52 protein-coding genes, 1 tRNA gene and 1 pseudogene (2 of these 54 cut by a window edge) are annotated in these 56440 nt (G+C 60.5%); 22 read left to right on the plus strand and 32 right to left on the minus strand.

Annotation, left to right across the window (positions count from 1 at the left end):
- A protein-coding gene (locus HMPREF1287_RS06375; protein ID WP_005279608.1) for a sterol carrier family protein crosses the window boundary here: on the minus strand, positions 1-339 show its 5' portion. 66 nt of this gene lie to the left of the window's left edge; the window shows 339 of its 405 coding nt (coding positions 1-339); the start codon lies at positions 337-339; the stop codon falls past the left edge of the window.
- A 33-nt stretch (positions 340-372) separates the two neighbouring features.
- Between HMPREF1287_RS06375 and HMPREF1287_RS06380 the strand changes: the two genes are divergently transcribed.
- The 3 genes from HMPREF1287_RS06380 (at position 373) to HMPREF1287_RS06390 (ending at position 3298) form a co-directional block, all read left to right on the plus strand.
- Positions 373-1383, plus strand: a complete 1011-nt coding sequence (locus HMPREF1287_RS06380) for an acyl-CoA thioesterase (RefSeq protein ID WP_023017918.1) — start codon at positions 373-375, stop codon at positions 1381-1383.
- An 89-nt stretch (positions 1384-1472) separates the two neighbouring features.
- Complete coding sequence (locus HMPREF1287_RS06385; RefSeq protein ID WP_023017919.1) at positions 1473-2711, plus strand: asparaginase; 1239 nt, start codon at positions 1473-1475, stop codon at positions 2709-2711.
- 38 nt (positions 2712-2749) lie between these two features.
- The gene (locus HMPREF1287_RS06390; RefSeq protein WP_023017920.1) at positions 2750-3298 is read left to right on the plus strand and encodes a Panacea domain-containing protein; all 549 of its coding nucleotides are present in this window, start codon (positions 2750-2752) and stop codon (positions 3296-3298) included.
- 72 nt (positions 3299-3370) lie between these two features.
- On the opposite strand, the gene HMPREF1287_RS06395 is transcribed toward HMPREF1287_RS06390, so the two are convergent.
- On the minus strand, positions 3371-4030 hold the full coding sequence (locus HMPREF1287_RS06395; RefSeq protein WP_232215157.1) for a hemolysin III family protein: 660 nt from the start codon (positions 4028-4030) through the stop codon (positions 3371-3373).
- A 355-nt stretch (positions 4031-4385) separates the two neighbouring features.
- Between HMPREF1287_RS06395 and HMPREF1287_RS06400 the strand changes: the two genes are divergently transcribed.
- On the plus strand, positions 4386-5372 hold the full coding sequence (locus HMPREF1287_RS06400; RefSeq protein WP_255342449.1) for a TDT family transporter: 987 nt from the start codon (positions 4386-4388) through the stop codon (positions 5370-5372).
- A gap of 19 nt (positions 5373-5391) precedes the next feature.
- Here HMPREF1287_RS06400 and HMPREF1287_RS06405 read toward each other — a convergent pair whose 3' ends face one another.
- Entirely contained in the window at positions 5392-6570 is a 1179-nt protein-coding gene (locus HMPREF1287_RS06405; RefSeq protein ID WP_023017923.1) for a S9 family peptidase, read from the minus strand.
- 155 nt (positions 6571-6725) lie between these two features.
- Here HMPREF1287_RS06405 and HMPREF1287_RS06410 point away from each other — a divergent pair, with 155 nt between their 5' ends.
- Entirely contained in the window at positions 6726-7694 is a 969-nt protein-coding gene (locus HMPREF1287_RS06410; protein ID WP_023017924.1) for a GIY-YIG nuclease family protein, read from the plus strand.
- Between the two features lie 258 nt (positions 7695-7952).
- On the opposite strand, the gene HMPREF1287_RS06415 is transcribed toward HMPREF1287_RS06410, so the two are convergent.
- The 3 genes from HMPREF1287_RS06415 to HMPREF1287_RS06425 form a co-directional block, all read right to left on the minus strand.
- The gene (locus tag HMPREF1287_RS06415; RefSeq protein WP_023017925.1) at positions 7953-8837 is read right to left on the minus strand and encodes an NAD(P)-dependent oxidoreductase; all 885 of its coding nucleotides are present in this window, start codon (positions 8835-8837) and stop codon (positions 7953-7955) included.
- 159 nt (positions 8838-8996) lie between these two features.
- A complete protein-coding gene (locus HMPREF1287_RS06420; RefSeq protein WP_042403801.1) occupies positions 8997-10379 on the minus strand; it encodes a four-carbon acid sugar kinase family protein in 1383 nt (460 codons plus the stop codon).
- 3 nt (positions 10380-10382) lie between these two features.
- On the minus strand, positions 10383-11762 hold the full coding sequence (locus HMPREF1287_RS06425) for a GntP family permease (protein ID WP_023017927.1): 1380 nt from the start codon (positions 11760-11762) through the stop codon (positions 10383-10385).
- A gap of 375 nt (positions 11763-12137) precedes the next feature.
- Here HMPREF1287_RS06425 and denD point away from each other — a divergent pair, with 375 nt between their 5' ends.
- Positions 12138-13106 carry a D-erythronate dehydrogenase gene (denD, locus tag HMPREF1287_RS06430; RefSeq protein ID WP_023017928.1) on the plus strand — a complete coding sequence of 323 codons (969 nt, stop codon included), beginning with the start codon at positions 12138-12140 and terminating at the stop codon, positions 13104-13106.
- 109 nt (positions 13107-13215) lie between these two features.
- Here the strand turns inward: denD and HMPREF1287_RS06435 are convergent.
- From HMPREF1287_RS06435 to purS, 6 genes and pseudogenes are all read right to left on the minus strand, one after another.
- Positions 13216-13389: pseudogene (locus tag HMPREF1287_RS06435) on the minus strand (IS256 family transposase); the annotation flags it as partial.
- A gap of 263 nt (positions 13390-13652) precedes the next feature.
- Positions 13653-14606, minus strand: coding sequence for an ImmA/IrrE family metallo-endopeptidase (locus tag HMPREF1287_RS06440; RefSeq protein ID WP_023017931.1), 954 nt, complete (start codon positions 14604-14606; stop codon positions 13653-13655).
- Between the two features lie 217 nt (positions 14607-14823).
- Positions 14824-16107, minus strand: a complete 1284-nt coding sequence (locus HMPREF1287_RS06445) for a glycosyltransferase family 87 protein (RefSeq protein ID WP_023017933.1) — start codon at positions 16105-16107, stop codon at positions 14824-14826.
- A gap of 144 nt (positions 16108-16251) precedes the next feature.
- Positions 16252-18561 (minus strand): phosphoribosylformylglycinamidine synthase subunit PurL, encoded by a 2310-nt coding sequence (gene purL, locus HMPREF1287_RS06450; protein ID WP_023017934.1) that lies wholly within the window; start codon positions 18559-18561, stop codon positions 16252-16254.
- A gap of 13 nt (positions 18562-18574) precedes the next feature.
- On the minus strand, positions 18575-19258 hold the full coding sequence (gene purQ, locus HMPREF1287_RS06455) for a phosphoribosylformylglycinamidine synthase subunit PurQ (RefSeq protein WP_023017935.1): 684 nt from the start codon (positions 19256-19258) through the stop codon (positions 18575-18577).
- On the minus strand, positions 19259-19501 hold the full coding sequence (gene purS, locus HMPREF1287_RS06460) for a phosphoribosylformylglycinamidine synthase subunit PurS (protein ID WP_005279580.1): 243 nt from the start codon (positions 19499-19501) through the stop codon (positions 19259-19261).
- Between the two features lie 279 nt (positions 19502-19780).
- Between purS and HMPREF1287_RS06465 the strand changes: the two genes are divergently transcribed.
- Positions 19781-22501: an ExeM/NucH family extracellular endonuclease gene (locus HMPREF1287_RS06465; protein ID WP_023017937.1), complete on the plus strand. Its 2721-nt coding sequence runs from the start codon at positions 19781-19783 to the stop codon at positions 22499-22501.
- 6 nt (positions 22502-22507) lie between these two features.
- On the opposite strand, the gene HMPREF1287_RS06470 is transcribed toward HMPREF1287_RS06465, so the two are convergent.
- The 6 genes from HMPREF1287_RS06470 to purD all read right to left on the minus strand — a co-directional run bounded on the left by HMPREF1287_RS06470 (position 22508) and on the right by purD (position 29447).
- A complete protein-coding gene (locus HMPREF1287_RS06470) occupies positions 22508-22741 on the minus strand; it encodes a helix-turn-helix domain-containing protein (protein WP_023017938.1) in 234 nt (77 codons plus the stop codon).
- Between the two features lie 27 nt (positions 22742-22768).
- Positions 22769-23452, minus strand: coding sequence for a DUF2334 domain-containing protein (locus tag HMPREF1287_RS06475; protein ID WP_005279578.1), 684 nt, complete (start codon positions 23450-23452; stop codon positions 22769-22771).
- A gap of 89 nt (positions 23453-23541) precedes the next feature.
- Positions 23542-25665: a S9 family peptidase gene (locus HMPREF1287_RS06480; protein WP_023017939.1), complete on the minus strand. Its 2124-nt coding sequence runs from the start codon at positions 25663-25665 to the stop codon at positions 23542-23544.
- A gap of 87 nt (positions 25666-25752) precedes the next feature.
- Positions 25753-26646 (minus strand): phosphoribosylaminoimidazolesuccinocarboxamide synthase, encoded by an 894-nt coding sequence (locus HMPREF1287_RS06485; RefSeq protein WP_023017940.1) that lies wholly within the window; start codon positions 26644-26646, stop codon positions 25753-25755.
- A gap of 53 nt (positions 26647-26699) precedes the next feature.
- Positions 26700-28139, minus strand: coding sequence for an adenylosuccinate lyase (gene purB, locus HMPREF1287_RS06490; RefSeq protein WP_023017941.1), 1440 nt, complete (start codon positions 28137-28139; stop codon positions 26700-26702).
- Positions 28140-28172: 33 nt separating this feature from the next.
- The gene (gene purD, locus HMPREF1287_RS06495) at positions 28173-29447 is read right to left on the minus strand and encodes a phosphoribosylamine--glycine ligase (protein ID WP_034654570.1); all 1275 of its coding nucleotides are present in this window, start codon (positions 29445-29447) and stop codon (positions 28173-28175) included.
- A 33-nt stretch (positions 29448-29480) separates the two neighbouring features.
- Here purD and HMPREF1287_RS06500 point away from each other — a divergent pair, with 33 nt between their 5' ends.
- Complete coding sequence (locus HMPREF1287_RS06500; RefSeq protein ID WP_023017943.1) at positions 29481-29909, plus strand: HIT family protein; 429 nt, start codon at positions 29481-29483, stop codon at positions 29907-29909.
- Here the strand turns inward: HMPREF1287_RS06500 and HMPREF1287_RS06505 are convergent.
- The 3 genes from HMPREF1287_RS06505 to HMPREF1287_RS06515 form a co-directional block, all read right to left on the minus strand.
- Complete coding sequence (locus HMPREF1287_RS06505) at positions 29906-31432, minus strand: cell wall metabolism sensor histidine kinase WalK (protein ID WP_023017944.1); 1527 nt, start codon at positions 31430-31432, stop codon at positions 29906-29908. The two genes, HMPREF1287_RS06500 and HMPREF1287_RS06505, sit on opposite strands and share 4 nt — an antisense overlap.
- 14 nt (positions 31433-31446) lie before the next feature.
- A complete protein-coding gene (locus HMPREF1287_RS06510; RefSeq protein ID WP_005279568.1) occupies positions 31447-32151 on the minus strand; it encodes a response regulator transcription factor in 705 nt (234 codons plus the stop codon).
- 215 nt (positions 32152-32366) lie between these two features.
- The gene (locus HMPREF1287_RS06515; protein ID WP_023017945.1) at positions 32367-34112 is read right to left on the minus strand and encodes a pyruvate dehydrogenase; all 1746 of its coding nucleotides are present in this window, start codon (positions 34110-34112) and stop codon (positions 32367-32369) included.
- A 159-nt stretch (positions 34113-34271) separates the two neighbouring features.
- Here HMPREF1287_RS06515 and HMPREF1287_RS06520 point away from each other — a divergent pair, with 159 nt between their 5' ends.
- On the plus strand, positions 34272-35798 hold the full coding sequence (locus HMPREF1287_RS06520; RefSeq protein ID WP_023017946.1) for an MFS transporter: 1527 nt from the start codon (positions 34272-34274) through the stop codon (positions 35796-35798).
- Positions 35799-35866: 68 nt separating this feature from the next.
- Here the strand turns inward: HMPREF1287_RS06520 and HMPREF1287_RS06525 are convergent.
- Positions 35867-35939: transfer RNA gene (locus tag HMPREF1287_RS06525), tRNA-Thr, on the minus strand.
- A gap of 152 nt (positions 35940-36091) precedes the next feature.
- Here HMPREF1287_RS06525 and HMPREF1287_RS06530 point away from each other — a divergent pair.
- From HMPREF1287_RS06530 to otsB, 5 genes are all read left to right on the plus strand, one after another.
- Entirely contained in the window at positions 36092-37822 is a 1731-nt protein-coding gene (locus tag HMPREF1287_RS06530) for a threonine/serine exporter ThrE family protein (RefSeq protein ID WP_023017947.1), read from the plus strand.
- A gap of 62 nt (positions 37823-37884) precedes the next feature.
- The gene (locus tag HMPREF1287_RS06535) at positions 37885-38241 is read left to right on the plus strand and encodes a hypothetical protein (RefSeq protein ID WP_023017948.1); all 357 of its coding nucleotides are present in this window, start codon (positions 37885-37887) and stop codon (positions 38239-38241) included.
- 14 nt (positions 38242-38255) lie between these two features.
- Positions 38256-39725, plus strand: coding sequence for a trehalose-6-phosphate synthase (locus HMPREF1287_RS06540; RefSeq protein ID WP_023017949.1), 1470 nt, complete (start codon positions 38256-38258; stop codon positions 39723-39725).
- On the plus strand, positions 39725-40243 hold the full coding sequence (locus HMPREF1287_RS06545) for a hypothetical protein (protein ID WP_023017950.1): 519 nt from the start codon (positions 39725-39727) through the stop codon (positions 40241-40243). The genes HMPREF1287_RS06540 and HMPREF1287_RS06545 overlap by 1 nt, the downstream gene beginning before the upstream one ends.
- Before the next feature lie 11 nt (positions 40244-40254).
- On the plus strand, positions 40255-41013 hold the full coding sequence (gene otsB, locus HMPREF1287_RS06550; protein WP_005279558.1) for a trehalose-phosphatase: 759 nt from the start codon (positions 40255-40257) through the stop codon (positions 41011-41013).
- Here the strand turns inward: otsB and HMPREF1287_RS06555 are convergent.
- On the minus strand, positions 40985-42136 hold the full coding sequence (locus HMPREF1287_RS06555) for a LacI family DNA-binding transcriptional regulator (protein ID WP_023017951.1): 1152 nt from the start codon (positions 42134-42136) through the stop codon (positions 40985-40987). The two genes, otsB and HMPREF1287_RS06555, sit on opposite strands and share 29 nt — an antisense overlap.
- 39 nt (positions 42137-42175) lie before the next feature.
- Here HMPREF1287_RS06555 and HMPREF1287_RS06560 point away from each other — a divergent pair, with 39 nt between their 5' ends.
- The 5 genes from HMPREF1287_RS06560 to HMPREF1287_RS06580 all read left to right on the plus strand — a co-directional run bounded on the left by HMPREF1287_RS06560 (position 42176) and on the right by HMPREF1287_RS06580 (position 46896).
- Positions 42176-43195 (plus strand): metal ABC transporter solute-binding protein, Zn/Mn family, encoded by a 1020-nt coding sequence (locus tag HMPREF1287_RS06560; RefSeq protein ID WP_034654450.1) that lies wholly within the window; start codon positions 42176-42178, stop codon positions 43193-43195.
- On the plus strand, positions 43195-43896 hold the full coding sequence (locus tag HMPREF1287_RS06565; protein ID WP_005279555.1) for a metal ABC transporter ATP-binding protein: 702 nt from the start codon (positions 43195-43197) through the stop codon (positions 43894-43896). The genes HMPREF1287_RS06560 and HMPREF1287_RS06565 overlap by 1 nt, the downstream gene beginning before the upstream one ends.
- Positions 43889-44788, plus strand: coding sequence for a metal ABC transporter permease (locus tag HMPREF1287_RS06570; protein WP_023017953.1), 900 nt, complete (start codon positions 43889-43891; stop codon positions 44786-44788). Before HMPREF1287_RS06565 ends, HMPREF1287_RS06570 begins: the two co-directional genes overlap by 8 nt.
- An 11-nt stretch (positions 44789-44799) precedes the next feature.
- Positions 44800-45636, plus strand: coding sequence for a PHB depolymerase family esterase (locus tag HMPREF1287_RS06575; RefSeq protein ID WP_023017954.1), 837 nt, complete (start codon positions 44800-44802; stop codon positions 45634-45636).
- Positions 45637-45699: 63 nt separating this feature from the next.
- Positions 45700-46896, plus strand: coding sequence for an HNH endonuclease signature motif containing protein (locus HMPREF1287_RS06580; protein WP_023017955.1), 1197 nt, complete (start codon positions 45700-45702; stop codon positions 46894-46896).
- Between the two features lie 188 nt (positions 46897-47084).
- On the opposite strand, the gene rlmB is transcribed toward HMPREF1287_RS06580, so the two are convergent.
- From rlmB to HMPREF1287_RS06605, 5 genes are read right to left on the minus strand one after another with little or no spacing between them, the layout of a single operon-like run.
- A complete protein-coding gene (rlmB, locus tag HMPREF1287_RS06585; protein ID WP_005279551.1) occupies positions 47085-48035 on the minus strand; it encodes a 23S rRNA (guanosine(2251)-2'-O)-methyltransferase RlmB in 951 nt (316 codons plus the stop codon).
- A 60-nt stretch (positions 48036-48095) separates the two neighbouring features.
- Entirely contained in the window at positions 48096-49502 is a 1407-nt protein-coding gene (gene cysS / locus HMPREF1287_RS06590; RefSeq protein ID WP_023017956.1) for a cysteine--tRNA ligase, read from the minus strand.
- A gap of 31 nt (positions 49503-49533) precedes the next feature.
- On the minus strand, positions 49534-50022 hold the full coding sequence (gene ispF / locus HMPREF1287_RS06595) for a 2-C-methyl-D-erythritol 2,4-cyclodiphosphate synthase (protein WP_023017957.1): 489 nt from the start codon (positions 50020-50022) through the stop codon (positions 49534-49536).
- Entirely contained in the window at positions 50015-50740 is a 726-nt protein-coding gene (gene ispD, locus HMPREF1287_RS06600; RefSeq protein ID WP_023017958.1) for a 2-C-methyl-D-erythritol 4-phosphate cytidylyltransferase, read from the minus strand. The genes ispF and ispD overlap by 8 nt, the downstream gene beginning before the upstream one ends.
- Positions 50712-51296 (minus strand): CarD family transcriptional regulator, encoded by a 585-nt coding sequence (locus HMPREF1287_RS06605; protein WP_005279544.1) that lies wholly within the window; start codon positions 51294-51296, stop codon positions 50712-50714. The genes ispD and HMPREF1287_RS06605 overlap by 29 nt, the downstream gene beginning before the upstream one ends.
- Before the next feature lie 192 nt (positions 51297-51488).
- Between HMPREF1287_RS06605 and HMPREF1287_RS06610 the strand changes: the two genes are divergently transcribed.
- Both HMPREF1287_RS06610 and radA read left to right on the plus strand, forming a co-directional pair.
- The gene (locus HMPREF1287_RS06610) at positions 51489-52088 is read left to right on the plus strand and encodes a hypothetical protein (protein WP_005279542.1); all 600 of its coding nucleotides are present in this window, start codon (positions 51489-51491) and stop codon (positions 52086-52088) included.
- An 80-nt stretch (positions 52089-52168) separates the two neighbouring features.
- The gene (gene radA, locus HMPREF1287_RS06615) at positions 52169-53533 is read left to right on the plus strand and encodes a DNA repair protein RadA (RefSeq protein WP_023017960.1); all 1365 of its coding nucleotides are present in this window, start codon (positions 52169-52171) and stop codon (positions 53531-53533) included.
- 117 nt (positions 53534-53650) lie between these two features.
- Here the strand turns inward: radA and HMPREF1287_RS06620 are convergent, their stop codons facing one another.
- Together HMPREF1287_RS06620 and HMPREF1287_RS06625 are read right to left on the minus strand one after the other, a co-directional pair.
- Positions 53651-54367: a hypothetical protein gene (locus HMPREF1287_RS06620; protein WP_023017961.1), complete on the minus strand. Its 717-nt coding sequence runs from the start codon at positions 54365-54367 to the stop codon at positions 53651-53653.
- Between the two features lie 10 nt (positions 54368-54377).
- A complete protein-coding gene (locus HMPREF1287_RS06625; protein ID WP_023017962.1) occupies positions 54378-55037 on the minus strand; it encodes a carbonic anhydrase in 660 nt (219 codons plus the stop codon).
- Between the two features lie 35 nt (positions 55038-55072).
- On the opposite strand from HMPREF1287_RS06625, the gene HMPREF1287_RS06630 reads away from it, so the two are divergent.
- On the plus strand, positions 55073-55927 hold the full coding sequence (locus tag HMPREF1287_RS06630) for an A/G-specific adenine glycosylase (RefSeq protein ID WP_023017963.1): 855 nt from the start codon (positions 55073-55075) through the stop codon (positions 55925-55927).
- A 40-nt stretch (positions 55928-55967) separates the two neighbouring features.
- On the opposite strand, the gene HMPREF1287_RS12135 is transcribed toward HMPREF1287_RS06630, so the two are convergent.
- Together HMPREF1287_RS12135 and HMPREF1287_RS06635 are read right to left on the minus strand one after the other, a co-directional pair.
- On the minus strand, positions 55968-56138 hold the full coding sequence (locus tag HMPREF1287_RS12135) for a DUF4236 domain-containing protein (RefSeq protein WP_081443674.1): 171 nt from the start codon (positions 56136-56138) through the stop codon (positions 55968-55970).
- A 278-nt stretch (positions 56139-56416) separates the two neighbouring features.
- Positions 56417-56440, minus strand: partial view of an ATP-dependent Clp protease ATP-binding subunit gene (locus tag HMPREF1287_RS06635; RefSeq protein WP_023017965.1) — the 3' end only. 2853 nt of this gene lie beyond the right edge of the window; the window shows 24 of its 2877 coding nt (coding positions 2854-2877); the start codon falls outside the window, past its right edge; the stop codon is at positions 56417-56419.

A 56440-nucleotide genomic window follows, 5' to 3' on the forward strand; every position in this document is an offset into this window, starting at 1 on the left:
CGACCCGGAAGCATCGACGCGACCTGTGTTTTTGACCTCGTCCCAGTCCGTGACACCGGTGGCCAAACGCAGCCAGTTCTCCGCATCCATTTCCACCACATTGGGTGGGGTGCCGCGCGTGTGGCGGGGGCCTTCAATGCACTGCACCGCAACAAATGGGGGTACGCGCAGCTCCACCGAGTGCCCCGGCGCGTCGGCCTCGAGAGTGCGGGCGGTGCGACGGACGGCATCGGCAAGCAAGGCCCTGCCTGGCTTTTGTTGCCCGTCCGGGTCCTGAATCCAATCCTTGATGGCGATGATGGCCGCGCGCGTGGCGGCGGGATCTACGGGTTTAGGCATAGCCACAGCATAGCTACTGTTATCTTATTGTTTATGTCACCTACTGACGCTGCTGCGGAAACCCAGAAGTCCCCTACCCTGACGCTGCGCTTTATGGCATCGCCAACCGATGTCACCATGGCCGGCGACCCCGGCATCAATGGCGGGCGCGTGCTGGAATGGATCGATAAGGCCGCCTACGCCTGCGCCGTGCAGTGGTCCGGGCAGTACTGCGTGACCGCCTATGTGGGCCATATCCACTTCACCCGGCCCATTCCCTCCGGGCACATCGTGGAGGTGCGCTCGCGCATCGCGATGACCGGCCGGTCCTCCATGCACATCATCAACGAGGTGCTGTCTGCTGATCCCCGCGAGGGCATTTTCACCCGCGCCTGCGATTGCCTGGTCATCTTCGTGGCCAAGGACCCCGAAAGCGATAAGACCACCCCGGTTCCCACCTTCGTGCCGGATACCGATGAGCACCTGCGCGTGGCCGAGGCCGCGAAATCCCGCATCGAGCTGCGCAAGGCCATCGAGCTGGAGATGGACAAGCAAACCTACGATGGGCCTTCCGATGCCCCACGCATGGTCAACCGCTTCCTAGCCAAGCCCACCGACGTCAACTGGGGCGGCAAGGTGCACGGCGGCACCGCGATGCAGTGGATCGATGAGGCCGGCACCGCCTGCACCATGGAGTGGTCCGGCGAGCGCACCGTCGCCGTCTATGCCGGTGGCATCCGCTTTTATAAGCCCATTTCCATCGGCGATCTCATTGAGGTCGATGCCCGCATGATGCGCACGGACCGCCGCTCCATGCAGATGTCCATCCACGTCCGCTCCGGCGATCCCCGCGGCGGCCGCGGTAACCTCAACACCGCCATTCACGCCACCGTGGCCTATATTGGCCTGGACCGAGACGGGCAGCCGCTGACCGCGCGCACCTTTACCCCACAGACGGAAGAAGATATCCGCCTGGCCGAGCACGCCAATATCTTGCGCGAGCTGCGCGGCGAATACTCCCCCAAGCCGCTCATCGTGGCGCCGCACTACCAACACGTGGATTAAATTTTCAGCACATTTTCTGGTACGCGGCGCTTCTGCCCTAGCGTGGTATTAAATAGGTAACAGAAACCACGCTAGAGAAACGAGTTGACATGTCTAACCCACGCCTGCGCCGCAGGGTGCAATACTCCGCCGCATTAGTTGCCTCGGCGCTGCTGCTGGCCTCCTGCCAGAACCCGGCCAATCAGGAGGATAAAGATGAGGCTTCGGCTACACCGACGACCACCTCTTCTTCTACCTCCGCGGAAAAGACCTCAGAAGCATCTTCCACGGCATCGAGTTCTAGTTCCGCTACCAGCTCCAGTAGCGCCAGCAGCTCTGCTACGAGTTCGAGCTCCAGCAGCGCCACCTCCTCCAAGGCGGCTGGCGCAGCGGCCAAGGAGCGCTCCGCCATTGAAGGCCACGTCGTGGTTCTTTCCACCGGCGGCACCATCGCCAGCACCCATGATGACAAGGGCGCGGTGGTTCCCACCGTCACCGGCTCTGACCTGGTAGAGCCACTGTATGACGAATTCGATAAAGACAAGCTGGACCTCGAGGTCAAGGACATTGCGAACCTGGATTCCTCCGCGATGACCCTGGCTGATACCGATAAGATCGTCACCGCCGTCCACGAGCAGCTGCAGCGCGAGGACGTCGATGGTGTCATCGTCACCCACGGCACGGACTCCATGGAAGAAACCGCCATTGCGCTCGACACCTTCCACGACAGCGACAAGCCGGTTGTACTCACCGGCGCGATGCGCCCCTTCGATGATTCCAACCCGGATGGGCCAGAAAACCTCGCTACCGCGGTAGAGACCGTCACCAACCCGGACTATGCCGGCCATGGCACATTCATCGCCTTTGACGGTAAAGTTATCCCCGCCCGCGGCGCGTTCAAATCTGATACGGAAAAGGCCGATGGCTTTGCTACCAATAGCCAGGAGAAATTCCCAGAACGCCCCGAGCCGCTGAAGTACGCTCCGCTTGGCGATGTCCGCGTGGACATCATCGCCGCCTACCCCGGCGCCCCAGCGGATCTCATTGAACAATCCTTGGCCAAGGGCGCGCAGGCCATCGTCATTGAGGGCATGGGTTCAGGGAATATCGGCCCCGATCTGGCTAATGCCGCCATGGAAGCCGCCAAGTCCGTTCCCGTCGTGCTCACTACCCGCGTGGATCACGGACCCGTCGAGGGTATCTACGGCGGCGCCGGTGGCGGTGCCACGCTTGCCGATGCCGGAGTTATCCCCTCCGGCAACCTCCGTGCACCCCAGGCCCGCATACTGCTCGCAGCCGCGGTTGCCACGGGAACGGATGCACAGAAGCTCTTTTCTCCTGCAGGATAAGGCCGTATACTTTAGCGCGACGCTGAAAGGAGGAGAGCATGGCAGACATTTTCGACGTTGGACAGTACATCACTGAGCGCATTCCCAACGTGGACAAGCTCAAGCTGTACAAGCTGTGCTACTTCTCCCAAGGCTGGCATCTGGCGTGGACGGGTCGCCCATTATTCCAGGCGGAGTTTCAAGCGTGGCGGCACGGCCCTGTTTCCAGCGAGCTGCGCGCTCAAACCTGGCAGGTAGTAGGGACCAAAGAGCCCTGGCCAGTCCCCTATGTTCCCGGTGGTCAGTCCGACAATCTCAGCACATACGAACGCGAAGTCGTAGATAGCATCATCGCATTTTACGGCGGAGTTAAATCAACCAAGCTTTCTGATTTGAGCCACGGCCTCGCCTGGAACGAGGTCCTCCAAGAGTTCTCCCAGGCGATGATCTCTGGCACTCCCACCCCGCGACCTCCGCTACAACCAGCAGAAGTTCTTTTGCCTAATGTTGACCTCGACGGGGATGTGGATGAAGTTTTAGCCACACCACAGGCCAAGGCAATCGAACAGGACTGGTGGGAGACTTTCCGGATTCTCGCTGATCGTTAACCAGACGGGTTTGCAGCAAGGATTGATCATCCTGGCTCATGCCGCCCAGTTCAATAACAGGACAATTGCGGATTAGGCAGCGCCAACGACCACTTGCCATACCGCCACGAGGTGGACCACTGCCGCCGCAATGGTCGCGGTGTGGAAGTGCTCGTGGTAGCCGTAGTAGCGCGCATTGCGCCCAGGCCACTTAAAGCCATAGACCAGCGCACCTACGGAGTAAACCACCCCGCCGGCCAGCAACAGCCAAACCACTGCTGCGCCGGCATCGCTCCACAGCGTAGGCAACAGCGGCAGCACCAACCAGCCCAGCGCCAGGTACACCACGACGTCGAGCCACCGCGGGTGCTCAATCCACACTAGGTTCAAAATAACGCCCAAGATCGCGCCCGCCCACGCAATGGCCAGCATCCATGCTGCCTGCGCCGGGGATAACGCAATCAAACACAGCGGGGTGTATGTGGCGGCAATGAATACCGCAATCGTGGCATGGTCTGCCCGCCGCCACCACCGCACCGCCCGGGGGCTAGCCCACGGGTAGCGGTGATAGAGCGCCGAGACGCCAAAAAGCCCCACCAAGCCTAGGCCATAAACGGTAACGCCTAGGCCCTGCCACCAGTGCAGCGTCATCCACGCATACGTAATGAGCACGGTAGAAGCAATGACAGAGAGCAACGCCGCCAACGCATGTCCCCAGCCACGGGTCAGCGGCCGCTCGCCGCGATCGGCCATCCAATAGGTGCGCTGCACCAAGCCTTCTTTCAAGGGATGCTCCCCCGTCTCTTGAGTTCCTTCAGCATGTATCCGAGCCACAGCGATATTTCTTTCTCCCACCAGAGCCAAGTTACGTTACCGTAAGTGTACTGAGAGGAATAAAGAGCTTCAAGGAAAAGTAGTAACTAAGCTTCTTCGCCAGAATCCAACACATCGACTTTCCGTACGGTTTCCATTACCGCATGGGAGAGGCCCGATCTCTATCATCATCTCATGTGAGAGTATATTTATTCATTGGAATCCTGTTCGGATTACACACTCCCCGCACGCATGAGGAAGCACATAACCTGAAATGTTAAAAGTTCGGAATGACATGAAAATTCCGCCGCTAGGACCTGCCTGGGCGGGAGCGCTCATGGGACTATCGATCTCCTCATCCCTTATTGATGCCCACCTGAGTCCGGTGTTGGGGCACCTTCCAGCTGAAATCATGCTCGGCGTGGCAACTCTTGTCTTCTTGGCGCTCTCGGCGGGATTCATTAAGTACCGGAATCCTGGGTTTCATTCCGACGATATGCCCGCATGGGGCATGGTCTCCATGGGCATCCTCGCATTGGGTAGCGCCTACTCCCTCATCCTTGATACCTGGTTGATTCACACTGTGTGTTGGGCCGTGGGTACCGTCCTCAGCCTCATGACCTGCATCAAGTATTTAAAGTATCTTTTCTTCAACCACCCCACTGATCCAGCCTTTGCATTGGGTCTGCCGCTGGTGGCACCGATGGTTTCCGCAACCTCTTCGGCGCAGCTGGCAACGCAGGTCGGTGAGTGGAGCTCGCTTGTCCACGGCGTTGGCGTTTTCTGCTTCGTAGTGGCTTTGGTGACGGGAATGCCGATATTTACCTTTATTTACCGGCGTACCTTTCCCAAGGTTCCCATAAACTTCGCTGCCACCGCTTGGATCCCAATGGGCTTGGTCGGCCAGTCCACCGCCGCGGCACAGCTTCTCGCCAGTGACCAGTGGCATTTCCGCGCCATGGTCTACGGCGTAGCGATGCTGAGCTTGGGCGTGCCGCTGTCGGTCTATGCCATCGCCAAGCATTGGGGCGCCGCCCTGGGAAATACCCCAATGTCCTATAACCCCAGCTGGTGGGCCAGCACCTTCCCCGTGGGCACCTGCTGCCTGGGCACCCATACCCTATCCACGCAGCCCGCGGCGCTGGCATGGGGCCTGGGCTGGATGGATACCGTGAGCGCCGCCCTGCTGGTTCTGCTCCTCCTCCATGTCACTTGGGCAGCCTTCGGAGCCATCAAAACTGCTTCGGAGCATTTCAAGGTCAGCCAAATGAGCCACGCATAGATCCAGGGGTTTCGGCAGGTTAAGAACCTTGTGGATCGTGCTCGGCGAAGAATTGGGGCATCGCCTGGAGCAGGTGCTGGTTCCAGACTCCATGAGCGCTAAGGGCGGATGCGTGGTCGGCGTGTGGGCGCACGTATTCGCTCAGGTCGATATTCTTTTCTTGGGCTATGCGGCGAAAATCGTCGTAGCTTTCCGGCGGAACGAGACGATCGTTGTCGCTTCGGACAATCTTGATGGGTGGCATATCCGTGGTGAGATGCGTAGCTGAGGTGACGAAATCTGCACGGTCGGGATATTCCTCGGGCGTTCCACCCAGGTATTTCTGCACGGTATCGCGGGAACCCTGCGCGGCATAAGGATCGTCAGAATCATAGATGTGGCGGACATCGAGGGCCGGTGAGTCCGCATACACGGCGCGGGGAACGGCCGGCGTGCCGGGACAATCGGCGGAAGGTAGGTGGTTGGGGTGCGCGGCGGCATCGGCAGTCGCATTCAGCACCAACTGGCCACCGGCAGATTCGCCGTATGTAAAGAAACGCCCTGGGTCGCCGTCATAATCCGCTGCATGGGCATTGACCCAATTCATCGCGCACCCCACATGCCCCGCTGCCACCTTCCACGTGGGCTGGTCCCAGCTGGATAGCGTGTAATCGATGGATAATACGAGGTAGCCGCGCTGCGCCATCTGACGCATGTTGAACGCCTGAGAGTGCTTGTTCATCTGATCCCAGCCGCCGCCGTGGACATACATCATCACCGGGTGGGTGCCGCCATCATTGGGCGTATAAATATCCATGTCTAGGTCCTCGCCATGGAAGGAATCGTAGGCCACCGTATGATCAGGGCCCTCGTCGGTGCTTTCCACACCAGCCCAACTCAACGCGGCGCGAATATCTACGTCGGTCCCCTGCTCCTTCGCAGCATGAATCTGCGTCCCAAAAAGCGAAATGCCTGCAATGAGCGCAACCGCCGCGAACGCGCCTGGCACGTAAAAGCTGCGGGAGCCGAGCCTTCCAATCGCCGCAAGGACTAGGAGAATAAGGGAAAAGAGAATCACCGGCCCGATATACTGCGGGCCGATGAGCGCGCCGGCACCCCAATACGGAATATGCGGCGTAAATGGTGCCACCGCAAGCCACAGCGCGAGGAAAGCGACAAGCGCAAGCGGGACGGAGAGCAGCCGAGCAATGATCTTCATACCGGCAACGTTAGTCCTCGTTTCCGGAAATGCATGGTGGAGATTCTGCTTTCAGTAAGAGAACCGGAGTCACGCGCAAGTGTTTCCACGCTTTTACGAGGAAGTCACGACCACAGCCTGATTAACTTGAACCAGACGAATAAAGTGGGAATGCAATGAGTAATCTCCGATTCAAAAGATGGGACTACACCTCCGATGTGGCGCCCTCGGCAGTCTTGACACTGAAAAATCCGTGTGGCATTTATGTGCTTGAGTTTTCCGATGGCGAGCAGTACGTAGGCCAATCGGTAAATTTTCCCTCGCGCTTAGCCGACCACCGGCGAACCTACCCTGACATCGTTGCCATCAATTTCTGTCCGGTTCCTGCAAGGGAGCTCAACATGGCAGAATATGGCGAGATTCAACGCCGCCGAAAAGCAGGAATCCTACTGCGCAATAAGACGCTCCTCGCACAGCCTTTGGGCGATTCCCCACTCGATGCGCTCATAGATCAGCAGGTCCAAGCTAAATGGCTCGACGTAGAAGCTACCGATGAAGGAGAGGTCGAAATCGGCGACCGAGCCGTTACCGCTAAAAAGCGAAACCTTTCAAATAAAAAGTTCGAGGAGCTTAGAAAGCAGCCTGGATGGGAAGACATTTTAAGGTCGCTGTCCGCTTACGTGGCATATGTCATCCCCTATCCACATCTGACGGAGAAGAAGATCTGGACCGTCACGGCGATGCCCTCTACGAACAGGTCCGCTATCGATCGCCGCGTGGCCACTTTGAGCATTAACAACGTGGAAATGCTCTTCCTAAGAATTAGTCGCAATTCCAAAGGCGGAACTTGGAGGCCCTGCACGACATTAAATATTGCTGATACCTACGAGCCGCCGGCGTATATGCGCGGCTACACGTTCAGAAGTAGTTATCGTTCAGCAGGCCCTGTTAAGACAATCCTGTATCCCGGAGACTTCGCAATCGATGAGCTTTTGATGGAAGATTCCATCCTCCTTGCTGCTCGTGAATTGGCGCTCGGCCAAATGCGAAAGGGCACGACGATGTTTTCGAAGTACCATAGCGATGCTCTCGCAGACGAGATATTCAGGTACATCCAAGAGGAAATCATCGAAAAAGGTTGGTGATCTCTTCAGCCTAAAGAGGGTAACCACGTTTTACGCCGTGATCCCACTTGGACTTGGTGGGCACATCGCGGGGTAGGGCTAATACTTATACCCCACTCCACACACAAACAACTTGGCACGACCGATTGGCCGCTCACCCAAGGGCGCGCAAATAACTTGTATCATTCACTAGCCTTACCTTGCACCGACAATGTTCTATATCGTTCAGTAATTTGAGACAAGCTGCAAGGAACAAGGATATTAATCTAGCTGTTAAAGCTAATCACTGTCGCCTCGAAGTAGCTTGAAAGTTATTGAATCATCTTTGCGTCCTAGGCCTTCACGGTGCCCCCGAACATAAAGCTGCTCGGCCGTCGACGAGAGCGGTACCTGTTGATGCACTTCCCGCGCTGCTTCACTCACGAGGCCCATGTCTTTAACAAAAATATCTAGAGCGCTACGAACGTCATCGAAGTTTTCATCGATCATTCGCTGTCCTCGGTCGCTAAACATAAAGCTCGCAGCAGCACCGGTCCCAAGTACGTCGTGGACCTGTGTTAGGTCAAGACCCATAGAATCTGCCAGTGCAAGTGCTTCAGCGGCGGCAGCAATATGCACGCCGCATAGCAACTGATTTACAATTTTGAAGCGCTGTCCATCTCCCGGTTTTGGACCGACGACGGGAGATTTGGCTGCCATGGCGTTGAGAAGTGGCTGTACTACGGAGACATCAGAAGATTCGCCGCCAACCATGATGAGCAAGTCTCCAGTCTTAGCTCGAGCGACACCACCAGATACTGGCGCATCAACGACTCGAACATTCACGTCCTCAAGCCTTGCTGCAGCACTTTCAATTGCTTGAGGCCCGACGGTTGCCATAACCAAAACAACAGTATCCTGCTTCAGTTCCGAGGCAACCCCATCGTCCCCGAAAAGCACGGAGTCCAGCTGAGCGCCCGTAGCGACCATAATCGCTACAACATCAGCTCCAGTGACAGCCTCGCGAGCATTGGAAGCTACAGAGAGGTGAGACTCAACTGCTTTCAGCGAATCCGGAGATACATCGTATGCGGTCACACTCATGCCTGCCTCAGCGGTGGCAAGAGCCATTGGTGCCCCCATAGCACCTAGGCCAATCCAGGCAATTTTAGGTGTCGTAGTCATTAAAGTTACTCCTTTGGATCAGAACTTAGAATTAAAATGGCCAAAATATGCGGCAGCATCACCCTGTATGCGATATGGGAATCACTCTTGTTACCAGAGTCTTTAACTGGCTAAAAAGGGCTCCAGTATGCCGCGTTGTCCCAGTGCCAAATCTACCAATCAAACATTTTCCGAAGCGTTGCGTAGTCTTTGAACCACCTCCGCCAAGGCGCCTGTTCCTCCTACATTCCCTGGAAAAACCACGTAAGGAACACCACGAACGTCATCTGGAGCATCAGTAGCGGTGAATAAACTAATCTGCCCCTCATAAAACTGGCCTTCCACCTTCGCCCTGCGAATCCCCAACCCTGATGCTGCGACTTCATGGGAAGTGATACCTCCCTTGGCCACAATCCAAGCTGGATGAGCTTTGCAGACTGCCCTTACGACCGCGACGACTGCGTCAGATACTTGGCGCGCAATTTCGAGTGATTCAGCTTTCGAATCTGTACTAATCAGTTCGCGACTGGTGTACACAACACAATCAGAACTAGCTAATTGATTGATTATGTTCGAAGAAATCTCGTTGATATGGCTCTCACGCGTCGCAGAATCTAAAAGTTTCGGAACCTGAAGCTCAAATTCTAGATGGCCGCCGCGGCTTTGCAGCTCTGCAAGCTGCTGACTTGTTAGGCCCACATGGGAACCTACTACGACCAGTCCGTGTGATGATCTTGATGAATCGATTTGTAGTGCATCTTCCGTGAGGACTCGAGCACGGTGCTGCCCTGCAAGAGAACGAACAAAGGAAGGACCACAGCGAGACACGAAAACTCGACCTTGGGATTCAAGCTCCCCCACAGCTTTCGCTACCACGTCCATGTCAGAATATTCCGTAGCGTTTACAATCACCCATCGGCGATTTTTAGCCTGCTGGAGCAGGGATTTCACTCGCTGCACGCCACCTTCGCGGATATCAGTAAGCCCAATCGAGAGACAATCCTTGGCTTGAATTTCTCTCCCTGAACGCTCCTCTAGGAATTCTGCAAGGTTGGAATGGGAATATCCGAATGTCGCATCCTTCGCAAAATCCGTATCTTCTACCCGCTTTTCAACACCATCAACCTTTGCGAAATGCACGTCATCTTTTGTGAAGCGTCCTGCCTCAATCATCGCTGGACAGAAAAGGAATGCATCCACTTCTAAGCCATGTTCCAAAAGCACGTCGGCGATTGCATTAGGTTCCTCAATTACATGCCCCCGCAACGTCGAGTCGGAACGAGACACCACGTGCAATCCATCCCGGTGGCTTAATTCGTTCAGTACACCAGCCACAATTTCATGGTTCATCTTCACTGCAGCGTCCTCATCGAGAGCACGAGTATTAGTTAAAACGAAACATGTAGATCCGGGCTCTTTGAGTACATCCGCAGCAATCGATGGATCCGTATCGAATGCGACGTCAACTCCTGACACACATTGGGAACCGGTAGGGTCATCGTCAAGGACCAAAATTCGGCGCATATTAGCCTCCAAGCTTTCAATTTCTGAAAATATTTTCATTATTTATGCAAATGCCCCCAAAACTCCCCACAAGACTCCTGCCACGGCAAAACCTGTAACCGACATAATCGTCGTTGTCACTGTATAAGACTTCAATGCAGACGCAGTGTCCACTTGGAAGTAACGGCTCCAAACCCAAAAAAGCGAGTCGTTGACATGACTGAATGCCATAGATCCGATACCAACGGTTACCGTCAGTAGAGCAATTTGCAGACTGTTGAGGTCTAACGATGCTGTCATAGGTGCCACGAGTGGTGCGGTGGTGAGGGCTGCCACAGTCGCAGATCCTTGAGCGGCACGGAGAAATGCAGCGAGCATCCACGCCAGCACCAGAACTGGCAAGCCTGTGGAAACCAGTAGATCTGCGACGGCATCAGCCACCCCGGTCTCAGTAAGAACTTTGGCAAACATTCCACCAGCACCAGTAATAAGAATCACGGCCGCAGTGGCTGGAAGAGCAGATGCTACGACGTCCTCGATCTTTTCTTTACCCCATCCACGAGCAATCCCTAGCGTTGCGATAGCGAAAATTACACCGATGAACAGGGCGATAGGGGAATCTCCAATGAATCCAAGAAAATCTCGAATGGAGTTTCCTTCAGGTAGCACCAATTTAGAAACTGTGCCTCCCATAATCAGCGCAAGAGGAAGGATAATCGCAGCCAAGACAAGTCCGACAGACGGAGCTTGCTCACGTTCCGTGTCATTTTCCTCGCTCACAGCTGTACCAGCCGCTTGAGTACCAAGTACAGGAACTGGTGAAAACACTTTTCCTGCCACATATCCGGACAAAACCTGTCCCACAAACCACATCACGATTACGGGAATAAATCCGATAAGAAGCACTAATCCCACATCTGCTTGCATCAATTCCGAAGCACCAACAATGCCGGGATGAGGGGGCAGAACCACATGGACAGCAAGCAGAGCAGAAACGACCGGAAGTGCAAAAGCAAGCATGTTGACTTTGCCAATCATTCGCCGAGCGACAGCGATGGCAATTGGAACCAACACAATCGTCGCCACATCCACGAACACAGGAATACCAAAGATGAAGGAGGCAACACCCAATGCCCAAGGCGCACGCTTCTCACCAAAGTTTTTCTCGAGGGCTCGAGCGAGTACATCTGCACCGCCAGACACCTCAACAATTCGACCCAACATAGCACCAAGCGTCACTATGAGTGCAACTCCGCCAAGGGTGCCGCCCATACCATCTTTTAATAGAGGAACGACTTCCGAAATTGGCACGCGCGCTGTTAACGCAAGCGCGATGGACACAAAAAGCAAAGCCAGAAATGGATGCACCTTGGCTTTAATAATGAGGACAAGGATGAGGGCTACAGCGACAACACCAAGTGTCACAAGAAAAGTTGGAGACATTAAAGATCCTCATGGCTTCCGAGGGGGCATTATAAAACGGATAAAACACCCGATATGTTTCTTCAATCAGATGTTTGTTACCCTAAGGGGTGCCCGCTGTGAAGTCAATAACATGTTGGATCTGATAGCTCTTACATCACTTCTTACGGAAAAGTAACTAAAAGGAAACCCATCCAAAAGAAACCTTTGCTTTAATGCTGACCGTTGCTTTCAGGCACTGAAACCCGGTGTGTCTCCAACGCCCTTACCAGCAAACTTCGACTTCCCAGCTAGTACGACCCCGATAATTAAATACGCTTTAAGCCTCGACTGGAGCATGCCCAGCATTTATCCTTTTCTCAAACCTGCCACTTTTCAGTCCTCGAAGGAGCCACTATGAACATCGTCATTACCGGGGGAGCCGGGTTCCTCGGCACCCTGCTAATTCAACATCTCCTCTCCGAAGCTGACGCTGGAAAAATAAAACTGGATTCGGTAATTTCTTTCGATCTTATCCCCACTAGCGTCACGGACCCGCGGGTGCGATCAATAACAGGAGAAATCACGGATAAAGACGCCGTCAGCCAAGCAGTTACCGAAAATACTGACACTATCGTCCACTTGGCCTCTGTTCTTTCGGGAGGATCGGAGTTAGACTTCGATTCTGCTACGCACGTCAATATTGACGGAACTCGTACACTCCTTGAAGCGGCACGGTCCGTTCGTGAATTGGAAAAAACTCCTGTACCTCGCTTCATCTTCACGAGTTCGCTCGCTGTTTTCGGCGGAGAGCTTCCTCAAACAATGCCGGAATACTGGGCCACACAGCCCGCCTCAACTTACGGTGCGACCAAGGCCATTTGCGAGATCCTGGTCAACGAATACAGCCGTAAAGGGTTTATTGATGCACGCATCTGTCGCCTACCGACAATCTCCGTACGGCCTGGAAAGCCAAACTCCGCGGCAAGCTCATTTGCCAGCGGCATTATCCGAGAACCACTCAACGGGATTCCATCCGAAGTTCCCGTTCCACATGACACGCTAATGTGGCTCTCTTCACCGCAAGTTGCGATCCGTAATATTGCACGGGCAATAGTCATTGAAAGCTCACGCCTCGGTTCCTGGCGGATCATGAACCTTCCTGGAATCAGCGTCACTGTAGGCGAAATGCTCGCATCCTTAGAACGAGTAGGGGGTTCTGAAGCAAGAGCCTTAACTTCTGATGTGCCCAATGAACGTGTAGCTTCCATTGTTACTAGCTGGCCCGGAAACTTCGACGTAAAGCGAATGGAAAAATTAGGATTCGAGCGCGACCAAGATTTCGATTCGGTTATTCGGCAATACTCTGACGACTTCCTGTCTTAACTCTCCATACTAAGGACCTTGGGCCCGATCCCCGTTTGGTGGACGCCTGACATCCAGCCCGGTTGGCTTGAAAAGAAAGGTAATCTACCACCATTTCCAACTACTCCGAATAGTTCAAACGCGGTGCCGTGGCGTAATCAGCGCCGCAGACCGTGTCAGCCTGGGCTGAAAGTATCTGCTTAATGAAGTCTGTAAGCATCTGGCGCATCAAGTCTGGGGAGGCTTGGGTCAGCAATTCTTCCAGATACGCAGTGGGATCGATATGATGGGGATTAGCAGCCATCGCAGTTACATTCCTTTCGAAGATAAGTAGAAGTTGATTCGAAAGGTACCCGTGATGGTCGCCTTATTATGCACCGGCACGAGGCTTACCACGGGTTACAGATACACCACACTAGCGGACGCAACCCTCCACTTGTATCATCTAATGATCTTCATTTGTATCATTCAGGACGATACAAATGAAGATAAGAAAACTTCGACGCAACCTTTTGAGACGAATCTTTATACCGCAATATCGGAAGCATTCTTTCTACACCTCCACTTTTACTGGACAGGTAGCGGCACAAGTTCTTTATAGGAAGCATACGAAGATACGCCGAGGAACCTAGCGGCCTGCTTCTCAGGCAACACACCAGATCTTGCAGCGCTCAACACTGTTTCGAAGAACCTCTCCCCCACGCAGGAAGTGACAGAATTTTCACTGGTTGGGCAGGAGTTCTCCCGCAAAGAATGCCCCGGGCACAAGAAAGCCGCAGCAAATTGATTACACCATTGCTCAGTTTCTAGGCGCTCCGAGTGATCAGAAATTCCGGGTTTGCCAAGCACAACGTGCGCCAATTCGAGCGCAAGACTGAAAAGCTGGGCTGTCTTGGTATCGCGGGTATTGATGAAAACCAGGCAGTAGCCATCCTCCTCAAGAGTAAATCCACGAAATTCCTCTACATTAAGTGCCCTACGGGTCGAGTTTTCGGCAATGGAGTTTCGGGCGACAAGTATCCCGGCATCTTCCATCAATGAAACCAATTCACGAACTTTGTCACGCCCGGGAAGAGGTGTTTCTTGAGTGAGGCGGAGTACGTCCCGAACGCTACTAGCGGCAACCGCAGCAGACTCAGAAATCTTCGCGGTATGGAAAAGCTCCGGCGGATCAATTCCTATGTCCCGTGCGTATTCGACGTACCAATCGAGGCGAGTCTGGGAAGCGAACATGACTTCCTGCAGCTCTGGGCTGACTGTATCGAGCTGCTCATTGCGCACGGTTCTAAAGTCCGCGACCTCAACCTCATCGCCTGTAGGGACATCGAGAAGCAGCCTGCCGAAAGGGATGTGAGCTTTCTTCGCTAGGCCTTTCGCTTGTTTTAGAGTGGGACGCTCTTCACCAGCTTCCCATTCTTGGATTTTGGGGAATTGCTTGAGTAGCGCGGATTGTGAGAGCCCTGTGCGGGATACCGCCCAAGCCAGCACAGCAGGTTGAATCGTCACTCGTACAGGTGCCATGACGATCCTCCTTCACTATCCGTAGGTCTTAAATAGTAGCGTAACCCAAGCAAAGGCCCGGCCGAGGCCGGCGGCATCGGCAAGCGAATGCAGCACCGCCTGGCCGCCGTGGACATACATCATCACTGGGTGGGTGCCACCATCATTGGCCGGATAGGGCCGGGCAACGATCTTGAAGTCTTCAGTTCTGGAAAGGCGTTGTGACTAAAGCCGCCTACTAACTCGCTTTCTTGAAAGAAAGACGGCGGTCCCGCAGGGGCAGGGCGTCCTTCCGGCTTAGCTCCGCGATACACAGTGCGATGACAAAACCTGCCAAGGCGATGAAAGAGGACCACGGCAACCACAAATCAGAATCTGACTTGGCCAGCGGCGGGAATAGGAAGAGTCCCAAGACTGGGACGGCATAAATAATGCGATTCTGCCCGCGGGCCAGAACGCCTAGCAGTGGCAATACGGCGCACAAGACGTAATGATCCCACAAGATACTGCTGGTAGCTGTAAGCACCGTAAAGATGCCGACGGCAGTAATGCGCCACGGATCCTGTGACCGCACAGCGGTAACAATAACCAGTGCAATCAATGCCAGGGTGACAAGTAGCGGAATAATGCTGGCAGCCAGTGAAGGATCATCGACAATGGTGACAAGGAGGTTGTCATCTTCAACGCGGTTGGTGCTGAGCTGGGAGGCGATCGATCCGTTGACGGGGGCGACCATTACTGATCCCATGATGTCCTGAAGGGTATCCCACCAAGAGGTAAATACGTTCCAGCCAGAAACGACGATTGAGTACAGTACAGCGATGGCGCCTGTCCCGAGTGCTACCACTCCCGTTTTCCGCGCCCGCGGAAATGCCACGCAGATGAGCACAAGGACAATGGGGGTTAGCTTCACCGCAGATACAAGTCCCAGTGCAATTCCCGCGCGCACTGGGTGCACGCGGGACGCAGCAAGGCCGTATGCAACCCCCGCAAAGATCAACGGGCTCGTCTGGCCAAGGATCAACGATGACTGAAAAGCCGTCGATACCCAGCCCAAGAGTATGCCGAAAAGCAGGATCATGGTCGGTATTTCTTCTTCAAACCACAAGAACCAGGCGGAGGCTATCAGCACCACCAACGCCCACCCGGAAACAATCGCGAGCACTATCACGGAGACATCAAAACTCATGACTTGCACGACCAAGCTCATGACATCGGCAAGAAATGGAGCGTGAACATAAGGGTGCGGAAACCCAGTGACATCGGAGTGGGCGATGGTATCTAGCCAGACGTCACCACGGGGCATCGCGAAATCATGTTCATTGATGCTATAGAGGTGATCCCGGTTTCCATCGCGTACGAGCAATCCCGCCACCCATAACGCATCCCAGTCATCGTAATTCATTTTTCCGACGGAAATTATGGCGACCACTAGGCCAAATACCAGCCCAATACCATGGTGGCACCACCGCACCACTGTTGATGCGGGTGCGGAGGCTTGGTGGCGGGAATGCGCACTCATGGGACTCCTACTGTAAAATCACGATTCGAATCAGAGAGAAATGGCGTTATCTAATGGGCGGCGGCCGGGAAAATCGGAGATTGCCTAAACGCTACTCAAGCCCGGCCGAAGCCGGGCTTGTGCTGGGCAATGCCAGGGGCTGGTTTACTCCACGACGGAGTTGGCGCCCACGGCGTGGCCGAAGAGGTCAGGCAAGGTGGCAGACCATGCCTCAACCAGCTGGGAGATGGCGACAGACTCACCGCCGAGGGTCAAGGCACCGGTGTTGGTGGTCTCACCCACGATGGTGGCGGGGATTCCGAACTCGGCGGCGCGAGCCAGCACCTCATCGGTGCGGTCGGCGGTGGTGGCCACGAGCACGCGGGAAGCGGACTCGGAGAAGGCCGCGGTAAAGGCGTCCTCGTGCACGGCGGTGAGATCGAGGTCGAGGCCGAGGCCGGCGGCATCGGCAAGCGCACCGGCGCGCTTGGCCATCTCAAAGGCGGCGACGGCAAGGCCTCCCTCAGAGACATCGTGCGCGGCGGTGAGCAGATCGTTGCCGTGGAAGAAGTCCGCGAGGCGCTTCTCATTGGCCATATCCACCTGCGGCGGCAGGCCGTTGAGGTTGTCCTTATCGGCGCCCTCGGCGCTCACCAGCTGCCAGATGGAACCGCCGAACTCATCCTTGGTCTCGCCCAAGGCGATGAGGACCTCCTTCTCATTGACGGTGCCCAGGTTATTGCCAATGGCCTTGTGCACATCGTCGATCACGCCGAGCACGCCCACGACCGGGGTGGGCAGAATCGGCTCGGAGCCGGTCTGGTTGTAGAAAGAGACGTTGCCGCCGGAGACGGGGATGGAGAGTTCCACGGCGGCATCGGCAAGCCCATGCACGGATTCGCGGAACTGCCACATCACGTCCGGGTTTTCCGGCGAACCGTAGTTCAAGCAGTTGGTAATCGCAACGGGCTTCGCGCCGGTAACCGCGACGTTGCGGTAGGCCTCCGCCAAGGCCAGGCGCGCGCCCATGTTCGGATCCAGCTTGGTGTAGCGGCCGGAAGCATCGGCGGAAACGGCGACGCCGCGGCCGGTCTCCTCATCAATGCGCAGCACACCCGCGTCCGCGTGGTGGGACTGGACGGTATTGCCACGCACGTAGCGGTCATACTGATTCATGATGAAATCGCGCGAGCACAACGAAGGCGAGGAAATGAGCTTTTGCAGGGATTCCACCAGGCCGCGCTTGTCCGTGCCCTGGTATTTCTGCAGCTCATCCTGCCACTCGGGGCGGGCGTAGGGGCGCTCGTAGACGGGTGCTTCATCCGCGATGGTGCCAGCCGGCGCATCGACGACGACCTCACCCTGGTGGCGGATGACCAAGTGGTCACCTTCAGTAACCTCACCGATTTCGGCGCAGGTGACCTCCCAGTGCTCGCAGATTTCGCGGAACTTCTCCACGTTTTCCGGTGCCACGACGGCGCACATGCGCTCCTGGGACTCGGAGGCAAGGATTTCCGCGGCGGTCATGTTTTCCGCGCGCAGCGGTACCGCATCGAGGTTGACCTCCATGCCGCCATCGCCGGACGCGGCCAGCTCAGAGGTGGCGCACGCCAGGCCGGCGCCGCCCAAGTCCTGGATGCCCACCACGACGCCGGCGTGGTAGAGGTCCAGGCAGCATTCGATGAGCACCTTTTCCGCGAAGGGGTCGCCCACCTGCACGGCAGGAAGCTTGCGCTCGGCGCCGTCTTCAAAGGTATCGGAGGCCAGCACGGATACGCCGCCGATGCCGTCCAGGCCGGTGCGGGAACCGAAGAGCATGACCTTATTGCCGGTGCCGGAGGCGAAGGCGAGCTTCAAGTCATCGACCTTGAGCGTGCCCACGCACAGGGCGTTGACCAGCGGGTTTCCCGCATAGGTTTCATCAAAGACGGTTTCGCCGCCAATATTGGGTAGGCCCAAGGAGTTGCCGTAGCCGCCCACGCCGGATACGACGCCGGGCAGCACGCGCTTGGTATCGGGGGCATCGGCAGGCCCAAAGCGCAGCTGATCCATCACGGCGATGGGGCGCGCACCCATGGCCATGATGTCGCGGACGATGCCGCCCACGCCGGTGGCCGCGCCCTGGTAGGGCTCCACGTAGGAGGGGTGGTTGTGCGATTCCACGCGGAAAGTCACCGCATTGCCATCGCCGATGTCCACCACGCCGGCGTTTTCACCAATGCCAGCGAGGATCTTCTCCCCCATCTCCTCCGTCATGGTCTCACCAAAGTAGCGCAGGTGCGTCTTGGAAGACTTATAAGAGCAGTGCTCGGACCACATCACGGAGTACATGGTCAGCTCCGCGTCGGTGGGGCGCCGGCCCAAAATATCGTGGATGCGCTGATACTCGTCATCCTTTAGGCCAAGCTCAACGTACGGCTGCTGCTCATCCGGGGTGGACTGTGCCTTGTCTACGGTGTCATTAGAAACGGTCATGTAGGTGGCCTCCTTAAACCGCCGGCGCTTCCGCGACGGCCTTGATGGCGGATACGAAAAGTCCCAATCCGTCGGTGGATGGGCCGGTCAGCGGGTCAATGGCGTGCTCCGGGTGCGGCATGAGGCCAACAATCCGGCCGGACTCATCGCTTACACCGGCAATGCCATTGATGGAGCCGTTGTAATTATCGGTATAGCGGAAGACCACGCGGCCTTCGCCCTCGATGCGGGCGATATCGTCATCGCCTGCCTGGAAGCGGCCCTCACCGTGCTTAGCGGGCACCAAAATCTTTTGGCCCCTTTCAAACTCACTGGTCCAGGCCGTGGTGGAGTGCTCCACCTCCAGGTAGGTATCGGTGCAATGAAAATGCAGGCCCTTATTCCGAGTCAATGCGCCCGGTAAGAGGCCTGCTTCAGTCAAGATTTGGAAACCATTGCAAATGCCGAGCACCGGCATTCCTGCCTTGGCGCGGTCGATGACGCTGCGCATGACGGGGGCGAGCGCCGAAATAGCGCCCGAGCGCAGGTAGTCACCATAAGAAAAACCGCCCGGCACGACTACCGCGTCCACGCCGCGCAGATCAGCATCCGCGTGCCAGAGGTTAATGACCTCGGCGCCGGCGGTGCGGGCCGCGCGGGCGGCATCCACATCATCCAGGGTGCCGGGGAAGGTAATTACTCCGATTTTTGCGGTCACTTACTTGACCTCCAGCTGCGTAACCTCGTAGTCCTCGATGACGGTATTAGCCAGCAGCGTTTCTGCCACCTTATCCAGTTCCTCTGCGGTAACGGAGTCATCTACCTCGAGTTCGAAGCGCTTTCCTTGGCGCACATCGCTGACACCGGATACTCCGATGCGACCCAATGCGCGGACGACAGCTTGGCCCTGCGGATCCAAAATTTCCGCCTTGGGCATGACATTGACAACTACACGAGCCATGAAATTTTTGCCTTACTGTATGGGGCTTAGGTCTGCCCGATTCAGTGTAGTCATACCCCCGCCCAATCCCTAGATATACCCCCACTGCAGGGTTTTCACCCCAGCAAAGCAAACACCGCGTAAATTACGACCAACAGGAAAACGAATTTTGCGCGGCACCCAGGTTTCACCGCCTGCTCGCGCACAACCCACCCCTTGCGGCCACGGGTACACCAATTGTTCAGCGAGTAAATATAAAAGGCGTCCATGACAACTTTCTCTATGATTAAGGTGACTTCTATGGCACTTCGCCGCCTTGGCAGGGTAGCCCTCGCTGCCGGTTTCTCCACCCTCTCCCTATCCGTCGCGGTGCCTTCCGCCATGGCCGCCCCGGATAATTCCACCGCGGTCATCTCTGAGGTCTACGGCGGTGGCGGAAACAAGGGCGCGAGCTTTTCCAATGATTTCATCGAGCTTTATAACCCCACCGATGCCGCGATCGATCTCACTGGCTGGTCCGTGGAGTACTTCGCCTCCAATGGCAATAGCGGCGGCAAGATTACACTTTCCGGCACCATCGCTCCCCACGGCTATTACCTGGTGCAGGGCGCCGCCGGCAATGGCCAGGCCCAGGCTCTTCCCACCCCGGATGCGGAAGGCAAGGTCAATATGTCCGGCACGAAGGGCTCGGTGCAGCTTGCCGATGCCACCGGTAATACCATTGACCTCCTAGGTTACGGCGCCGCTTCCAAGTTTGAAGGCGCTGCCACCGGTGCGCTATCCAATGACACCTCCGCCTCCCGCAACGCGGCGGGCGCCGATACCGATGACAACTCCGCGGACTTCACCGTCGGCACGCCTTCTCCCACCAATTCCGGCAACGAGTCCCCGGCCCCACAGCCGGGTGGCTCGGGTGGCTCCGAGAATCTTCCCGCCCCCGAAGGCATAACCCCGATTGCGGAAATCCAGGGCACCGGCAATACCTCCCCTCTCGAGGGCCAAAATATTGCTACCCAGGGCGTTGTCACCGGCGTGTGGAGCGAAGGTGGCTTAAACGGCTTTACCATCCAGACCGGCGGCACCGGCCAAGAAGCCACCGATGCCTCGCAGGCGCTATTTGTCCACATGGGCAAAAAGGGCGCCGATAAATACCCCAGCATCGGCGATTCCGTTGAGGTCACCGGCCAGGTCTCCGAGTATTACGGCGCCACCCAGGTAAGCGCTTCTTCCCTCAAGCAGCTCGATACCGCGCTGGAGGAGGTCACCCCGCTCGCCGTGGACGAGCTGCCCCAAGGCGATTCCGCCCGCGAGCCCTTTGAGCACATGCTCATCCAGCCCGGCAAGCACACCGTGACCAATAACTACTCGCTCAACCAATACGGCGAGGTCGGCCTCGCCCCGGGCGATGAGGCCTTCCGCCAGCCTTCCGATGTCCACTCCCCTTCCACCGACCCCAATTCCGAGCTGCAAAAACTGGCCAAAGATAACGCAGAAAAGCTCGTCACCCTGGATGATGGCCGCACCCGCGATTATCTAAGGACCGATAAGGACACCCCGCTGCCCTATATCGCCCAAGATGGCGGCAAGACCATCAAGTCCCTGCGCACCACCGATACCGTGGAATTCCAACATCCGGTCATCGTGGGCTATTCCCACGAGCAGTGGCGCTTCCAGCCCACCGAGCCGGTCACCGGTGAAACCGCCGGCGCCGATCTCCCCATCTCCTGGGAAGAATCCCGCGATGCGGAGCTACACGCCGTTGATGATGTCAAGGGCGAATACACCATCGGCGCCTTCAACGTGCTGAATTACTTCACCTCTTTGGGCGAGGAATTCGGCGGCAGCGCCTATACCGACCGCGCGGGCAATAAGGTCACCGTCAACCGCGGCAAGACCCGCGGCGCCTATACCGAATCCGCCTTAGAGGACCAAGAGCGCAAGATCGTCGCGGCCATCAATGGCCTGGATGCAGATGTCATTGGTCTTTCCGAAATCGAAGATGGCTACGCGGTAACCGGAGACTTTGACCAGCGCGATAAGGCGCTGAAACGCCTGACCGAAAAACTCAACGAAGCCGCGGGCTCCGAGAAGTGGGCCTTCGTGCCCTCCCCGTCCAAGGATCAGGTCCCTGCGCACCCCGATGTCATCCGCACCGCGTTCATTTATCACAAGGACGTGGTCAAGCCCGTGGGCGAATCCCGCATCTTCCAGGATCCCCGCTTTTCCGGCACCGCCCGCGAGCCGCTGGCCCAGGAATTCCAGCCGATCAATAGCGATGACGAGTCCTTCGTCGCCGTGGCCAACCACTTCAAGTCCAAGGGCTCGGTGGCCAAGGGCGATGAGGATTCCGGCGACGGCCAGGGCAATAACCCCAACGTCCGCAACGCCCAGGCCCAGGCCGTGCTCGATGCCCTGCACAAGCAGGACGATTGGAAGGATAAGCCGCTTTTCGCCCTGGGTGATTTCAATACCTACACCCACGAAACCGCGCTCGATGTCTTCCGCAACGACGGCTTTACCATGCCTGCGGAAAAATACGGCGCCGATACCTCCTACCAGTTCGACGGCCTGCTCGGCACCTTAGACCACGTCCTAGCCAATGCGGTTGCTTCGGGCGCGCTTGCCGATGCCCAAGTGTGGAACATCAATGCCGACGAACCCGTCGCCTTTGAATACTCCCGCCGCAACTACAACGCCGTGGATTTCTACGACGATTCCCCCTTCCGCGCCTCCGACCACGATCCCGTCAAGGTCGGTTTCACGCTCGGCGAGGATGAATCCACCGACGCCCCAAGTGGCGACGACCAAGGCGACGATGACAACACCGATGGCCCAGGCTTCGGATTCGGCTCTAGCTCACTTGGCACCGGCGCCATTATCGGCTTCGCCATCCTAGCTGGCCTGCTCGCCATCCCCGGCTTCATGGCGGCCACCGGCAACCTGCAAAAGATCATCCCCGCTGGAATCTGGGGCATGCTCCCGCAGCAGGCTAAGGACTTCATTAACGGCCTAAGCCAGTAGGAGCGCCTACTCGTACAGGCCCATCTCGTCAGAAAGCACCGCGAGCTCGTCTGCAGCAGCACGCTGCTTAAGGTCTCTCTGGCGTTTAAAGTCCTGCACGCTGGAGGCATACAGATGGCGGTAAGCACCTTCTGTATGCCCCTTCAAGGTTCCCTCATCCATGAGCTCGATGACACGCGGCCGAGAGACATTCAAGAAGTCTGCCGCCTGTTGCGTTGTTAGTTCATCTGTTCGTTTCATGCTACCTACTATAAAACCTCCGCCGGACTAACGCGGAAGGTAAATGCTGTAATCAGCGGGAGTAGCGCCCGCGTCGAGGGCGCGGCGAGCAGCCTTGACAAAGTCCTTAATGACCTTGCGGTCATCCAGGTTGCGGGCAGAGATGGAAAGGCGCACGGTATTGCCGCGCTGGGCGGAGCGCTCTGCCGCGCGGATGATGTTTTTGCGCCACCACTTGGCGGAACCAAAACCCTCACCAAAAGAAAGGTTGCGGGCTTGGTGGAATTTCCCGGTGGGCACCTCCAAGATGCCACGTGTAGAAGCCGCCGCCTCAAAGGGGAATTTGGGCAGGACCTGCAAAGTTCCGGGAGACATGCGCCAGCGCGGGGGCGCGAAGATGGTGGGTTCGAAACCAATCTGCGCCATCTGCCGGGTCGCACCGGCTAGGCGCAGCTTCGCCTCATGTGAATTGAGGTTGGCAAACTCCGCGCGGCGGCCTTGCACTGCTTGATCAAAGCCATTGAGGATAAGCGGACGGCCAGCAGCCGCCTGGTCCTTGAGCCACTGTTGGGTGTCCTTGTCCTTGGCCAGGTGCCAATTGCCATCAATATGCGGGGCGATGAGCAGGGAGACGGGAATTTCCTCCCGGTCCAGAACCGACAGGAAGCTTGTAGCCTGCTTCCGAGTGTCCTCAAAAATACTGGAGATAGAAACCAGAAGGTGGCTAGTCATAGCTCAAATTATCGCACAGTACCGCCAGATCCGCGCGCTGGCCAGAACGCTGGCCAGGGTGCCGGCCAGCGCGTGACTGTGCGGCGTGGTTACTCCGTAAGGCCGGTGGCCTTATTGATGGTCCAGGCGTATTCGAAGGCGTTTTGGCGCCACTTATCGTAGCGGCCGGATACGCCACCGTGCCCGGCGGCCATCTCCGTCTTGAGCAGAAATTCGCCGCCGGTGGCGGTAGCGCGCAGCTGCGCAATCCACTTTGCCGGTTCCACGTACAGCACGCGGGTATCGTTCAGCGAGGTGATAGCCAAGATATCCGGGTAGTCCTTGGCCTCAACATTCTCGTAGGGCGAGTAGGACTTCATGTAGTCGTAGTATTCCGGATCGTGGTACGGGTCGCCCCACTCTTCCCATTCGGGAACGGTGAGGGGAAGCTCCGGCATGAGCATCGAGGTCAGCGGATCCACGAAGGGGACGACGGCTTGGATGGCGGTAAAGCGGTCAGGTGCCATATTGGCCACGGCACCCATGAGCATACCGCCGGCGGATCCGCCTTCGGCCACCATTTGATCCGGGGTGGTCACGCGGCGCTCGATGAGATCATCGGCCACTGCGATGAAATCGGTGAAGGTATTTTTCTTCTGCAACATCTTGCCGTCGTCGTACCACTGACGGCCCATCTCGCCGCCGCCGCGCACGTGGGCGACCGCATAAATCATGCCGCGGTCCATCAGCGAAAGCCGGGACGCGGAGAAGTACGGGTCCATGCTGGCCTCGTAGGAGCCGTAACCATACAGCAGCGTCGGATTGGGCTTGGTGCGGTCCAGGTCGGAACGGTGCACCACAGAGACTGGGATCTTGGTGCCATCATTAGCGGTAGACCAGATGCGGTAAGCCACGTAATCATCCGGGTCATAGCCGCCTGGGACTTCTTGTTCCTTCAGCAGCGTGTACTCACCGGTATCCACGCGGTAATCGAAAAGCTGCGCGGGCTGGATATAAGACACGTAGTTCACGCGGACTACCGGCGCGTCCCATTCCGGGTTACCGGCCACGGCGACGGTAAAAAGCTCCTCGTTGAAGTTGAGTTCTTCGAATTCCCCGAAGTCATCGCCCACGCGCATAATGGCGGCCCTGCCGATGCCGCCGCGGCGATAGCCCACCACCATGTGGTCGCGGTAGGTATCCACGCCCTCGATGCGGGTGGTGTCATCGTGTGCCAGCAGCTCCGGCAGATCGCGCAGGGCGGGAAGTTCCTCACCGACCTTGGCATAGCCCACCGCGAAGTTCGGGCCGGTGGCGTTGTGGGTGACAATCCAATAGTCCTCGCCGCCCACTACGGCATGGTCTACGTCGTAGTCCACGCCGGTCTCGCGCTGCCACAGCGGGCGGAATTCGCCTTCTGGGTTTTCCGTATCCAGTACCCAGGCTTCCGAGGTAATCTTCGATCCCACGCCAATGAAGAGGTATTTATCGGAGCGAGCACTGCCGATGCCCACATTAAAGTGCTCATCCGCCTCATGGAAGACGCGCACATCCGCGGACTGCTCGGTGCCTACCTTATGGCGCCACACCGCATCCGGGCGCCAAGCATCATCCACCGTGGAGTAGAAGATGTAGCCATCGCCTGCCCAGGTAGAGCCGTAGAAAATACCGGTGAGGTGATCGTCCAGGAGCTCTCCCGTTTCGAGGTCCTTAATGGACAGCTCAAAGCGCTCATCGCCGGCAAAATCCACGGAATAGGCCAGGTAGCGGCCGGAATCTGAGATGGAGGCTGCACCAAGGGCGAAGAAGTCCTTGCCCTCTGCCAGGGCGTTGGCGTCCAGGATAATTTCTTCGCCCTCTGGGCTGCCTTCTTCCGGAATCACTGGTGCGGTCCACGGATCGCTGCCCTCTTCTACCGGGATGCGGCAGGAATAACCGTAGTTCTTGCCCTCTTCGGAGCGTCCGTAGTACCAGTACTTACCGCGGCGGGCGGGCACGGACATATCGGTTTGTTTAATGCGGGATTTAATCTCTTGGAAGATATTTTCCGTCATCGCATCCAAGTGCCCGGTATGCGCCGCCGTGTAATCGTTTTCGGCGTTGAGGTAATCCAGGGTTTCCTGCGATTGCTTATCGCGCAGCCACTCGTAATTATCCACGAATTCGCGGCCGTGAAATTCGCGCTTGATGGGGTGGACTGGAGCTACCGGTGCGGTCGTCTTTTCATCACTCATGCCCTACCACTGTACGCGTCAGCTGCCTTGCCCCAGCGGCGGGCAACCAGCTACCGCGGTTGCCCGAGCCGGTCTGGTTCGCCCCGGCTAGGAACTCGGCGCGAGGAAGTCCGCGAAGCGCTCACCCGATAGCCTTTCGTAGGCCTCGATGTAGCGCAGGCGGGTGGCGGAAACGACGTCATCGGGAAGCGCGGGCGGGGTGGTCTCAGAGGACTTATCCCAGCCGGAGGCAGCAGAGGTCAGCCAATCGCGCACGTACTGCTTATCAAAGGAAGGCTGGACCTCGCCTTCCACGTAGGAATCGGCGGGCCAGTAGCGGGAGGAATCGGGGGTGAGGACTTCATCGGCAAGCACGAGCGTGCCGTCTTCATCAAGGCCGAACTCGAACTTGGTATCGGCCAAGATGATGCCCTTCTCTTCTGCAAGCTGGGCGGCCTTGGCGTAAATGCGCAAGGTGGCCGCGCGCAGCTCTTCGGCGCGCTCGCGGCCGAGCTTGTCCGCCACGTGCGCGAAGGACACGTTCTCATCGTGATCGCCCTGCTCAGCCTTGGTGGCTGGGGTGAAAATGGGCTCGGGCAGGCGGGAGGCCTCGACAAGGCCTGCGGGCAGCTCGATGCCACAGACGGTGCCGTCGGCCTGGTATTCCTTCAAGCCGGAACCGGTAAGGAAACCGCGCGCCACGCACTCGAAGGGCAGCATGTCTAGCTTCTTGACCACCATGGCGCGGCCCAAGCACTCTTCCGGAATGCGCTCATCATCGAGCGGTCCGGCGAGGTGATTGGGAAAATCGATGGCATCGAAGAAGAACTTCGAGGTGGCCGTGAGAACCCGGCCCTTGTCCGGGATGGCCGGTTCCAAGGCAAAGTCGTAGGCGGAGATGCGGTCAGAGACCACCATCAGCAGGGTGGTGTCGTCCACATCGTAAATATCGCGGACCTTGCCAGAGGCTACATGGGTATAAGAAGAAAGCTCAGGACGCATGGTCCTCATCATAACGCGCGGGCGTGCGAGGGCAGGTAAGCCCGCGCACAGCGCTAAAGGATTTCGCCCGGCGTATAAGCGGCGGCCTTGGGGTGCTCGCCCACGAGGACCTTGATGCGGTGCAGGACCTGAGAGACCTGGGATTCGGCGGCGCCGATGAAGGCGTGCTTATCCTCGAGGACCCTTTCTAACTCGGCCTCGTCCATGGGCAGGCGGTCGTCTGCCGCGAGGCGCTGGACTAGGTCCTGGTTGCCACCGTTTTCGCGCATGTTCAGGGCCACGGCCACGGCGTTCTCCTTGATGACCTCGTGGGCGGTCTCGCGGCCCACCCCGGCGCGCACTGCGGCCATGAGAATGCGGGTGGTGGCGAGGAAGGGCAGGTAGCGCTCCAGCTCGCGGTCGATCATGGCGGGGAAGGCGCCGAATTCATCGAGCACGGTGAGGAAGGTTTCGAATTGGCCGTCGATGGCAAAGAAGGCATCGGGAAGCGCCACGCGTCGCACCACCGAGCAAGAGACATCGCCCTCGTTCCACTGGCTGCCGGCGAGGTCTGCGGCCATGGTGAGGTAGCCGCGCAGGATGACCTGCAGGCCGGTCACGCGCTCGCAGGAGCGGGCGTTCATCTTGTGCGGCATGGCGGACGAGCCGACCTGGCCTTCCTTGAAGCCCTCGGTGACGGTCTCGTTGCCGGCCATCAGGCGGATGGTGGTGGCCAGCGATGCCGGGGCGGTACCCAGGGAGACGAGGCAGGAGATGGCATCGAAATCCAGCGAGCGCGGGTACACCTGGCCCACGGAGTTGAAAATGCGGCGAAAGCCCAGGTAATCCGCGATATTGGTCTCTAGGGAGGCGAGCTTATCCTCGGAACCGCCCATGAGATCCAACATGTCCTGCGAGGTACCCATGGGCCCCTTGATGCCGCGCAGCGGGTAGTGCGACAGCAGGTCTTCCACGCGCTCGATGGCCAGCAGCATTTCATCGCCGGCGGTGGCAAAGCGCTTGCCCAGCGTGGTGGCCTGCGCGGCCACGTTGTGCGAGCGCCCAGCCATAACTAGGGATTGGTACTCGGCGGCGTGACGGCCAATGCGCGAGACCACGGCGATGGCCTTATCGCGGATGATTTCCAGCGAGGTGTGGATCTGCAGCTGCTCCACGTTCTCGGTGAGATCGCGGCTGGTCATACCCTTGTGGATGTGCTCGTAGCCGGCCAGCGCATTGAATTCTTCGATGCGGGCCTTCACATCGTGGCGGGTGACGCGCTCGCGCTCAGCAATGGATTCGAGGTTTACGTCCTCGATAACGGCCTCGTACGCGCTAATGGCCTTGGCGGGGATGTCCACGCCCAGGTTCTTCTGGGCGTGCATCACGGCGATCCACAGCTTGCGCTCGAGGATGATTTTATGCTCCGCGCTCCAGATATTGGCAAGCTCCGCAGAAGCATAACGGGAGGACAGGACGTTGGGGATATTCTTCTTCTCAGCCACGTGGCTCATTATTCCATGCCTGCCCTCCCCCGTGGCTACTTGCTAGATAGAAATTTCACCGGCTGCCGCGCGCTTGCCGATGTCCCCCCGAACAAACCCGCCCGCAAACTCAATGCCCTGGACGGTGGCGTAGGCATTCTCGCGCGCGGCGTCTAGCGTGTCGCCCTTGCCCAGCACGTTGAGCACGCGGCCACCATTGCTGCGGAATGCCCCATTGGAGCGTTTCGTGCCGGCGTGCAGCACGCGCTCTGGATCCTCGAGGCTCTCGCCCGTAATGGCATCGCCCTTGCGGGGCGAGGCGGGGTATCCCTCGGCCGCCATGACCACGGTGATGGCATAGCCATCTTCCCACTGAAGGGGCTCGAGTTCTGCCAGCGTGCCGGTGGCAGTGGCGTTGAGCGCTTGTGCCAGCGGGGACTGTAGGAGCGAGAGCACCGCTTGGGTCTCTGGGTCACCAAAGCGGCAGTTAAATTCCACCACCGCTGGGCCCTCTTCGCCCCAGGCCAGCCCGGCATAGAGCAGGCCGGAATACGGGGTGCCGCGGCGCACCATTTCCTTGGCAACCGGGGTGCATACCTCGTCGACGATGCGCTGCACGTCGTCCCTGCCAAGCCACGGCAGCGGTGTGTACGCGCCCATGCCGCCGGTATTGGGGCCCTCGTCATTGTCGTAAGCGCGCTTGTGGTCCTGGGCGGGCAACAGCGGCACGACGGTCTCGCCATCGACAAGGCAAAATAGCGATACCTCAGGCCCGTCCAGGAAAGATTCCAGCAGCACGGGGTTGCCGGAGCCTAAGACCGCATCCACGTGGGCGCGGGCATCGGCGCGCTCGCTCGTGACCACCACGCCCTTGCCGCCTGCTAGACCATCATCCTTAACCACGAACTGCGGGCCAAAATTATCCAGCGCGGCCTCAATATCGGCCTCGCTAGCTCCTGGGCGCAGCTGCTGCGCGCGGGCCGTCTTGACCCCAGCGGCCTCCATGACTTCCTTGGCAAAGGCCTTGGAGCCTTCAATCTGGGCCGCGTCCTTATTCGGCCCGAAGACGGCGATGCCTTCTGCGCGCAGTGCATCCGCCACGCCGGCGACCAGCGGCACCTCGGGGCCGATGACCACGAGCTCGGCATTGATCTCCCGGGCGAGTTCCACCATGCGTTCTGGGGTATCTACCTGGGAGTATTCCGGGTGCAGGGTAGCCAGCGGTGCCATGGCCGCGCTGCCCGGCGCGACGTGGATCTCCGCAGCCTGTGGATCAGCGTGCAGTCCTTTCACGAGGGCGTGTTCACGGCCGCCCGAACCAATTACGAGAATGCGCATGCCCACCATCATAGCTGGGGTAGCCTGGCAGCTATGGCTTCTGTATTTAGCAAAATCATCACTGGTGACCTACCCGCCCGCTTTGTCTACCGCGATAAGACTTGCGTGGCTTTCTTATCCATCGAGCCGCTGCGCTACGGCCACACCCTGGTCGTGCCCGTCGAGGAAGTAGATAAGTGGACCGACCTGGATCCACAGACCTGGACGCACCTGAACGAGGTGGCCCTAGAAATCGGTGAGGCCATCAAGAACGCGTACGATACCCCGCGCACCGGCTACGTCATCGCCGGCTTCGATGTGCCGCACACCCACATCCACCTCTTCCCCACCGAGAAGATGGAAGAATACGACTTTGCCAAGGCCTATGCCGCCGAGGACACCGACGATGCCGCCATGGATGAGGCGGCCGCGCGCATCCGCCAGCACCTGGGCACCAACGAGGATGGCTACCGCGAGGACTAATCCTCCGGTTCCTCCAGCGCGGGCAGGCGCACCGTAAAGGTGGTGCCCTGGCCCAGCTTGGAGTCCACGCTGATGCTGCCGCCGTGCTGTTCCACTAGGGAATGCACGATGGCAAGGCCCAACCCAGATCCGCCGGTATCGCGCGTGCGCGAGGAATCCGCGCGGTAGAAGCGCTCGAAGATGTGGGCGGCGTCCTCGGACGACATTCCCTTGCCGTCATCGATGACGTCTACCAGGATGTCCTTGTTGTCGCGGCGCAGCTGCAGGGTAACCGTGGCTTCCTCGCCGCCGTGGCGCAGGCCATTGGAAATCAGGTTGAGCAGCACCTGGTGGAGGCGGTCCGCATCGCCATTGACCACCGGAATGGACTGCGCATTATTAACCACCTTGACCTCGCGCTCGGGGAAGGCGGCGCGCGCGGACGAGCCCACAGAGAGGGAAAGCTCCAGAAGATCCACCGGCCGCAGGTCCAGGCGCGTACCTTCCGCGCGTGTCAGCGCCAGCAGATCCTCTACCAGCAGCGACATGCGCTTGGATTCCTTATCGATCTTGGAAAAGACCAGATCGACATCGTTCGTCGCCCCAGAGCGGTAAAGCTCCGTGTAGCCGCGCAGGCTGGTCAACGGGGTACGCAGCTCGTGGGAGGCATCGCCGACAAAGCGGCGCATCTGTTCCTCTTTTTCCTGCGCCGTAACGACCGAGCGCTGCAGGTGGCCCAGCATGATATTGAGCGCGGCGGCCAATTGGCCGACCTCCGTATGCAGCGGCCATTCGGGCACGCGCTTGTCTAGGTCGCCTGCCGCGATTTCCGATGCCGTCGATTCCACCACCCGCAGCGGCCGCAGCGCCCTGCGGATAAACCAGAAGCCCACGCCGGCCATCGCCGCCAAGGCAATCGCCGCAATGGATACCTGCACCATGGCCAGGCCGTGCAGGATTTCCTTTTCATGGGTCATATCCTTGGCAATAACGGTGATAACGCCATTGGAATCCGCAAAGGCCAGCGCGCGCCACTTGGTATTATTTTCAATCGAGCCCACCGTCGTGGGGTACCCGCCCAAGGGAACGCCCTCTACATCTGGGGTGGTAGACGTGGGCCCGGAATAGCGAATGGTGCCATCTGGAAGGTAATTGAGCACCACGTATTCCGTGGGCGGGCGCTTGGTGTGATCCCCTAGGAAGAAGTCATTGCCCACATCGCGGGCCCAGGAGGACGACGCCGAGCGCAGTTCGCTATCGACGTTGTTATAGAGCACGTTGCGCATGATCGAGTTCACGGCAAAGGACGAGCCCGTTAACCCGAGGCCGGAGATAACCACGAGGAGAACCACAAGCCAGGTGCGAAGCGGCATCGCCTGCGGAATCTGCTTGATGTAGTCGCGCTTGGAGCGCTTCTTCTTTCCCTGCCCCTGCTGCGGCAGCTGGTCCAGCTGCTCATGCCATTTCTTGGGCGGCTGCTGGGTTTGCTGGGGCTTAGCCTGCACGGGCCTGCCCGCAGCGGGGTTCTCCTGTGAATCTGCCATTATAAAACGTCAGTTTAGGACCGAGGGGTGCGCAGCACATAGCCAACACCGCGCACGGTGTGGATAAGCTGCGTATCGCCGGTATCGATCTTGCGGCGCAGGTAAGAAATATAAGATTCCACGACGTTGCCGTCGCCGCCGAAATCGTAGTGCCAGACGTTGTCCAGGATCTTGGACTTAGAGAGCACCACTTCCTTGTTTTGCATGAGGTAGCGCAGGAGGTTGAATTCCGTGGGAGAAAGCTCAATGAGCTCGCCGCCCTTGGTGACCTCGTGGGTATCGTCATTCAAGGTCAGATCGGCATAGCTCATGGTGGCGTCATTAGAAGACTCCTCGGCGGCACCGCCGCGGCGCATGATCACGCGCAGGCGGGTAATGACCTCTTCAAGGCTAAAGGGCTTGGTGACGTAATCGTCCGCGCCGATGGTCAGGCCGTGGATGCGCTGATCCACGCCGTCCTTAGCGGTCAGGTACAGCACTGGGCCATCCAGGCCCTCCTGGCGCAGCTTGCCCAAGAGCTCAAAGCCGTCCATGCCCGGCATCATGACGTCCAAAATATAGGCATCCGGGTTGACCTCGCGCGCCACGCGCAGCGCCTCATTGCCCGAGTTAGCGCTGTAGACCTCAAAATTTTGGAACTTCAACGATACCGTCAGTAGTTCCACGATATTCGGCTCGTCATCAACGACGAGGACTTTGGCAAGTTTATTGTCTTCCATGCGTCCTGTAGCTCCTATTACTTCCTGTTATCTGCACACCTGCGTGCGTGCAAGCTTCACTAAGCCATCATGGCAAACCCAGTTTCTAGCCTACTGATAAGTTTCTGATTGAAACCTGTGAAAGCAAAAAGCCACGCTTCCCCCTTTCCAACCATGGAAAGAAATCCGCGGTGGAAAAAGGAAGCGTGGCTAGCGCGCTATTGGGCAGTTACAGCTTAGAAGTCCTGCGGGCGCGGGATATTGCGCAGGTTGGACTTGGCCATGGACAGCATGGAGCCCACGCCGCCGCCGAAGACGGTGCGGGTAGCGGCCTTGGAGAAGCCCAGGAGCTGATCGAAGGTCAGCGTCGGTGGCAGGGACAGGGCGTTGGGGTCAGTGACGACATCGATAAGCGCAGGGCCGTTATAAGCCAAGGCCTTCTTGATCTGCTTTGGAGCCTGCTTCGGATCCTCGATGCGGAAGGTCTTGATGCCTGCGGCTTCTGCGATCTTGGAAAAGTCCACGGACTCGTGGTCGGTCTCGTGCTCCGGAATGCCGCCCACCAGCATCTCCAGCTTGACCATGCCCAGCGAGGAGTTATTGAACACGAACATCTTGACCGGCAGCTGGTGCAGCTTAACCGTCAGCAGCTCGCCCATGAGCATGGACAATCCGCCATCGCCAGAGAAAGTAATGACCTGGCGGCCAGGATTAGCCTGCTGCGCGCCGATGGCCTGCGGCAGGGCGTTTGCCATCGTGCCGTGGCGGAAGGAGCCGATCTGCTCGCGCTTGCCATTCGGGGTGATGTAGCGCGCGCCCCAGACATTGCACATGCCGGTATCGACGGTGAAGATGGCGTCATCGTCGGCCTCTTGGTCAATGAGATCCGCGATGTACTCAGGGTGGATTGGAGTGTGCTTTTCCACGTTGGAGGTATAAGCCTCCACGACGTGCTCCAGCTTGTCGTAGTGCTTCTTCAGCATCTTATCCAAGAAGGAGCGGTCCTTCTTCTCCTCCACGTGCGGCAGGATATTCTCGATGGTGGCGGCAACATCACCGGTCACGGGGTAGGAGATCTTGGTGCGGCGGCCGATGTGGGAGCCGTTGATATCCACCTGCGCCACGTTGCCCTTAGGCAGGAAGTCGTTATACGGGAAGTCCGTGCCCAAGAGGATCAGCAGGTCCGCTTCGTGGGTGGCCTCGTGCGCGGCGCCGTAGCCCAGCAGGCCGGACATGCCCACGTCAAACGGGTTATCGTACTGGATATACATCTTGCCGCCGAGCGCGTGGCCGATGGGGGCCTTGACCTTTTCTGCCAGCTTCAGCACCTGCTCGCGGGCATCCTTCACACCGGCACCCACGAAGAAGGCGACGGATTTGGCCTCATTGATGGCCTGGGTCAGCGCTGCGGCCTCAGCCGGGTCCGGGTAGACCACGGGGCGGCCGGTGGAGATCTTGGATTCTACGAAGGTGTCATCATCAACCTCTTCGGTAGAAACGTCGCCAGGGATAACCAGCACCGATACGCCATTGCCAGCCATGGTGGACTGGATAGCGTGGTGGAGTACAACCCCGCCCTGGTCGCCGGACATGACCATTTCGCAGTAGCCGGAGCACTCCTGGAAGATCTGCTCTGGGTGGGTCTCCTGGAAGAAGTGGGAACCAATCTGGCGGGAAGGAATGTGCGATGCTAGGGCCAGCACCTTGGCGCCATTGCGGTTGGCATCATAAAGGCCCTGGATGAGGTGGGTATTGCCCGGACCACAGGAGGCCGCACACACGGCCAGCTTGCCCGTGGTCAAGGAATCGGCCTCGGCCGCAAAGGCTGCGGCCTCCTCATTGCGCACGTGGATCCACTCGATGGAGGAGCGGCGCACCGCGTCCACGATCGGGTTGAGGGAGTCTCCCACGAGGCCATAAATGTGCTCGACGCCCTGCTTTTCTAGCGTCTCAACAAGTTGTTCTGCGTAATTGCGTGCCATTAAACATCACCCTTAACTCTTTAACTGTTCTAGTACCACTGTGCTACTAAACATGCAGGAAAGTCCAGCTATTCCTACATACTCACACCACCCGCCTACTTGTGAGGAAGGCAATACTAACCTGAAATATCACACACCGCTTCGCTACGGTTTCTAGCGATGAGCATCGAGTCACCTGCTACCGCCACTAAGCCCCCGCACCGCGCGGCCGCGGAATCCTCTTCCACCCCGGCGCAGCGGTGGTCCTTCTTTGCCGTGGTGTCCCTGGGTCTACTCATGGTGGGCCTGGATAATTCCATCCTTTATACGGCACTGCCGCAGCTCACACAGCAGCTGCACGCCACTGACATGCAGCAATTGTGGATCATCAACGCCTATACGCTGGTTCTATCGGGCTTGCTCCTTGGCACCGGCACCTTGGGCGATCGCATTGGCCACCGCCTGATGTTCCTCATTGGCCTGGCCACCTTCGGCACCGCCTCCCTCGTGGCGGCTTATTCGCCGAATGCCTGGTTGCTCATTGCCGGCCGCGCCTTGTTGGGCCTGGGTGCTGCCATCATGCTGCCTTCCACCCTGGCGCTTATCCGCCTGACCTTTCCCAACGAGGTCGAGCGCAATAAAGCCATCGGTATCTGGAGTTCCGTCGCCGTCGTGGGCGCTGCCGCAGGGCCCACCGTGGGCGGATTCCTCTTAGAGCATTTCTGGTGGGGCTCGGTGTTTTTGATCAACGTGCCCATCGTGGCCCTCGCCATTATTCTTACCTTCCTCCTTGGCCCGCCGAACCTGCCGAACCCGCACAAGCACTGGGATTTCCCGTCCTCGTTCTACGCGCTTATTACCTTGTCCAGCCTGGTCCTGGCCATTAAGACGGCGGCGGCCACCCAGATCAATGTCGCGCTGCTAGTCTGTTCCATTGCCGCTTTCTTACTCGGCGCCGCAGCCTTTGCCCACCGGCAAACCCGGCTAAATGATCCGCTTTTGACCTTTGACATCTTCTACTCGCCCACCTTTACCGGCGGCGTGCTCACCGCCGGTGGCGCCATGTTTGGCCTTACGGGGCTTGAATTACTTACCACCCAAAAGCTGCAGCTTGTCGATGCCCTCTCGCCCCTCGACGCCGGCCTTTTCATCTCCGCCATGGCGGTTGCGGCCATCCCCACCGCCATTGTGGGCGGCAGCATCTTGCACCGCGTGGGCTTTTTGCCCATTATCAGCGGCGGTTTCCTCAGCATGGGCATCGGCATGCTGGGCATCATCTGGGCCGACCGCGCCGATAACCTCGCGGTCTTTATTACCGGCCTCATCCTCACCGGCTTAGGCGCCGGCTCCTCGATGTCCGTTTCTTCCACCGCCATCATCAATGCCGCCCCCTCCCACCGCGCGGGCATGGCCTCTGGCGTGGAAGCCGTCTCCTACGAATTCGGCACGCTGCTCTCCATCGCCATTACCGGCTCCCTCGTGCCACTACTGATGACGCACAAGCTTCCCGATGCCCTCGCCCCGCAAGGCACCGATGCCCTCCTATCGCCCGCCACGCACGACACCGCCGCGGCGGCGTATGACTCCGCGTATTTCCTCACCGTCGGCGGGCTTGCCTGCACCACCTTCATCTTCGCGGTGCTTACCGCCTGGTGCTTCCGCGGTAACCCGAAGTCTGGGGCGCTGTCTGCGCAAAGTAGCGGATAAATAGCCACCTGGCTAACTTGTAAACTTTTACCCCCTAACTGTTCGTGCAGCTAGGGGGTAGTTTTTTGAGCTGGAGACGAGACTTGAACTCGCAACCTACGCATTACAAGTGCGTTGCGCTACCAATTGCGCCACTCCAGCACCGCGGAAATTCTTCCGCTCGTTGCATGGTACCCGAGGACCTCGCCCAAGTGGAAAGCCGGTCCCCCTTGTATGCATTTGCGCCCCACAAGGGTTAAAGTTCAGGCTGAAATTATTACTAGTGTCCCACCGCTTTTTCGAGGGTTATTTTCGTGTCACTACTGTCCGCTATGCGGGAGCGCCTGCGCGTATCCGCAGGCCAAGTCGCCATCATTGACGCGGCCAAAGCCGCACCCCCACCATCGCCACTCGCCCCGGTCGATCTGACCGATGCCGCCCAGGTCACGGGCGTGATGGAGATTGCCGCGCGCATCGGCGAGCTGCTCATTAGCGCTGGTTCCGCCAACTCGGATGCCCGCGCGCAGGTGCACCTGGCGGCGTCGTCGTACGGTTTGCACTACTGCCACGTGGATATCTTGATGAATACCATCACCATCCACACCGCGATCGGCACGGGCGATAAGCGCCAGAACCTCCACGTCTTTCGCGTGGTGCCGGATGTGGGCGTGAACTTTTCCAAGCTTTCGGAAGTAGACCGCCTCATCCGCGATATCCACTCCGGTAGGGTGCCGCCCGCGATGGCGGAAAAGCGCTTGGATGACATCGACCGCATGCCAGCGCCGTATAAGCCGTCCACGGTGATGCTCGGCTGGGGCGGCATGGGTGGCCTGATTTCCATGATGCTTGGCGGCGATCTCCTTGTTGGCCTCATTGCCTTCGTGGTCTCCGCGCTGATTATGGGGCTTAATGATTGGTTGGCCAATTACCGCCTGCCGCCCTTTTATCAAAACGTCGTCGGTGGCTTCTTGGCCGTCTTCCCGGCCGCGATTTTGTATAACGTTGCCGCCGCCTTCGGCATTAATATGTCGCCGGCGCAGATCATTGCGTCCGGAATCATCGTGCTGGTGGCGGGGCTGACGCTGGTGCAATCGCTTGTCGATGGCATCACCCGCTCCCCCGTGACCTCTTCCGCGCGTTTTTTCTCCGCGCTGTTATCCACCGGCGCGATCATCGCCGGCGTGGGTGTGGGCATTCAGCTGGCCTCCGCCATGGGCTTTGATTTGCCGCCAATGGGCACCCTGGCGCCGCCGGTTTATCACAAGATTCCCCTTCTGGTGCTGCTCGGCGGCACGGGTTCGGCCGCATTCGCGCTGGCCTGCGGGGCTAATTGGATAGAAATTACCCTCTCAGGCCTCACGGCGGCCGCCGGTATGGTCTTCTACTACTTCGTGGTCGTGCCCTTCGGCGTCGGCCCGGTGATTGCCTCCGGCATATCCGCCATCGTGGTGGGCCTGGCCGGCGGTTTGATGTCGCGCCGGTGGGGCATCCCGCCGCTCATTACGATGATCGTGGGCTATACGCCCATGCTGCCGGGCCTCATGCTGTACCGCGGCATGTATGCCTCAATCAATGAGCAGATGATTACCGGCTTTACCAACCTGGCCACCGCGCTGGCCATCTCCGGCGCGCTGGCAGCCGGCGTCGTCTTTGGCGAACGCGTCGCGCGCCGCCTGCGCCGCCCGAAGTACTTCCGCCCGTACTCCGCGTTCAAGCGCATCGGCCGGTTCTCCTTCCACAAGGCAACCAACTTGGCGCGCAAGGCCCCGCGCATCCCGCGCGTGCCGATGTCCCCCTTCGCCCCGCGCGTTAACCGCCCCGAATTGCCGCCCACGCTGGGGCCAAAACCACCGCAACAGGCGCACACGCAGCAGCACGCCCCAGGAACCACTCCCGCGAAGGAGTTGTGGCCGGCGGGCTCCCAATGGCCGGCCCAGCCGCAGGATACCGAGCGCACCACCTACACGGTGCCCGGCCAGAAATCGCCCGCGCCGGAGGAATCCGATCACACCAAGCCCGGCGGGGAGGAACCCAAGGAGCCCTAAACGCCGCCGGTAGCGTACAATATTTAGCCTGATAACTTTCCCAACATTCAGGAGGACTCGCCGTGCCACCCAAGGTCCAAGACACGCACCCACAGGCAGAACAAGATATTGCCCTGGCAGAGGAAACTGCCCGCGCCGCCCGCCGCGTGGTGGCCACCTACTCCCAAGACTTCTTGGACGGCGTGACCTTGATGTCCATGCTGGGTGTCGAGCCCAAGGGCCTGGTGCACAAGAAGGTATTGGCAGAACAAGCCGATGCCGCGCCGAAGAAGTCTACGAAGAAGGCCACCAAGAAGTCGACCTCCAAGGCTTCGAAGAAGTCCACCAAAAAGTCGACTAAGAAGACCACTAAGGCTGCCAAAAAGTCCACCAAGAAGTCGACGAAGAAAGCAACGAAGAAGTCGACCAAGAAGTCTTAAGTTAGTCTTGGGCTATGAGTGAGCGCGGCAATGACTTCGTAGTAGTGGCAAACCGCCTGCCGGTAGATTTAACTACCGCGGCCGATGGCAGCCAGGCGTGGACGCCCTCGCCCGGCGGCCTGGTCACCGCGCTCTCGCCGGTGCTGGAAGCGCACCAGGGCTGCTGGGTGGGGTGGCCCGGTATCGCCGATGCCGCGCCCGAGCCCTTCCGCACCGAGGCCGGGGTGCTATTGCACCCGGTCAGGCTTAGCGAGTCCGATTTTGAGGCCTTTTACGAGGGTTTTTCCAATGCCACGCTGTGGCCGCTTTATCACGATCTCATCGTCACCCCGACCTATGACCGCGACTGGTGGGATGCCTACCGCGAGGTCAACCTCCGCTTCGCGGACGAGGTAGCCCACGTGGCCGCAGAGGGAGCCACGGTCTGGGTGCAGGACTATCAGCTGCAATTATTGCCGGGCATCCTGCGCCAAATGCGCCCCGATCTCACCATCGGGTTCTTCCTGCACATCCCGTTCCCCTCCCCGGATCTCTTCCGGCAGCTGCCCTGGCGCGAGGAAACGGTGCGCGGCATCTTGGGAGCAGACCTGATCGGCTTCCACCTGGAGGCCAATGCCCGCAATTTCTTGGAATTGGCCCGCCGCCAGGGCCTTGAGGTGCGCGGGGAAGCCACCACCCGCGACGTCACGGCCCATATCCGCCTCCCCGGCGGCCGCACCGTGGGCGTGGGCGCGTTCCCCATTTCCATCGCCGCGCAGGATTTCGGCCAGTTTAGCGACGAGGATAAACGCCGCGTGGCCCAATTGCGCAAGGATTTGGGCAGCCCCAAGCGCATCATTTTGGGCGTGGATCGCCTCGATTACACCAAGGGCATCCTGCAGCGCCTCACCGCCTTCGAGGAGCTTCTGGAAACCGGCGCCCTGGACCCGGAAGAGGTCACCTTGGTGCAGCTGGCCACGCCCTCGCGCGAGCGCCTCGACCACTACAAGGCCACCCGATCCCAGGTCGAGGAGGCCGTCGGCCGCATCAACGGCCGCTTTTCCCGCATGGGCCACCCCGTGGTGCACTACCAGCACCGCGGCGTGCCCAAGGACGTGCTGCGCTGCTACTACCGCATGGCCGATATCATGCTGGTGACGCCCTTTAAGGACGGCATGAACCTCGTGGCCAAGGAGTTCGTGGCCTGCCACGATGACGGTTCCGGCGCCCTGGTGCTCTCGGAATTCGCCGGCGCCGCCGCGGAGCTCGATGAGGCCTACCTGTGCAATCCCTTCGACATCGAATCCGTCAAACGCGCCCTGCTCAACGCCGTGCGCGCGCTTTCCGATGCCCCCTTCACCATGACCCAGCGCATGCTCACCATGCACGAACAGGTCATGAGCCACGATGTGCGGCTGTGGTCGCAGTCCTTCCTGGGCTGCCTGCGTACTACCCGCACCGACACCACCTCGCAAGCTACAGACCCGCACGGAAAGGACTCCTAATGCTTCCTTCCCACCCCCGCGCACGCGCCGCTGCAGCGACCGCACTGGGCGCCGTTACGCTGCTTACCGCCTGCGGTTCCGAGGACGATGCCCCGCAGCCTGCGGGCGATGACCGGATTGTGGACAAGCAGTGGCAGGTCGTCTCCATCAATATCGCGCCGGATGCGGCATCCACCATCCCGGAATCGATTCCCCACGCGCCGGAATTTAGCTTTGGCGAATCCACCATGGTGGGCACCACCGGCTGCACCCGCCTTGCGGCCCGGCTGAGCTACACCGCCGATGATGAGCGCGAAAATATCCGCGATGGCAAAAAGCTGCACTTCGATGAGGTCAAATACGACGACACCGATGAGGACTGCGAGGGCGGTTCCGTGTGGGCCGATAACCTGCTGCGCAACCTCATTAGCTCGGATAATGATTTTATCTACACCGTTAACAGCAATAACCAGCTCATCCTGGAGCTCGATACCGATGAGGTAGATTCGCCCTCCATCAAGCTGGTCTCCCGCGGGTAGCATGTGATGCCATGACGCTTTCTACCACCATTAAGGCCTTGGCCGCGGCAGAAGAGCTCGCCGTGGTTTCTGATTTTGACGGCACGCTTTCTCCGTTTGCCACCGCCATTTATGACGTGGAAATCAACGCCGATGCCGCCCGCGCCCTCGACCAATTGGCCCACCTGCCGCGCACCACGGCCGCGGTGCTATCCGGCCGCCACCTCGAGGGCCTCCAGCGCGTGTGCCCCCTGCGCGAACCCGTCCTCTTCGGCGGCTCCCACGGCGCCGAGTCCTCCTGGCAGCAGACCGAGCTCACCCCCGCCATGCACGAGCACCTTGCGCGTAAGGAGGAAGAAATCCGCGGCATCATAGACCGCTTCCCCGGCGCGGAGCTGGAGGTCAAGCCCTTCCAGCGCGTGCTGCACCTGCGCTCGCTCGAGCTGGAGAACCCAGAGCAGGCCGCGGCCGCCTACGAGGCGGGCCTGGCGCTCGATACGGCCGGTTTCCCGCGCACCGCTGGCAAGTCCGTCATCGAGTTTTCTGCCACCACCGCCACCAAGGGCACGTGGCTTGAGGCCCTCCGCGAGCGCACCGGCGCCACCGCCATGGTCTTCTTGGGCGATGACATCACCGATGAGCACGGCTTCCGCGCCCTCCACCAGCCGCCAGACGTGGGCGTCAAGGTGGGCGAGGGCGATTCCATCGCCGCCGTGCAGCTTGCCGATGTCGACGCCGTCGCCCACTTCCTCACCGAGCTCGCTACCGCCCGCGCGGCCGCGGTACAGTAACCGATTTCCCCGGCGCAAACCGCGTCTGCAACACCCGCCGCGGCACCGCCTGCGCCTCGTCAACACCGCGTGACACTGCACCTGCCTTTGCGCGGGCCGCGCCCGCCGTATCTGTCGCGCCGGCGATGAGCTTTTCCAGCATGTGCCCGGCCGCAGCCCCCTTGGCCTTATTGGGCTGGATGACGGTGGCCAGGTCGAGGCGCTGCGCCGCATCGATGCCGTCAAAGCCGGTCACCGATAGATCTTCTGGCACGCTCAGCCCGCGCTCGCGGGCATAGGCCAGCACGCCGAGCGCCATGGAGTCGGTCGTGCACAGCACTGCCGTAAGCTCCGGATGGGCGTCGAGCAGGAGCTCGGCGGCGGCGCGGGTTGTATGGGCATCGTTAATGTGCTGCGTAATCACGGGCACGGACTCGGGCGCGATACCAGCCTCGGCGAAGACATCGAGCGCGCCCATCACCCGCGAGCGCTGCACGTGCATCTCCGCGTCCTGGACTTCCTGCCAGGAAATCGGGCCGTCGTGGCGCTGCAGGCGCAGGCGGATGGCGAGGATGCCGATGTGGCGGTGCCCGGCATCGACAAGCGCACGCGCCGCCGGGGCAATCGCCGCGCGATCGTCAATGCCCACGAACGGCAGCCCCGCATCGGTGGGCTGATCGCAGACCACCAGCGGCAGGCCCCGGCCCCGCGCGGCCGCGAGGTAGGCATCGCCCGCGGCGACCGAATAGACCACGAAGCCATCGACCGCGGCCGAACCCACCAGGCTAGTCGCCTCCGCCTCGCCTTCCGGGCCGGCGGGAATCAGCGTCAGCGTGGTCTGCGCGCCTGCCGATGCCTCCGCCATGCCCGCCAAGAAATCCACCGACGCCATGTCCTCGAAGGCATAGGACAGGTGCTCTGTCAGCAGCACGCCCACCGACCCGGCGCGGCGGGTGCGCAGGCTGCGGGCCGTAGGATCGGGCCCCGGGTAACCGCGCGCCTTGGCCGCCGCCAAAATGCGCTCCCGCGTTGCCGGCGAGAGCTGGTCAGGGCGGCTATAGGCGTTGGATACGGTTGTGCGCGAAACCCCCAACTCCGCGGCGAGGGAGGCCAGTGTCTTCCGGGTGGGGCTGCGTTTAACCATGCCTGTTACCTTACCCTGCGCCCCGCCGCCCGATTTTCAATGCATGTTCAATTGACAACGATTGCCAGCAAACGCACACTGGAGGGTATGCACACGTCACTACGCGCAACAACAGCCCTACTCGCAGCAAGTGGCCTCCTTTTTACCGCCGCGTGCTCCTCCGATTCCGGCTCCGGCTCCGACTCTGGCTCCGGCGACTCCGGCGAAAAGAAGCTTTCCATCGTCGCCTCCACCTCCATCTGGGCCGATGTTGCCCAGGCCGTGGCCGATACCGCCTCCGGCGTCGACATCGAGGTAAAGCCCATCGTGAAAGGCAACGACACCGACCCCCACCACTTCGAACCCACCGCGGCCGATATAGCCAAGGCCAACGACGCCGACATGCTCGTGGTCAACGGCGGCGGCTACGATGCCTGGATTTACCAGGCCGTTTCTGATCAAGACAACATCATCTCCGCTCTGCCGCTGACGGACCACGGCAAGCTGGACGAGGACCCCGATGTCATGACCATCGACGCCGCGAAGGCCACCGCCAAGGATGACCCGGACAAGGTCACCAATATCGAGGGCAACGAGCACATCTGGTACGACCCCGCCGCCCTGGAGGAGGTCGCCGGATCCATCGCGGACCAAATCAACGAGGAATACTCCGACGCCGGCGCCACCACCGAGAAGATCGACTCCCACGTGGACCAGCTGCGCGATAAGCTCAAGCAGCTTCCTGATGGCCTGAATTACGCGCAAACCGAGCCCATCGCCGATTACCTCATGAAGTACACCGATACCAAGGACGTCACCCCCGAGGGCTTCCGCAAGGCCACCATCTCCGAGGGCGAGCCCGCTACTGCCGATGTCGCCGCCTTCATCAAGGCCATTGACGATGGCGAGGTCGATCTCCTCATCTTCAACCCCCAGACCGAAACCGATACCGCAAGCCGCATCAAGTCCGCCGCAGAGGACAACGACGTCGATATCGTAGAAATCGGCGAGACCCCGCCGGACGGCAAGAAGTTCTGGGAATACTACGACGAAGTCACGAGCAAGCTGGGGAAGCACTAGTGCTCGTTGAATTCCATGAGGCCGCAGTAGATCCGCTGTGGTCGCAGCTTAACCTCGCCGTGGACCGCGGCGAGTTTATCGCCGTTTTAGGCCCCAATGGCGTGGGCAAGTCCACCCTGCTGGGCACCATCCTCGGCACACGTACGCTCACCAGCGGCCGCGTCGATGTCAACTGCCGGGTCGGGTTCATCCCCCAGCAGCGCATGTTCCCCGCTGATCTTCCCCTGCGCGCCCGCGACTTGGTTTCGCTCTCCGTGGCGCACGGGGTATTCCGGCACCGGCACCCACCCCGTGGACGGGTGGACGAGCTGTTGGAAGAGGTGGGTGCCACGGGGCTGCGGGACCGGCGCGTCGGCCAGCTATCCGGCGGCCAGCAACAGCTCATCCGCCAGGCCCAAGCCCTGGCCAATGACCCGGACCTCATTCTTGCCGATGAGCCCCTCCTCTCCCTCGACCCCGCCCGGCAAAATGCCACGGTTAACAAGCTGGACTCGCTGCGCCGCGAGCGCGGTACCTCCATTATCTTTGTCACCCACGGCATCAACCCCGTGCTCGGGGTGACGGATAAGGTCCTCTACATCGCGCCCAATGGCCACACCTTCGGCGCGGTCGATGAAGTCATGCGCTCCGAGGTCCTTTCGGAACTGTACGGTTCCAAGGTCAATGTCTTAAACGTCGACGGGAGGCTCATCGTTGTCTAATTTCTGGGAAGATACCCAATACCTGCTCAGCGTGGACTTCGTGCAGTCCTCGCTCATCGCCTCCGCGCTGCTGGGCATCCTGTCTGGCGTGATGACCTCGCTCATCGTACTGCGCCAGATGTCCTTTTCCGTCCACGCCACCTCTGAACTGGCTCTCATGGGTGCCTCTGCAGCGCTGCTCTTCGGCCTCAACCTGGGCTTCGGTGCGGTTGCCGGCGCCATCGTCGCCGCTATCATCCTGGCCATGCTGGGCTTTAAGGGCCAGCAAGACAGCGCCATCGGCGTGGTCATGAGCTTTGGCCTGGGCCTTTCGGTGCTGTTTTTGCACCTCTACCCCGGCAATTCCAATACGGCTATGACCCTTCTGACCGGCCAAATCGTCGGCGTATCCTCCGCCTCAGTGTGGCTGCTGGCCGCCACCACGGTCATCATCGTCGCCGCCGTCGGCTTCCTCTGGCGGCCCATGCTTTTCGCCTCCGCCGATCCCGATATGGCGCGCGCCGCCGGTGTCCCCACCCGCGCCATCTCCGTCGCCTTCGCCGTCCTCGTCGGCCTCGCCGCAGCGCAGTCGGTGCAAATCGTCGGCTCGCTGCTCGTCATGGCGCTGCTTATCACCCCCGGCGCGGCGGCGGTACAGATCACCTCCTCGCCCCTGCGCGCGGTGCTGTGGTCCACCATCTTCGCCGAGGTCTCCGCCGTTGGCGGTTTCATCCTTTCGCTGGCGCCAGGCCTACCGGTCTCCGTCTTCGTGACCACCATTTCTTTTGTGATCTACCTGGTGTGCCGGTTCATCGGCTGGCGGCAGGGCAAGCGCGCCATCCGCGATGAGGTAGCGGCCAAGCATTTCCACGCCGATAACCGCAGCGCCGCAGAGGCCCACCACGCCGACTAAACTCGGCGGGCATGCATATTCATCGCCGCACCGCGGATGTGGCTGGCCACACCCGCCGCTTCATCGTCATCGAGCCCGAGCACCTCGGGCCCCAGCCGGACCTGCTGCTGTTTTTCCACGGCTCCCACCAGTCCGCCAACGTCATTCGCCGCTTTACCAACGGCACGGTGGACGCGCTTGCCGATGCCACCAATACCCTCGTCGTCTACCCCGACGGCATCGGCCACCACTTCAACGACACCCGCGCCAACCTGCCGGTCCGCGCCCGGGAGCTCGGGGTGGACGATGTTGCTTTTAGCACCTTCCTCATCGAGACCATGCAGCGCGAGTACGCCATCGCGCGCACCTTCGCCGCCGGCTATTCCAATGGCGGGCAGATGGTGCTGCGCCTGCTTTACGATGCCCCCTTCACCCTCACCGGCGCCTGCGTCTTCGCCTCCACTTTGGGCGAGGGTTCCAATCACGCGCCCACCCACCCCGATGGCTACCGGCCTACCCCGCTGCTGTTTATCCACGGCACCGAAGATCCGATTGCGCCCTATTATGGCGGGCTTGCCGCCATCGATGGGCAGCAAACTCGCGGGTGCGTGATTTCTGCTCCCGCCACCGCGGAGCACTTCGCCCTTGCCAATGGCTGCCGCCCGCCCAGCGAAAGCCAGCCCATTCCCGGGATAACCTCCACCTACTACGACGGCGACTTTCCCGTGGAGCTGTGGACCATGGAGGGCCTCGGGCACGTGATTCCCTCTAGCAAAGAAACGCCAGCGAGCATAGGGCCAAATACGGATTCCTTCAATGCTGTGGATAAAGTCCGCGATTTCTTCGGCTTAGGTGACGTGGAGGCGTAGTTGTCCACAGGGAGGTGGGGCATCGGCTAGCGCGGGCTTGCGGGGCCCTTTAGTCTCTGGGTCATGAACGCGCTGCAGACATTTCTCAAGGGCCTGGCACCCGGCATGGATATCATCGCCGACTGCCACGGCCTCTCGCTGCGCGCGCTGCTTGCGGCCGGCTGCCCCGATACCACCGCCACCCGCCTGCTCACGCTTGCCAATACCTACTTCGGCACCACCGCCTTCCGCCGCCAACAGCGCGAATCCATCGCCGCCAGCCGCGCCAACGGGCACAGCCTGACGGCCCTGCTAACCATCGAGCGTCACGCTGCCAAGCTGAAGAAGAAGCGCGATGCCTGGGCGCTGCGGCGCGAATTGTGTGGGATGAAGGGGAAGGTCTCGGATATTGATAAGCGGGGCCGCGCCCGCGTCAAAGAGCTCAAAGGCCCCGTCAAGCGCCAGCCCGGCGTGAAGATTTATCGCCGCGCCGACGGCCCGTGGACCATGTCCATTACCGGCCCGTCCGCCGATATCGCCGATATGCACGCCGCGATTGATAAAGACTCCCCGCTTGCTTCCGTGCAGAATATCTTCCACGGCGAGGCCGCCGCCCGCCCCAGCGTGACAACCAATGTCGTGCTTCGCCTCGACGAGCTCGATCGCATCGTCGATTTCGGCTCCGGCCCCAAGCCCGCCGCTGGCTCCAAGTCTGCCACTGACCACAAGCCTGGCTCTAGCACTAGCCCTCAGCCCGGCTCGAGCTCCAACACCCGCGCCGTCTCATCAGCCGGCACAAACTCGAAGCCCAGCGCCGGTTCCGCCTCCAACGCCGCCGCTGGCGCTGACTCTGCCCATGGTTCTGACTCTGACGGCGATGTCGTAGTCCAGCTGACCAATGGCGCCACGATGACCGGCGCCGAGCTGGTGCAACGGGCGTTTACCGAGCACGGATACGTCACGCTCATCCACCCAGTGGAAGGTCCGGTAAACCTCTACCGCACCTCGCGCTTTGCTTCTGCAAAGCAACGCCTGATGGCAGCGGCCGAAAACCCGGTCTGCCCATGGCCGGAGTGCCGTTATCCCGCCGATGAATGCCAGGTTCACCACCTCAATGCCTGGAAAAACGGTGGCGAGACCAACTCTCGAAACTTAACCATCGCTTGTCCGTACCACAATGGCGTGAACGACGATGATCCCAACGCCCCACCCTTGCGCGGGCACTTAGCCCGGGTCAACGGAACCATCCGATGGCTGCCACCCTGGGCAGATAATGGTTAATTGTTGCAGGCCACAACGATTCGCACCCAGAACGTTGTGCCCCCGCAAAGGACCTAGCGCGCCTTTGACGCTAGTTGCGCCGACAACCGCACCGGCGGCTGGGGAGGCGATTCTGCGCGCTCGACGTTGCCAGCACCGAAGGTGGGTGGCGCTTATCCGTCGCGGCGAGCTGGCGCGGCGGGAATGGGTTATTTGTCGGCGACGCGGCGCTGGCGTGCGAACTCGGATAGCACCGAGCCCGCGGCAACGGAGGCGTTGAGGGATTCGACCCACCCGGTCATGGGAATGGACATGAGGACATCGCAGGTCTCGCTGACCAAGCGCGAAATGCCCTTGCCCTCGGAACCGATGACGATGACGACGGGATCCGTGCCGCCTTCATAGGTATCCAGCGTGTGATCGCCGCCGGCATCGAGGCCGACGACCTGGTAGCCGTTTTTCTGGAATTCCTTCACGGTGCGGGTGATATTCGTTGCGCGGGCGACCGGCAAGCGGGCCGCGGTGCCAGCCGAGGTGCGCCACGCGACCGCGGTGACAGAAGCCGAACGGCGCTCCGGGATGATCACGCCATCGCCGCCGAAAGCGGCCACGGAACGGATCACGGCACCCAGGTTGCGCGGATCGGTGATGTTATCCAGGATGACGAACATGCCGGGGCGCGGGTTCTCGGCGGCGTTGGCAATCAAATCCTCCACCGCGGCGTACTTATACGGCGGTATCTGCAAGCCGATGCCCTGGTGCATGCCATTTCCCGTCATGCGGTCCATCTCGTGGCGCTGGACCTCGATGATGGGGATATTGCGGGTATTGCACATGGACACGGCCTCAGAAAGCCGCTTATCGTTGCGCGTTCCAGCAGCGATGTAGAGCGTGGTGGCCGGCACCTTGGCGTGCAAACACTCGATGACCGGGTTGCGGCCCACCACCATCTCTGCGGTTTCTTTCTGGTGACGCCCAGAGTTGCGGCGCTCGCGCTCCAGCTTCGCCTTGTGCTTGGCGTGGTAGACGCGGTCCTCGGCCTTCGGGGTGGGTCCCTTGCCTTCTAGGCCCTTGCGTCGTTGGCCGCCGGAGCCTTTGGTAGCGCCCTTCTTATTCGTCTTGCGGATGCCCGCGCCACCGCGGCCATGGGTTCGTGCCATCGTTTCAGTCCTTTCGAGGAAACCGTTCAATAACCAGCGGAAATAACGGCGTAAAGCTTTCTAGCGCTGGGTCAACGACCACGTGGGGCCGTCTGGGGTATCGGTAATGGTGATGCCGGCGGCGGTAAGGCGGTCACGCACGGCATCGGCAGTAGCGAAGTCTTTTTCCGCGCGGGCCTGCGTGCGCCGTTCCAGTTCTGCCTGGACCAGCGCATCAAGCGCCGCGTCTGCCCCGCTAGCTTCGCCTCCATCTTCCCACTCCAGCGGGTCAAATCCAAGTACGTGCGCCATCCCGCGCACCTGGGCGGCCTTCGCGCGGGCGGCGTCCTCGTCCCCGGCGGCCAGGTCCTTATTACCCGCGCGCACGGTGGTGTGGATGGCAGCCAGCGCCTTGGGCACGGCGATATCGTCGTTCATGGCGTCCTCGAAGTCCGGCGTCCAGTCGCCGCATTCGACGCCTGCAAAGCGCTTGACGAAGTCCTCAATCCGCCGATACCCCGCCGCCGCCTCCGTCAGGGCGGATTCGGAGTATTCCAGCACCGAGCGGTAATGCGCAGAACCCAGGTAGTAGCGCAGCTCCACCGGGCGCACGAGCTCCAGCATGTTCGAGATGGAAAGCACGTTGCCGAGCGATTTCGACATCTTCTCGCCAGCCATGGTCACCCAGTGGTTGTGCATCCAGTAATTGGCAAACTTATCGCCGGCCGCGTGCGATTGCGCGATCTCGTTTTCGTGGTGCGGGAATTGCAGGTCCAAGCCGCCGCAGTGGATATCGAAATTGGAACCCAGGTAGTAGGTAGACATGGCGGAGCACTCCAAGTGCCAGCCCGGGCGGCCGCGGCCCCACGGGGTGGGCCAGCTCGGCTCGCCCGGCTTGGCGGCCTTCCACAGGGCGAAGTCGAGCGGGCTGCGCTTGCCCGCGTTATCTGACTCGCCCTGTTCCATCTCCTCGACGCGATTGCCAGAAAGCGCGCCGTAGTCGGATCCTTCCGCCTTGGTCCAGGCCTCGACGTCAAAGTACACGGATCCGGCCGCGCCATCGGGGGCGGGAACGGGGTAGGCAAAGCCGGCATCGATAAGCCGCTGCATGTACTCGACCATCTGGGTGACAAAACCCGTCGCGCGGGGCTCCACGGACGGCGGGAGTACGCCGAGCAGGTTATAGGCCTTGGTGAACTCGCGCTCGTAGGTGGACACCCACTCCCACCAGGGGCGATTATTCTCGGCGGCCTTGGTGAGGATCTTGTCATCGATATCGGTGACATTGCGTACGAGCGCGACGTCATAGCCTTGCGCGAGAAGCCAGCGGCGCAGGATGTCGAAAGCCACACCGGAGCGCAGGTGGCCGATGTGCGGCTGCGCCTGCGGGGTGGCGCCACACAAGTAGATGGAGGCGTGGCCGGGGCGAATCGGCTCGAAGTCGCGTTGGCTGCGGGTGGCGGTGTCAAAAATGCGCAAAGTACTCACGCCACCCAGTCTAAATCACCCGTGCGCGGGGTTAGTGTTGGCGCCGCCAGACAACGGCCGTTGCCACCGCCGCGCGGCCCTCTTTGCGGCCGGTAAAGCCCAAATGGTCGGTCGTGGTGGCAGAAATGGACACGTCGGCGCCGAGGATTTCCGAAAGTACGGCCTCGGCTTCCTCGCGGCGCGGGCCCATCTTCGGCGTCTGGCCAATCAGCTGGGCGGCGGCATTCCCAATGATAAAGCCTTCCGCTTCCAGCAGCTCGCGGCACTCGCGCAGGAGCTGGGCGCCGGAGACACCGTCGTATTCGGGCCGGCCCACCCCCACGAAGGAGCCGAGATCGCCGAGGTGGGAGGCGGAGAGGAGGGCATCGACAAGCGCGTGGGATACAACATCGCCGTCGGAATGGCCTTCGCAGCCGGGGGCATCATCGAAAAGCAGCCCCGCAATCCAGCAGGGCTTGCCGGCTTCTATCTGGTGGGCATCGGTCGCGATGCCAACGCGGGGAATGATGGGCTCAGTCATGCTGCTCCTCTGCAAGGGCGTGGGCCAGGGTCAGGTCCGTGGGGGTGGTGATTTTGAAAGCGAGGATATCGCCCGGCACGGTCTCCACGCGCTGGCCGTGCCATTCCATGAGGCTGGCATCGTCCGTGGCGGTGAAATCCGGCTGGTCACGCCAATAATCCAGGTTGGCCTGGCGCAGCGCGGCGAGGCGGAACCCCTGCGGGGTCTGCACGGCGCGCAGGCGGGCGCGATCGGGGGTGCCAACCACGGCGTTACCGGTAACTTCCTTGATGGTATCGGTGACGGGAACCACCGGAATGACGGCGGGCGCACCGGCAAGAACGCGCCGCGCCACGCGCTCGACCATCGCGGTGGGCGTAAGCGCACGGGCGGCATCATGGATGAGCACCACGGCATCCTCGTCCGGAATTGCCTGCAGGCCGGCCCAAATGGAATCGGCGCGCTCGCCGCGCCCATGCACCAGGCGCACCGGGATATCTGCGCCCACGCGCTTGACGATGCCCCCAGCTTCCCCCTCCATAGCCGGGCTCACCACCGCAATGACCTCGTCCACGAGGCCGGAGTTGGCCATGGTGCGTATGGATCGCTCCAGCAGGGTGCGGCCGTACAGATCGACGTAGGCCTTGGGCACCTCCGCGCCGAGGCGGGTACCTTGCCCGGCCGCGGCGATTAAGGCGATAACGCGGGGTTTAGTCTTCGTCGTCGAAGGAGAGGTCATCGAGATCGATGTCGTTGTCGATATCGGTGGTAATGGACTGGTCATCGACTAGACCTGCGGCGCGGTGGCGCTCGATGGTGGCGTCGATTTCTTCCATCATGGTATCGGCCTTTTTATCATCGACCGGCTGCGCCAGCGCCAGCTCACCCACCAGGATGGTGCGGGCCTTGCCCAGCATGCGCTTCTCGCCGGCGGACAGGCCGCGGTCCTGGTCGCGGCGCCACAGATCGCGCACTACTTCTGCGACCTTGTTGATATCGCCGGAAGCCAGGCGCTCCTGGTTGGCCTTGTAGCGGCGGGACCAGTTGCCGGCTTCTTCCACGTCCTCATCGCGCAGCACGGAGAAGACCTTTTCCAGGCCCTCCTTGCCCACGACATCGCGCACGCCGACGTTATCCGCATTCTTCTTAGGCACGCGGACGACGAGATCGGATTGGTTAATGTGCAGCACGAGGTATTCCAGCTCTTCGCCGCCCATTTCGCGGGTTTCGATATCCTCGATGACCGCCGCGCCGTGGTGCGGGTAGACGACGACCTCGCCGACCTTATATTCCATTGCCACTCCTTATAATCCCGTGAATATGCCGATAACTAAGGCCGCCATTTTATCACGCACGGCATGCCTACCACCGGATACCCCCGATTACCCCCACGGACTACCCGCTAGCTTAGCGAGAAACTGTGTACTTTATATCGAAAGGGACTAGGCTAAAGATTTGATAAGCCCTGAGATCGCAATTGATGGAGGATGCTCAACGTGCAGTCCCTGAAGTCCGCCGCCCGCCGCGGTGCCATTATTTCCGTTACCGCCGTCTCCGCTTTGGCGCTGGCTTCGTGCTCGGCAGGTCACGTCGCCCAGACGGCAGAGAAGGTAGCTGCGGTTGATGGTGCTTCTGCCAGCACCGATGACGATAAGATTGCCGTCCGCGATGTCACCATCCTGGCCGAGCCAGACGGTGGCGCCGCGTTGAAGTTCAACGCTGTCAACCAGGGCTATGAAACCGATGTCATCACCTTGAAGTCCGTGAAGGTGGACGGCCAGACCGTCGAGATGAAGCAAACCCAGCCGCTTAAGCGCGATCACTCCATCGTGGCGGACTCCCAGAAGAACCTGGACGCAACCCCGGATCACGATTCCGAGACCGTGCAGTACGTGGCCACCCACCTGGATAACGATGACTTTGGCTACGCCGGCCACCGCCCGGTAACCTTCGAGTTCTCCAACGGCACCATCGAGATCGACGCCACCGTCGCCGCCTCCCAGATGGAGTCCGGTAAGTACGACCGCGATGTGGAATCCCCAGAGGGCTACACCACCGACGCGAATACCGGTCACTCGCACCACTAAAAGCCCACCACACGCGCGCCCTACTCTGCGGAGTACGGGCGCGTTCGTCGTTTTGGCCGCCACGTTCTAGGCTCTACATCATGGCCAAAAAATCTCGCCCCATCCACACCTGCTCCGAATGCGGTTATGTCTCCCCCAAGTGGCTCGGGCGCTGCCCGGATTGCGGTTCGTGGGGGACGATGGAGGAAAAGGCGCCGGTGGTGGCGGGGGCATCGGCAAGCGGGGGGCATGCGAGCGTGGCGCCTGCGAGCCCGGTGCAGCCCATCACGCAGGTGGGCGCGCAGGCGACGAAGACGGTGCGCACGGGCATCGGCGAGCTTGACCGCGTGCTGGGCTCCGGCATCGTGCCGGGCTCGGTGGTGCTCATGGCCGGCGAGCCCGGCGTGGGCAAATCCACGCTGCTTCTCGAGGTCGCCTCCCGCTGGGCCCAGCTCGGCCGCACCGTCCTCTACGCCACCGCCGAAGAATCCGCCGGCCAGGTCCGCGCCCGCGCAGAGCGCACTGGGGCGCTGCAAGAATCGCTGTACCTCGCGGCCGAATCCAACCTGGACGCCGTCTTTGGGCACGTCGATGCTGTAAAACCCGGCCTCATCATCGTGGACTCCGTGCAGACCATGCACGCAGTGGGGGTAGAAGGCGTGCCCGGCGGCGTCGCGCAATCGCGCGCCGTGACCGCGGCGCTGACCTCGCTTGCGAAATCCACCGGCATCCCCGTGCTGCTGGTGGGGCACGTGACCAAGGACGGAAACGTGGCGGGACCGCGGGTTTTGGAGCACCTTGTCGATGTCGTCTTAAACTTCGAAGGCGACCGCCAGTCCAGCCTGCGCATGCTGCGCGGGATGAAAAACCGCTTCGGCGCGACCGACGAGGTGGGCTGTTTCGAGCAAACCACCGGGGGTATTCGGGAGGTCGCGGACCCGTCGGGGCTCTTCCTTTCCCACCGGGGTACGACGCCGGATGGCTCCGCGGTGACCGTCGCCATGGACGGCGTGCGGCCCATCCTAGCCGAGGTCCAAGCGCTGACCGTCGACCCTGTGGCGAAGAACCCGCGGCGCGTGGTCACGGGGCTCGATGCCAACCGCGTGCCCATGGTGCTGGCCGTATTACAGGCGCGCGCCGGCCAGCGCACGAACGACAAGGATGCGTATGTAGCCACGGTGGGCGGGGTGCGGATTACCGAAACCGCAACCGACCTCGCGGTGGCGCTGGCTACGTGGTCCTCGCTGCACGAGCAGCTGCTGCCGGCAAAGACCGTGGTCATCGGCGAGGTGGGCTTGGCCGGTGAGCTGCGGCCGGTGCCCAATGTTGAGCGGCGCCTGCAGGAGGCAGCGCGGCTGGGCTATAAGCGGGCGATCGTCCCGCGCGGGGAAATCAACCCCGTGGACGGCATGCAGGTGCGCCAAGTCGCGACGCTCGGCGAGGCCCTCGCTGCAGTCCAGCCGTAGTTCAACCGTAACTGGTGGCCGGTTCTTGCCGAGCTGTTGCCGAAGGCAGGGTCTTCCGGCGGCGCGGGCTCCCGCGCAGCCTGCTCCCGCGCGGCCGACTGCAAGGAGGCCGCGCGCTTAGCGGAGGGTGAAGTCCTGCGGCGGGGAGGAATTGTCGCCGATGACCGTGTGGGCGAAGTAGGCGCCTGGCTCGGCGGTCGGGCGGTCGGTGCACTTGCCCGGCTCGGACGCCTGGCGGGACCATTCGGCCTCGAATTTCAGGTCCTTGCCCGCGGGGAAGGTCTGCTCGCCGGTCTGCACGGAGGCGTAGCAATCGGTATCGGACCACACGCGCTGGTTATCGGCCATCTTGTAAACCTCGAAGCGCAGCGAGTTCTCATCTAGGTCGATCTTGCAATCCGCGGCGGTGGGGTTGGTGACGGTCATGAAGAACTTCGGCAGTTCGCCGTCCGGCACGGAGTAGTTAAGCATGGAGGTGCGCACCTCCAAATCCTCAAGCGAGCAGGTGTCCTTCGCGGCGTGCACGGATTCCTCGGGCTCCTTGCTTTCCGATGCCCCATCCTTGGCTTCCGACTCCGAGGCAGAATCGGATTCGGACTCGGACTCGGATTCGCTCGTCGAATCCGCGGACGTGGTGGAGGATTCGCTGGTAGTTTCTGCGGAGGTAGTTGCCGCCGAAGACTCTGAGGACGCGGCAACGGAATCGTCGCTTTCGCCGCCGAAGGCGGCCACCGCCGCCCAGATTAGCACCACGGCCAGGACGATCACGATGATAAGCGCGGCAACCCGGCGGCGCTTATAGATCTCTTCTGGAAGGGGCTTATTCTGGTTCACGCACTCAATTTTAAGTGGTAGACGCGCCAGGATCCGCTAAGCGCGCTCCGCGTGTCAACTCAACGCCGTAAGAGTACAATGGCTCCACGCGCGAGTCCTCGAGGAGGTAGCGGGCGCCGACGATGCCGAAGGAGCCATCGTCAAGCTGCTTGCGCACATTAGGGATGCTGGCCACGACCTGGGTGACGGTTTGGAGGGTGTGTTGGCGCTCGACATCGGCAAGCGTGGCATCAGGCCCCGCAGTCCACGCGGACGTCGCGACCTTCTCGATGATGGGTCGCTGCAGGCCGATGGGCAGCTCGCCGCCGCGGACAAAATCCACCGCGGCCGCCACCGCACCGCAGGACTGGTGGCCCAGGACCACCAACAGGTTGGGGTGCAGGTGGTCGAGCGCATAATCCAAGGAAGCCAACACGGAGGCATCCAGAATGTGGCCGGCGGTGCGGATGACAAAGGCATCGCCGAAACCGATATTGAAGATGTGCTCGATGGGCGCGCGGGAATCCGAGCAAGCCAGGACCACCACGCGGGGATCCTGGCCCTTGGTGAGCCCTTCGCGCTCATAAATCTTGTTGAGATCCATGATGGTGCCGTCGATGACGCGCTGGTTTCCGGCCTGGAGGGCCTCCCAGACGGCCTGCGGCTCGTGGGCAACGTTACTTAATGGCATGAAGTATATTTTAATGCCCTAGACTGTCCTGCGAGATGGATACGCACGCACTTCTTTCCTGGTTTGACGCCAATGAACGCGATTTGCCCTGGCGACGCCCCGGCACCTCCGCCTGGGGAGTGCTGATTTCCGAGGTCATGAGCCAGCAAACCCCCGTCGCGCGCGTCGCCCCCGTATGGGAGGAGTGGATGCGGCGCTGGCCCACCCCCGCGGACTTCGCCAAAGCCTCCCGCGCCGAGGTGTTGCGCGCTTGGGGCAAGCTCGGCTACCCGCGGCGCGCGCTGCGGCTCTGGGAGTGCGCGGGGGTAATGGACGAGGTTCCGTCAGACGTGGATGAGCTGCTGGCACTGCCTGGAATTGGCGACTACACCGCCCGCGCCGTGGCGTGCTTTCACTTTGGCCAGAATGTGCCGGTGGTCGATACCAACGTGCGCCGCGTCTATGCCCGCGCCGAGGACGGCAACTTTCTCGCCCCGTTGCCCTCCAAGCGCGAGCTCGCCGCTGTGGCCGCGCTGTTGCCCGAGCGCAACGGGCCGCGGTTTTCTGCCGCGCTCATGGAACTCGGCGCGCTGGTGTGTACTGCAAAAAATCCCGATTGTAGGCGCTGCCCCCTGCGCGCGACGTGTGCCTGGCAGCTCGCCGGGTGCCCCGAGCCTTCCGCCGCGGAACAAACCCGCGCGAAAAAGCGCGTGCAGAAATTTGCCGGGACCGACCGACAGGTGCGAGGCAAGATTCTAGACGTGCTGCGCGCCGCCGATCACCCAGTGCCGCAGTCCGCTATCGACGTGGTCTGGCCCGATGCCGCGCAGCGTTCCCGCGCGCTGGCTTCGCTGCTTGACGATGGCCTCGCCGAGCAAAACCCCGCCGGCCTCTTCCACCTGCCGAACTAACTGGCCGCCGGGCCGGTCAGCGTTAAAGCGCAGCGACTCGCTAACGCCAACGGCCGCGGAAGTTGAGTCCGCCCGGGAGGTTGACCCACATGCCACCGCGGGAATTAAAGGTCACCGGCCCAATCTTCGTGGACATGGAGGCACCGGATCCGGAAATGTTTATCCAGCTATTCTTGCCGGTCTTTTTGCGCGAACGATATTGAAGTCCCATAACGGGTCATTCTAGCAATACCCCCGTGCACGACGCTGCGCCACAGAACCATCGGGCCGCTGTACCGCCATACCGCCGGACAGAGATATTCCCCCCGGCTGGTGAGCAAATTGACCATGGGTGGGCGCATACGAAAACCACCCAGGGTTCGCGGTGGAACCGTGGGTGGTTATGTGGCGCCGCGCGCGGCCGGTAGGCGCGTAGCCGGCACGCGCGGGCCGGGCTGGGGCGCGGCGGGACGAGCCGAGCCCGAGCCGGGTCGGGGCTTGGCCGATTAGTTACATCGGCTGGCCAGCACCTGC

The organism is Corynebacterium sp. KPL1986, from assembly GCF_000477975.1.
Taxonomy (GTDB): domain Bacteria; phylum Actinomycetota; class Actinomycetes; order Mycobacteriales; family Mycobacteriaceae; genus Corynebacterium; species Corynebacterium accolens.

What these genes read in the sequence shown, in the direction of transcription:
- HMPREF1287_RS06380 (WP_023017918.1), top strand. Translation starts at nt 373, where the DNA reads ATGTCACCTACTGACGCTGCTGCGGAAACCCAGAAGTCCCCTACCCTG.
- HMPREF1287_RS06385 (WP_023017919.1), top strand. Translation starts at nt 1,473, where the DNA reads ATGTCTAACCCACGCCTGCGCCGCAGGGTGCAATACTCCGCCGCATTA.
- HMPREF1287_RS06390 (WP_023017920.1), top strand. Translation starts at nt 2,750, where the DNA reads ATGGCAGACATTTTCGACGTTGGACAGTACATCACTGAGCGCATTCCC.
- HMPREF1287_RS06395 (WP_232215157.1), bottom strand. Translation starts at nt 4,030, where the DNA reads ATGGCCGATCGCGGCGAGCGGCCGCTGACCCGTGGCTGGGGACATGCG.
- HMPREF1287_RS06400 (WP_255342449.1), top strand. Translation starts at nt 4,386, where the DNA reads ATGAAAATTCCGCCGCTAGGACCTGCCTGGGCGGGAGCGCTCATGGGA.
- HMPREF1287_RS06405 (WP_023017923.1), bottom strand. Translation starts at nt 6,570, where the DNA reads ATGAAGATCATTGCTCGGCTGCTCTCCGTCCCGCTTGCGCTTGTCGCT.
- HMPREF1287_RS06410 (WP_023017924.1), top strand. Translation starts at nt 6,726, where the DNA reads ATGAGTAATCTCCGATTCAAAAGATGGGACTACACCTCCGATGTGGCG.
- HMPREF1287_RS06415 (WP_023017925.1), bottom strand. Translation starts at nt 8,837, where the DNA reads ATGACTACGACACCTAAAATTGCCTGGATTGGCCTAGGTGCTATGGGG.
- HMPREF1287_RS06420 (WP_042403801.1), bottom strand. Translation starts at nt 10,379, where the DNA reads ATGAAAATATTTTCAGAAATTGAAAGCTTGGAGGCTAATATGCGCCGA.
- HMPREF1287_RS06425 (WP_023017927.1), bottom strand. Translation starts at nt 11,762, where the DNA reads ATGTCTCCAACTTTTCTTGTGACACTTGGTGTTGTCGCTGTAGCCCTC.
- denD (WP_023017928.1), top strand. Translation starts at nt 12,138, where the DNA reads ATGAACATCGTCATTACCGGGGGAGCCGGGTTCCTCGGCACCCTGCTA.
- HMPREF1287_RS06440 (WP_023017931.1), bottom strand. Translation starts at nt 14,606, where the DNA reads ATGGCACCTGTACGAGTGACGATTCAACCTGCTGTGCTGGCTTGGGCG.
- HMPREF1287_RS06445 (WP_023017933.1), bottom strand. Translation starts at nt 16,107, where the DNA reads ATGAGTGCGCATTCCCGCCACCAAGCCTCCGCACCCGCATCAACAGTG.
- purL (WP_023017934.1), bottom strand. Translation starts at nt 18,561, where the DNA reads ATGACCGTTTCTAATGACACCGTAGACAAGGCACAGTCCACCCCGGAT.
- purS (WP_005279580.1), bottom strand. Translation starts at nt 19,501, where the DNA reads ATGGCTCGTGTAGTTGTCAATGTCATGCCCAAGGCGGAAATTTTGGAT.
- HMPREF1287_RS06465 (WP_023017937.1), top strand. Translation starts at nt 19,781, where the DNA reads ATGGCACTTCGCCGCCTTGGCAGGGTAGCCCTCGCTGCCGGTTTCTCC.
- HMPREF1287_RS06470 (WP_023017938.1), bottom strand. Translation starts at nt 22,741, where the DNA reads ATGAAACGAACAGATGAACTAACAACGCAACAGGCGGCAGACTTCTTG.
- HMPREF1287_RS06475 (WP_005279578.1), bottom strand. Translation starts at nt 23,452, where the DNA reads ATGACTAGCCACCTTCTGGTTTCTATCTCCAGTATTTTTGAGGACACT.
- HMPREF1287_RS06480 (WP_023017939.1), bottom strand. Translation starts at nt 25,665, where the DNA reads ATGAGTGATGAAAAGACGACCGCACCGGTAGCTCCAGTCCACCCCATC.
- HMPREF1287_RS06485 (WP_023017940.1), bottom strand. Translation starts at nt 26,646, where the DNA reads ATGCGTCCTGAGCTTTCTTCTTATACCCATGTAGCCTCTGGCAAGGTC.
- purB (WP_023017941.1), bottom strand. Translation starts at nt 28,139, where the DNA reads ATGAGCCACGTGGCTGAGAAGAAGAATATCCCCAACGTCCTGTCCTCC.
- purD (WP_034654570.1), bottom strand. Translation starts at nt 29,447, where the DNA reads ATGCGCATTCTCGTAATTGGTTCGGGCGGCCGTGAACACGCCCTCGTG.
- HMPREF1287_RS06500 (WP_023017943.1), top strand. Translation starts at nt 29,481, where the DNA reads ATGGCTTCTGTATTTAGCAAAATCATCACTGGTGACCTACCCGCCCGC.
- HMPREF1287_RS06505 (WP_023017944.1), bottom strand. Translation starts at nt 31,432, where the DNA reads ATGGCAGATTCACAGGAGAACCCCGCTGCGGGCAGGCCCGTGCAGGCT.
- HMPREF1287_RS06510 (WP_005279568.1), bottom strand. Translation starts at nt 32,151, where the DNA reads ATGGAAGACAATAAACTTGCCAAAGTCCTCGTCGTTGATGACGAGCCG.
- HMPREF1287_RS06515 (WP_023017945.1), bottom strand. Translation starts at nt 34,112, where the DNA reads ATGGCACGCAATTACGCAGAACAACTTGTTGAGACGCTAGAAAAGCAG.
- HMPREF1287_RS06520 (WP_023017946.1), top strand. Translation starts at nt 34,272, where the DNA reads ATGAGCATCGAGTCACCTGCTACCGCCACTAAGCCCCCGCACCGCGCG.
- HMPREF1287_RS06540 (WP_023017949.1), top strand. Translation starts at nt 38,256, where the DNA reads ATGAGTGAGCGCGGCAATGACTTCGTAGTAGTGGCAAACCGCCTGCCG.
- HMPREF1287_RS06545 (WP_023017950.1), top strand. Translation starts at nt 39,725, where the DNA reads ATGCTTCCTTCCCACCCCCGCGCACGCGCCGCTGCAGCGACCGCACTG.
- otsB (WP_005279558.1), top strand. Translation starts at nt 40,255, where the DNA reads ATGACGCTTTCTACCACCATTAAGGCCTTGGCCGCGGCAGAAGAGCTC.
- HMPREF1287_RS06555 (WP_023017951.1), bottom strand. Translation starts at nt 42,136, where the DNA reads ATGGTTAAACGCAGCCCCACCCGGAAGACACTGGCCTCCCTCGCCGCG.
- HMPREF1287_RS06560 (WP_034654450.1), top strand. Translation starts at nt 42,176, where the DNA reads ATGCATGTTCAATTGACAACGATTGCCAGCAAACGCACACTGGAGGGT.
- HMPREF1287_RS06575 (WP_023017954.1), top strand. Translation starts at nt 44,800, where the DNA reads ATGCATATTCATCGCCGCACCGCGGATGTGGCTGGCCACACCCGCCGC.
- HMPREF1287_RS06580 (WP_023017955.1), top strand. Translation starts at nt 45,700, where the DNA reads ATGAACGCGCTGCAGACATTTCTCAAGGGCCTGGCACCCGGCATGGAT.
- rlmB (WP_005279551.1), bottom strand. Translation starts at nt 48,035, where the DNA reads ATGGCACGAACCCATGGCCGCGGTGGCGCGGGCATCCGCAAGACGAAT.
- ispF (WP_023017957.1), bottom strand. Translation starts at nt 50,022, where the DNA reads ATGACTGAGCCCATCATTCCCCGCGTTGGCATCGCGACCGATGCCCAC.
- ispD (WP_023017958.1), bottom strand. Translation starts at nt 50,740, where the DNA reads ATGACCTCTCCTTCGACGACGAAGACTAAACCCCGCGTTATCGCCTTA.
- HMPREF1287_RS06605 (WP_005279544.1), bottom strand. Translation starts at nt 51,296, where the DNA reads ATGGAATATAAGGTCGGCGAGGTCGTCGTCTACCCGCACCACGGCGCG.
- HMPREF1287_RS06610 (WP_005279542.1), top strand. Translation starts at nt 51,489, where the DNA reads ATGCTCAACGTGCAGTCCCTGAAGTCCGCCGCCCGCCGCGGTGCCATT.
- radA (WP_023017960.1), top strand. Translation starts at nt 52,169, where the DNA reads ATGGCCAAAAAATCTCGCCCCATCCACACCTGCTCCGAATGCGGTTAT.
- HMPREF1287_RS06625 (WP_023017962.1), bottom strand. Translation starts at nt 55,037, where the DNA reads ATGCCATTAAGTAACGTTGCCCACGAGCCGCAGGCCGTCTGGGAGGCC.
- HMPREF1287_RS06630 (WP_023017963.1), top strand. Translation starts at nt 55,073, where the DNA reads ATGGATACGCACGCACTTCTTTCCTGGTTTGACGCCAATGAACGCGAT.
- HMPREF1287_RS12135 (WP_081443674.1), bottom strand. Translation starts at nt 56,138, where the DNA reads ATGGGACTTCAATATCGTTCGCGCAAAAAGACCGGCAAGAATAGCTGG.